The organism is Flavobacterium sp. N502536 (assembly GCF_025947345.1).
Classification (GTDB): Bacteria; Bacteroidota; Bacteroidia; order Flavobacteriales; family Flavobacteriaceae; genus Flavobacterium.
On record NZ_CP110011.1, the window covers coordinates 2,998,915 to 3,056,585 of the forward strand.

The following is a 57,671-nucleotide window of genomic DNA, read 5'->3' on the forward strand; positions in this document are numbered from 1 at the left end:
CAATATCGGAGTTCTGATTGTAGGTAAAGTAACTGGATAATGTATTGGTTTTTGACTCATTTTTACAAGACAACAGCAGCAAAAGACTAAGGAGGGCAATACTATAACGCATAGTTTTGTTATTAGTGGGTTAGAAAATTAAAAATACGAATTTATTTTTGATTGCTGTTAAAGGGTTTATTATGAGGAGAGTATTTCTGGTTGTGGAATTCCTGCGCAGAAATTTTCGCATTTGATTTGGGTTTTAGGAAGCTAATTTGGAGGTTTTCTCCTGGTAAAATAGTTTATATTTACACATTGTTTTAAAGTAATGCGCAAAAAGCACATTTCAAGTTTGGATATTATACAACAGTAAATAATTGAGGATAAAATCCGTTTCTTTTTATCAATATGAATATACTTACACTGCCTGATGAGTTAAATTTTGAAGGATCAAATCTAATCGAGGTTTATGACTACAATAGCTCTAAAAAGGTTTCGAAACAGCAAATTATTCTGAGTCAGCATGCATTTAGTTTTTTAATGGAAGGAACAAAGGAAGTTGTTTTTGATAATTCGGCTGTGTCGATAGATGCTTCGAAGTTTCTTATGATGCAATCAGGGCCTTGTTTAATGACCGAAAAACTTTCGGATGTTTCTAACTACAGAAGTATTGTTTTATTTTTTTCAAATGAATTGGTTTTGCGATTTATGAGAAAAATGGAGTGGAGTAAAGCGGAAGTAAAAGAATCTAAATCTGTTTATGCTTTTGAATATGATGCATTTCTTAAACGATTTGTAAGTAGTTTAGTGGATATTTCGAAGCTGTCGATAGTGGTTAAAAGTAAATTATTGGAAGTAAAGTTGGAAGAATTACTGCTTTATCTGACGGAGATGCATGGTACCGCATTTCTGTCTTCTTTAACAGCTAACCGTAATGATTCTTCGCAAAAATTTGTTCAGATTATTGAAAGTAGTCATCTGAGTAAATTGTCTTTAAAGGAACTGGCCTTTTTGTGTAATATGAGTGTTTCGACATTTAAACGAGAATTTGAAAAACACTATTCGGAATCACCCATAAAATGGTTTCAAAACAAAAGACTGGAATTTGCCAATTATCTACTTCATAAAGAGCAGAAAAGCCCTTCAGAGGTTTATTTTGAAGTGGGTTACGAAAGTTTATCGAGTTTTACTCAGGCCTATAAATCAAAGTATGGTGTGACGCCGAAACAGGGACAGCTAAAATGAGCTTTTAGCTATAGTTTTTGAGCCTTTAACTTAATTTCTTTTTTGCCTTCACTATTAAATTTGCTTCAAATTCTAAACCACAGAAAAAATGAAAAAAGTAAATGTAATTTTGATAATGTCTCTAATTTTCACAACGACAATTTTTGGACAAAAGACTTTTACGCTCAGCAGTAAAGATTTGGGAGGTGAGGCGACTAAAAAACAGGAGTTTAAGGGATTTGGTTGTACCGGAGAGAATCAGTCTCCTGAATTGTCCTGGAAAAATGCTCCGGCCGGAACAAAAAGTTTTGCCGTGACGATGTACGATCCCGATGCACCTACCGGAAGCGGATTTTGGCACTGGGTTGTATTTGATATTCCTTCGGATGTAAATGAACTGCTGCCTAATGCAGGTAACAAAGATAAATTTGCAATAAAAGGTGCCATCCAAAGCATCACCGATTACGGAATTAAAGGGTTTGGTGGACCTTGCCCGCCAGAGGGGCATGGATTTCATCAATACATTATCACTGTTTACGCTCTTAAAACCGACAAATTGGGACTTGATGAGAATACAAACCCGGCTATTGTAGGGTTTAATCTGTGGAATCAGACGTTGGCTAAAGCCAGTATTATAGCTTATTACAAAAGATAAATACGAATTAATATTTCGAAAAAAAGCAGTATGTTTTGAGTATCCTGCTTTTTTTATCGGGTATCGGTTTCTTTGTTAGTGATATTTCGCCCACTTTGAATTGATTTGCAGAACGGTATTTTTTGTATGGGAAAACTCTAGAATGCTCATCAAGTTTCATAAGAACTCTTGCAGAATAATGTGGAGAAAATAAAGTGTTCCAAAACTAAAGCCCAGCTGATACTTTGTCGAAGCTCTTTGCGGGTGCAAAGTCAGAGACATTTGCGCAGCTTTTCAGTTGAACTCTTCGGAGAGCGGGGCATGTACCTTTAAAATTAGCGCTTTTAGAACATTTAACATTGTGATAAAACCAAAAGCCACTTCCTAAGAAGTGGCTTTTTTGATTTTGGGTAATCCGAAGGTTATTTTATTATTTAAGCGATTTTATACGAATCTCAGATTATCTGTAAGTATTATCTGCAATATTGCTAACCATCAACATATCTTTTTACATTATCCACATTTAGCTAGTTTAAGACTTAATTCTGACATAGATAAGCTTTTCGTAAATTTATTGTTATTATGGAATTTTTTCTTCAATAAATCCCATTTATTTTTTTCAATTCCAAATGCATTGTTATTGAAATCTAACAAATCATTTTCATCCATATAAAAAGTTGCAAGAATTTTTGAAAAATAATTTAAACAGTCTTTTTTAAACTTTATATTAACATTCTTTCTTAAAAATATTTCATCTAATAAATCTATTTCAAGATATTTATAAGTAAAACCAATCAATGAATAAAAAGAAAAAGAATTTGTAAAATTTTCTATCAGCAACGATAAATCATCATATTCAATTTTTTCCCATAATTCAGGTAAACAAATAAATAATTGTACTGTATAGGTTGTACTATTATTCTCCAAATTATAAAATATAAACTCTAATTTGTCAGCTTTTAGTATTTTTTCCAAATAATGATGCTCTTCAATAAAAAATCTGTCAATTGGAAAATAATGTTCAACACTTTTTAAAGAATGAGATGATAGTTGATTAGCTAAATCTTTAGTTTTTTCTTCTACAATAATTTTTTTATAGGTCTTATTCATATGTTTTAAGTTTTGTTTTGAGACATTAACCGCTGTACAAGTGTCTCTAACTTTTCGCCAATTTACAAATATGCAATTTAAAACGAATAAGTCGCAAAGCCTCTGACTTTAAAACTAAAATGCTAGATGCATTTCCTGAAAAGGAATAATTAAAACAATATTAAGAAATAACAGTAAAAAGTGGGGGACTTTTATCAGCGTTATAATTTCTAAGAAATAAAAAAAGCGCAAAGTCAGAGACATTTGCGCAGCTTTTTATGAGAACTCTTCGCAGAACGGATGTTTTGAGTGTTCTGCTTTTTTATGTATTGTATTCATTAATGATTAAGTCGTTGTAATAGCTGTTAGCGATAATGTTAGTGGAATTTGCAAGATCGGTACATAACTGTCGGTTACCGAATAAGCAGTCAGCATGAAGGTATAGGCTCCGGCATTAGTTTGCGGATTATTGCTTTCTATCCAGTTGTTTATTCCTCCGGTTATCATATCGGCCATACCTTTTCCGTGATCCGCGACTGTCAGTTCAGTAGGAGTAACGAGTAGTACAGGTACATCTATAGGGAAAGTTGTTCCCGGAATGACATAACTATAATCGCATTGCATTTTTATCGTAAAGCCGGTAATCGCAGGATCTATCTTCTCCGTTAAGGCATCAAACAAGGCCAGTAGCTGTACATTGAGTGTGCGGGTTGGCTGTAACGGATAAGTAGCGGTTGCAATTGTGTTAATGTCTATAGGGGTATCCGCATTTAATAATGGAATCAGTTTGTTATAGAACATTATCTGCGGCGTTTGATAGATAAATGACTTATTGGTAGTTTGCCATGTACCATCCTCGTTCTGCAACAGTTCTTCGTTTCTTATTACGGCTACACTGCTCCAGGCATTTTGTGCATTCAGGATATCCAGATCATTAAGCTCAACGGTTCTTGAAGGATCATTATTTCGGTCTTCATATGACAGATAGACTTTATTTCCTTCATTGTCAGTAGTGTAATACAAGTATTCATTTGTTGTACCTTCAATCGGTTCGCTTGTATAGCCTGCAATGGATACGTCGATCGTAACATTGGCAGATTGTTGGTTCGTAGAATCAATAGTGACAATTAAGTGTTCCGTTGCTTCCTGAGGACTTTCGGTAATCGTGTAAGACAATGTAAATGGTGGTGCAGGAGCGGTTGTAAATGCTCTTGCTGCCAACATGGTTTTTCTAGGATTGACCTGATTGGTAACGGACCATTGATCGGCCACCTGATTTACAATATCGATAAAAGCCAACATCGCATAACGGGCATTAATAGCCAAAGTTGAATCGGCTTTTAAAGTTGCCGGAGTCAGAAGGGCAAGGCAATTGTCGAAATCGGCATTAATTAACGGGTAAGAATCGATAAATTGAGCAAATGCCTGATACAGTCCTAAATTTGGTGTATTTGTATTGGCATTAAAAGTCTGATTCTGATCCGTAACATTAAACTGAATTTCTGTTACGATAGTATCCTGTGCCGCTGAAGGGTTTTGATACGTATAATAGTACTCCCATTGGCGCGCTTTTGCTATAGTGACCGGCTGTGGCTGAGTCGATTCGTTTGCCGGATAATCAAAGTTCTGTGCCGATATCGAAGGAGGCGTTGGGTAAGCACGCAACGGAACCGGTATAGTGGTTGCTCCAACATCACTCATATGAGCAAGTGGACTGTCTTTATGATCGATTTGGCCGTCAAGCGGAACGATAAAGGTTAGCCACGAAGAGGCAAGGTAATCTGCCAGATCCGGTATTTGCGTAATGTCAAATTCGAGGTGACTTACTTTGTATTGCATATCGCTAAAAGAGAAGCTACGGCTTTCTGCGGCATCTTTGGCTTCAAACATATAAGTCAGCCAGGAATTACCGTTAGCCGTTGGAACTTTTGCGGTAGACAATGAATATTCGGTCGATTTTAGAACGGTATCAGTGCCATCGGCAGTAGGATCAAGACCTAACATTTTTCCGTATAACGAAGGAACGTAAGGCTCTTTCGGCGGTACATTGTTTGAATTGGCATATTCAGCACCTTTGTAGGCCGAGTTTATAGCGGCAGTAGTTTGTACAGAGGCGATATAACGATACGCATTTGCCAGTTGTATCAGGATTTGCTGTTTCCATTTTTCCTGAGCATTACCAATATTGGAAGGCTCTTTTCCGGCACTTGGCTCAATAATAAAGTCGATAGTTCCTTCAATCGCTTCAGCCAGTTTTTGTTTGGCATCGAGTATCAACTGTAAATAATCCGGATCTCCGGCAAATACATCATTGGCAGTCAGTAAAAAGGCAGGAACGGAATATGATGGGCTAAGGAATTTGTCTACAGCCTGTAAAAACTGTAAGCCCCAACTGTCCATATCGATACTTGTGTAATTTTTGGTGATGCCATTGTCTGCCGGATAAGGTTTACCTTGCTGATACGCATTGATCTTAGCAGAGAACGACTGTAAGCTGGTTGCCAACGGAATAGGAGCAAAGTAGTATACCTGCTGATTGTTAAATCCGAATTTAAGACCATTCACCCCAGTGCTGTCAAAACGAACCATCCAGAGTGGTGCATTTGCAGTTGTATCGCTGTTGCCTTTGGTAAGATTGGCTCCGGTAGCAGCTTTAAGTACAATGCCTGCATTTGGCTGATTGATAAAAGCAGCTTCAAATTGTTCGGCAAAATAAGTGAGTGCCAGCATCGCGTTTACACCGTTTTCGGATAAAGGCTGAATAACAGTGCTGGATATAGCGACTCCCGCAACATTCACGAAATTAGGATCTAAGTTCGCAACACGTTTCATCGTCAGGGTTGTTGTTACCAATGAAATTTCCGGTAAGGTAGTAATATTGGCGGTTGATACTACTGAACTGATGGTATAGGTTTGAACCGCAGCCGGCTGTTGACCTGCAATGATCGCATTTAAATACACAATAATAGGATTGATAAAATAATTCAATACATCACTGTTTGCAATACTATGATCTGTTGGCGTAATCACTCCTTGTGCATTGGCCTGATCTTCTACTGTTGTGGTGTAATGAATCACCATATCGCTATTGCTAAGCTGATAATAGATGTTCATAAACGTAATGATATCGATCTGAGCATTATTCTGTGCTCCGTCACCTATATAGCGTACCGTATTGAAATTAAAATTAAGACTAAGGTTTGGTTTACTGTTAACCGCACTAAATAAGTAGGATACCGATACCGATGGCCATTGGCTTAGAGCAATAATCGCATCTGCATATAAAAGCTGCATGGAAGCATTTAACGGAGTGGTTCCATTTGGCGGTACATTTCCAAACATATCCTGCCAATTCATAACCATTTGTACCGTAGTTCCTATACCGGCATATGGGTTTGGATATTTCGGATCTGTTCCTTGCGGCTGTACATATTTGTAATAAGGTACAACAGCGCTGTAATTCCAATCTTCAACATCATCATTGGCCGAAGCGTTTCCATTTTTGGTATTCTGAATCGCCTCGTCGTCCATCGAATCTACAGGACCTGCCGGAGTTGGATTGATGTAAGCCGGAAGGGCTGGTACTGTTAATCCGATAAGATTAAACTGTGTTTGCAGGTAGATCTGATCCTCGGTTAATGTTGGTACGGGTTGTGTAGGCACATAATCGCCCGGATTTTTACGGGATACTTCGTAACCTACCGTTCCCGGTAATAAAGTAGCCACACGTGTGGTGTATTGCTGTGCTACAGGAGCGGTATCCGGTGACTGAACATACACAGAGGTATTGGTCGTGTCAATGGTATCTCCTATAACAACACTGTTTACAAACGGGCTTAAGATCAGGTTATCATAAGTAACCACTAAGGCTAAATTAGCCAGTCCGTTACCTGCAAAAAGGGTATCCGGCAATCCTTTGTTCTCGCTGTTGTTGTAATAGAAGTAGAAACCACCGCTGCGAACAATACTACATTCCCATAATAACTTAATAAAATCACCTGCGTTATTGAGAGTATTATAATCACGATCCGGAATTTCCGCTATAAAACTTCTCGCGAACATGGCTTCTGCCGGATTGGTTTCTGTGGACAGATTGGCTTGAACGATGGCCGTTTTATAACCTCCGTTTAGATCTGAAATATAACCTCCATTGCCATTTTCAGTCGGGTCTGGCTGATAGAGTATCTGAATTTGCTGAATGGTTTTGGTTCCGTCGCTATCAGCATGTGTGTTCAGATATGTCAATAATTCCTGTAAATACACAGTTCCTGCATCATCGGCACCTATCAAATTGTACATGTTGTTTGATAATGGTGTAATCTGACCGTCTACAGCAGTTATTTTTTGTAAAGAGAAATTAACAACTGTACCCCAGGTGTAATTTTTTACCGTTGCTTTTGTCGTACCGGTATCGGTGGTCGTTAAAGTTTTAACATCAAAAAGCCAGTTTCCTTCTTCGGCAAAAATGGTCGTTAAATTAGACGGTAATTTCCATATAACAGGTTGATTGCTTATGCCCGAATAGTAATCACCCGGATATTGCCATAATGCAGGAGCTCCTAATGAGAAGGTTTGCGGAGTATCGTTGTAGTTGATCAATGCGGTTGGCCCGTACAAAAGTGTCGGCGACAAGCTAATCGATGCTACATCGTGTATGTGTTGTATTTCACTGTCATCAATGGTTATGGTAAGGGTATTATTGGTGCCTGAAACCATCGTAATCCAGGATGCCGTTGGATTTTGCAGCAGCACTGAATATTTATCACCTGCTTTTAAGGTCGAAGGTATGGCAAGCTGTTGGCCTGTTAGTACATACAACGGTTTTGTTACTCCTTTTGCAGCGTCTGGTGGCTGAGGCAATCTCAGACCATGCAGCATAAAACGGGAAGCCATACCACCAATTCCCTGTACGCTGTCGGTAACCGCATTCGAAACCACATCACTTACTTTGCCGGAAAGTTTTCCTTCCTTGTCGAGAGAATCGGCTGCTGCCTGTAATGCCTGTTTGGCGACTAGAGCCACAAAATCGGTAAACATAAAGGTAGGGAAAGACAGGTTTGGCTGTTCTTCGTAAGTTGGATCGGATACATTGCTGCAATCAGAAGAATCGTAATATTCGGCGGTAATATTGGATTGATAATCTACAGCAGATGAGGCGAGCAGTACCGTTATATCGCTGATATAATTTTGGGTACCTGTCATGCTCTGATTAGCAAAATTAATTGGAGTACCCGCAGTACCGTTTAGATCGGTATTCAGAATTAATTCCGGGACTACAGGGAAAACCGCTGCATCCATACTTCCGTTTTGTGTGGCATCAACAGCGCGGATGTTTAACTGGAAGTATTTACTGAAGAAAGTTCTGATGTCATTGTTTGTCGTATTGATGTAGTTAAACGGTGCGACATGATTGGGTCTTGTATTAAAGTAGCAAAGCAGTGTACTGATTTGATCTGCTGTGATTTCCTGCTCTTTTAACCAATCCAGACCTGTATTATCGATGGTATTTCCAATGAGCGCATTAAACGCCCAGTAAAGAACACCTTCGGTTAAGGCTGCGAGACTGTTGTCGTTAGAATCGGTGTTGATGTACAGCATCGAAGCATATTGAGGTCCTGCTGATCCGGCTTCTCCTGAAACGGTAAGCTGCGGGAAAAACAGTAAGTCAAGCGGCACTTTTACAGCTGGTACAATAGGCTGCCATTTTAGATACACTGGCGTTGCGGCCAGACTTAACATTCTGGCATTTCTGCTGGTCATATCCAAAGCAACTCTTTGTCCTGATCCTTTTACCGGACAGTAGTTCCATGGTGCATTGGCCGATGTGTCGCTACCAATGATGAATGAAGCACTGATAGTGGCGCTAAAGTGCAGTGATACTTTGATAGAGAAGAATCCGAGGTTAATTTTAACGGTAAGTTTGACCGAAACTCCGGCTTCAAAAGTGATCGGTATCGGTTTGTAACTTTCGATAATCATCGTAATATAGGCGTAGGCCATAATATCAAGTCTGGCAGAGATAATCGCAAAATTAATCTCACCGTAAATATGACCTGTTAACCCAAAAGTTCCCTGAATTTTAAAATAAGTTTCGTCATGTGTACTTAAAGAAGTGTTGGCCGTAAAAAAGCCCAATACCCCCTGAAAAATACCAACAGCGGTAAGTGAAAGTCCGGCTTTTAAGATTCCCTGATCGACTGTTTTACCCACTCCTAAAGAAAGTCCTAAACCAAATTCGATAACAGGATTAAACACCCCACAAGTGGTGGTTGGAACATTAGTGGAGGTCGCTCCGCTAAGGTAACCGAAATAGAATCCTCCGAATCCCACAAACGGAAATACCTGTACCGAGAAGGAACGCGAGAAATCGGTTATGCTGGCCGGGAAACCAAAGTCCAGATAAAAATTACCATTGGTATATACTTTTATGCCAATAATCGGAAGTGTAATGGAAACGGCTCCAAATTCAAGATGCCTGAACTGATCGGGTAATTGCAGATCGATCTGATACATTCCGATCGAGTCGTTTATTTTTTTATAAAGAATCTCAAACTGAAGATTTTTAAAAGCGCCTGCTTCTTTGCTTACGCCAACCAGTAAGCCGTACATATTAGGGTCGTTGAATACGGCTGCTATACGATAAAATTTAGCTACTGTAAAATCAGTTCCAATCAGCCAATTGCTGTCCTGATCGAATACCAGTGTTCCCGGTTTTGTGGTGGCCGTTGCTGCCGGTACCGGTATTGCAGTTGAGCTTTCGTCGGATGTGGCGGTAAATGCGGTTGATAATGCCGTAATAGCAGCATCAACCGAATTCAGGCTTGGAACGTCATACATCGTAACGTGCTGTCCCATAGCCAGTAATTTCAAGTCAAAAAACTCGCTTCCCATTCCCGGTACAGCCGGCATTTTTGTGGCATCACTTCCTTTACCGTCTTTTTGCAGAGGGGAATCATTTTCGATAGGAAGTCCTAAGAAAGTACCTTCAATATAGATATAAACACCACTGCCTGTGATGGAATCGTCTTTGGTGATTTTGAGGGATTTTATATTGATGAAACCCAAATCTACTTTTATCGGAATGGTGGCTACAATGCTGCTCTGAGCCGAGTCTTTGTATCGGGTGTAGGTAAATTCAAAACCGGAAAGATCTATACTGTTTAGGATGTTCCAAGGCGCAGATAAACTGAAACCCGGACTGAAGGTTCCCACCAATGTTGAGACAATTTCTCCGAGTGATATTTTATCAAATTTAATATCAATGATATCATTTTTTGCACTGCTGGTATAGGTAATCGTACTGGCAAATTCCGGTATTTTTAGGTAAACTTCGGTATCGGGCGTGCCAAATTTGTATCCCACGATAAAAGTCAACCCAAGCATTTGTCTGGCGTCGGCTGTACCGGTTATGGTTCCTGATGTTTTGCCGTCGGTATAGGTAATATCAACATTAGCACTGAGGTCTAAGTTGAAAGAGCTGTATTGCAGGTGCCAGGCCACATCACCTTTTATTTCATAGATCGATGATTTGGCTTTATCATTGGGCAAAGTGTCTTTAAAACTTACATTGCTGATGCTTGGTAAATTGTCTTTTACCCAACTTGGTATGGTATCGTAACCCATGCCAAAGGCTTGTAAAAAAGTAACTGCGATATCGCCTAGTGAAATTACCTGATCGGTTCCGGTGCTGGCACCAAAAATCCAGGCTTCGGCATCATAGCTTGCATATATATTTAAATCAACTCCGGAATCGGGAGTTGAAGGGCCTATGTGAAAAGTTCCGGCTATTTGTCCCGTCGTTCCTCCCTGTTGACTGTTGATGTCTAGTGTTAGACCGGTCATGGTAAAACTTAAGTCCGGATTTTTTATGGAAAAAAAGGTCCAGTCAGAAACAACATTACAGTTTACGGAATAGTTTTGTGATGTAGGAGCAATCAGTATACTTAAGACAGTGATTTCTGAATTTAAATCAAGCGAAGTTCCACTCCAAAACATACTCAACAAATCACCTAACTGTATCGTACCTGAATCGAGGTTGACCTGTGCTTTAAAACTAGGAGCTGTTGTTGCGGTTAGGGTTAATAGATTTGAATTGGGCGGACCAATGGTAAAACTACCCGCAATAGTAAAAGAAGTTGCTATAGATTGAGAATTGCCGGGGTTTTGAACCAGGGCAATTATACTAATATTTGTTATTGCCATTTTAGGCAGGATCTGCCAGACATAGGTGGGGGCTGTACCGATACCAACCGATATGTAATTGACTTGTTGACCCGCTGCGTCATACATGATGTCTATTTCCTGTAATCCTAAATCGGTCAGTGTACTAAAAGGTTGTGGCAATGCAGCACTTAAGTTTACACCGCCTACTAATTGGAAAAAATTGGATATACTGGGTAATGGCGCATTAAAACTTCCTTGAAACAACCATGTATTGTCGACAACAGGATAGCTCATTTGTACCGTTAAACTGACTCCCGTGTTAATTGTTCCTCCTATGAATCCAAATACTGTTGCATCACTTTCGTAAACCTGAACACCAATAAAAGGATTGGAAAGTGAAAACCAATTTATTCCGGCAATTTCCCATAAACCAGCATTTTGTGTGGCGGTTAGATTTGAAGAAATTCCAATATCTGAATCACTAAAAATAAATGAGGTCTGCATGGCCATGCCGCCTATTGAATTACTGTTTCCGGTAAGGGTAAACTCCAAAAGAGCATCATCCCATTTAGCGGGTTGTAATACTGCATCACTAATGGTAAAGTTAGTTCCGTCAATAATACCGGAATAAAAAGTACCAATTCTATCCGTATTTAATACATCAGGTACAAGGTTAAAAGTACCATTTCCATTTGTTATTTGTGTCTGAATGGATTCGTACAAGCTTTTTAAGGTAAGTGTATCTTGTGCCATGCTTATTTGTTTTTTAAATACTGTAATAGATAGAATACGCCCATAAGCATTTTATCTTCACGTTGATTATGAAAAAAAGCTCTTAACGAACGAAAATAGATCTGAGCGGAAGTATCCGGGGCTTCAAATGCAATAAGTATGGCAAAAGCCAGTATTTCTGACGGTACATCATAGCTGCCATCTTCAAGATCTCTTTTCCAGTCGAGAAGCGTGGATCCGATGATCTTACTCACTTCTTTCATCGCTTCAGCATTTTCTCCAGCATTCATTGCATTAAGGGGAAGTGTAGGGTATAAGGTAAAAGAATCATTAAGCTGACTGGTTAATGCGAGATAATCTTTACCAAAGTTTAAGATAAGACTATTGGTTGCTGCTCCCTCAAAAACAGGAGGTATATCGGCAATAAAATAAAGATAGTTAAAAGCATACAGTGGTAAAGATCCCATTTTTACAACCACAATGTTGTTTGGTTTACCTTCCAGCGCTGTAATCGCATCCGGTAAAGCTGCGTCGTTATAGTTGTAGGTTTTGATTCTTGCCGGTAACTTATTTTTAACGATCCAGCCTTTTAACGGATTATTTTCCAGGTTTTCATTTGTTCCGTCAACCAAAGTGGTGAAATCATTATAAATTTCGGCGGATAATGTAGAAATAATGACCATAACAGTTCCTTTAACCTGACCGCCGACTTTATCTGTTTTGTCTTGTGCCATCGCTACAGCGGCTGCCAAATTAAAGAGTACTGTGGCAGTGTTAATGGATTGAAAACTAAGAGAATCTATTCCGTAAACCGGCATCATATTAGTCTTTTTGGCTAACAATGAAGTAGTGATCTGATTGTAAATGGGGTATTTATCGGCATATTCAGACGCCTTAAAAAAGTTAATATTTGTAGCATCCATTACCGGATCAGCGATATAGTACCCTCTTTTAGCAAAGGATAACGGACTTAATGCGTCTGAACTATCAAGGGATGTATTTAATTTCGGGATTTTACTTGCGGTTTGTATCAGACTGGATGCCAGTTTCCATTGATAAGGCTGTAATATTAATAGATACTGAACATAAAAGTACTCCGCTATGTTATCCTCCACACCGTCTGCTCCACCTGTTATGCCTATTTTATAAATAGGCTGTACTGCTCCTCTGAATCTGGATTCACTAACAAAAATAAAAGATGCATCCCCCATAACTACAGGTTCAGAAGGGTCGTTCGGGTCGAATTGAGGAAATAATATCGCAATTTTCGCGATATCATTATCGAAATAAATCACCTCAAACATTCCTTTTAGTCCCAGTGCAACCATTCGATATATAATATTGGCCGCAGTAGATTGATGTCCCAAACCTCCACTGGAAAAGATTATAAACCGAAGCTGATCCTCTGCACTAGGGTCCGCTATTAAGGCTTTTAATGCAGCCAGATTTTTATCAAATGCCGCATCGTTTACCTGGGCCGCTTCATTAAGTAATTTTGTTATGGTAGAATTGAATGGCATATTTTTAATTTTTTACGTAGGATCCATACCAGCCTAAACTCTCAGGTTTTGCATTGGCAGCTGGATTGCCAAATAGCATAAAACATATATTTCCTCCCGGAGGAAAGGACAAACTGAATACTTCTAAAGCAATATTGTTGATTTTCATCAAATAGGCGACACTTGTCGTACCAGTAGCCTTTTGCAGCATGATCGAACCAATATTTAACTTCAGTACACCCTGTAAACTAAAAGAAGGAGCTTGCGGGTTAACGCCCGGTAATTTTACTCCCGCCCAGGCGCCTTTTGCTCCCACACACCAGGCCATCATAAAGGTTGAGGTAAATCCGGCTGAACTGGCCAGTGATCCTAAGGTTCCCATATTCAGGTTAAAAACCAAAGCATACCATTGACCGCTTACACTTTGCTGCTGTTGTAACGACGGGATCGCTACATTCAGAAAGCCCTGTGAAGTTGGACTATTGGTGGCATCTCCATTGGTTATACCGGACAATTGTAAAGGAAAATGAGAGTACAAACTGTCTTTTCGCGGCGTACTTTGTCCCACATCAAATGACATCTGACTGATATCAAAGACAAAATTTTTGGTAGTAGGAGTTTCCAGCTGAAAGGTGAGGTCTACATACATATTAGAATAGGAGAGTCCTCTGAAATTGTTGGTAATGCTGTCGGGTTCCGTTCCAAAGGAAAACAAATCAAAACCTTCCAGATCATTATAATTGATAAAGCCCCAGAAAGAAAATTTAGCATTAACGGTATCGCTTGTTACATCGTTTTGAGGCACAACGGTAACAAAAGATGATTTTATTATTTCAACATCTGTAATGATATTGGCATTGACCAAATTCAATACATTATCGGAAGTATTGGTAAAGGTATAGGACGGAACTCCATTGCTGTTTTCGTAAGTACCGGTAAGTATAATCAGATTGGCACGGTTTGTTCCATCAACCTTTTCCCCAAAAAGTTTGTTGACCGTCAAAGCCAGATAACTGTTGTAGTTGTAAATCTTACTGTTGGTAAATACAATTTTTAACTGTAATACCACAAAATCATAATCAACGGCACCGTTTATAGGAGCCGTGTTTTTATAGACAACGGGATCCGATCCCATACCTTCAAAAGTTGGATCTTCATAATCTATCAAAGCAAACATCGAACTGGTAGGCTGCATGGATACGGTGCCCTTGTCATTGTTTACGATACTAATGTCAACACCGAAATGATGTGCATAAAAATTATTCAGATCAATACCGGCCAGTAACCCTTGTAATTCCTTCGGAAAATCCTGTACACTGATATCAACTCCAAGAGCGATAATACCCTGCCAGCTAGGGTTTGTGGCTATGTTGTAAAAATTGAGATAGTCATTGTCGTGCTGTACCGTATACTTGTCCATCCCGCTTTGGATGTATTGTTCGAGCCACATACTCAGATTAGGAAGTCCGTTCGTCCTCGTATCATTAAAGGTATCCGGTGAGTTCCAGCCCTGAATATTCTTTACCTTATCGGTTAGTTTACCGGTGCAGAATTTAAATATCAGTACATTTTTGTACTTGCCGTTAGTGGGTTCTTTCGGTACATTCAAGATAAATGGCCATTCGGTAATTTCCATTTCATTACTGAAATTATCCAGCACATAAGTACCATCACTCAGTTTTTGATTATAAGAAATGACCAAAAACAACTGATTCGACTGTAAAGCCGTTTGAAGCGTAGTACTTGGAGGTGAAAATTGTAAATTAAATACCTTTGAAAGCGTACCATCTGAAGTTAAAAACTGATTACTGGCCAACTGTAAAGTATTCCATTTTCCGTCAGTTGAATCAACGTTAACATAAAATCCCTGCGGACTGGTAGAGGATATCCCACTGGCATTTTCGTTTACGCTTGCCCGGGCAGTTAATAACCGGCTAGCTGTTGGCGGAATATTTTGGGTACTCATTACATTGGCTATAATGGCTTTTCTGGACGGGTTGAGTATTTGTTTTTCGAATAATGAAAAGTCAACATTCTGGGACGGAGTTGCGGCTGTTGCTCCATAAGGCACCAAAGGAAAAAAGATGGTTTGACTGGCAGCCGATAACACACCCGATCCGGTTGTGAGATGACTGAACAATGGAGATTGTGAATCTTTATCGGGAGAGAACAGTGGCGAGCCCTGCGGTTGTGCATGATAAACCACAGGAGTCTCATTCTGATTGGCCAGAACAACACCATTCCATGCCGTAATATAACTGTTGGCAAGCCACTCCTGAGTAGTGTTACTGCCTACAACATTCTGAGTCGCCTGGATAGGAAACTGGGGAGCAAAGGCATTTTGATTGGTTTGATAATACAGCCAGTCTCCGGAACCCGTAACCACATTATTGGAATCAATAAACTGAGGCGTAAAACTAATGGTTTCTGTAGAACCCAGTCCGCACATCAATTGCACCTGATTGTTGGTGTCAATATTTTTCTGATACGAGATATCAAGTGTTAGTATCGATGCTCCCTGCGGTGTCATATACCATACGGCATACGGGTCGTCCGGGTTTGTTCGCTAAACACCAGTAACGAACTGTTTTGTGTTGGATAATTTAAAGAAACACCGTTGTTTACAAAATTGGTATAAGGAATCAGAATTAGAGGATAACCGAAATTAGTGAGGTAATAAGAGGGTAGAGCCGAAATTCTGCTTTGCTGTGTAGCAGTATTATAGGTCAGCCCCAAATAGGCAAAGTAAGTATTAACACCGGCCTGGTTCAACAAATCGCAAGGATAAATACTGCCCTGCATGGTGATGAAATCATTTAAACTTCCTGCTTCTATAAGAGAGTAGGTCACTCTGGTGAGTATACCGTTATTGGCATTGTTGTTAAAACTGTACTGATTGCTGACATTAAAGCCAATAAAATCAGAAGCAGCGTCAAAGCCCAGTATAAAACGGATATGTCCTTGCCCGACTCCCGTAAGTGGTATTTCGATGTTGCTTTGAATCTGACTTGCAGACCCCAGATTGTTAGACGAGAAAGTATAATTGTTTGCTCCTTGCTGACCGGATATTGTCATCGTATTGTTGGTCGTATCCAGCGTCAGTATAACATTATTGTTGCTGATGAACAAGGTGGCATAGTTGTTTCCGAAATTGTAGTTAAACCCGGTTAGAACAGAATAAATGCCATTGGCTCCTGCTGTTAAAACGAGTTGGGGGGTATTGGCTTGGGTTAAGGCTATGTTAGGGTTCGTAAACCAAACTACTGATGCCGACTGATACGTTTGCAATGGCCCAAGAAAAGTATAGACATTGTTTACAAAGATAGTAATGTCAAGGGTTGGCGCATTTAATGAAAATAAAAAATAACCATTGTAACCGGAGAGTTCATCCAGTCCAATAGAACCACTTTCCGGACCTGTAACACCATTTGCCAGAAGATAGGCACACCAGTTATTGTCTCCTGCAGCCAGATACAACGAACTGTTGCCTGACGAAGTATTTGTGAATTGTAAGGTTGCCATAAATTCTACTTGGTAAAGTTTAACAAAAGTGTTTAGTCGTAAAAGTTGTTCATTGTAAAATGTTTATTGTGAAATCTAAAATCTGCAATCTAAAATCTACAATCTAAAATCCTATCTATTCATAAACATACCATCCGACCAGATCACCTTTAAAAGGGAAACTGGTGTTGTTTGCTTTAACCGAATACGTCAGATCGGCACTCAGGGTTGAAATTAAGGGGAAGAAGTTGAGATAAATACTCAGACTTCCACTCGTGGTACTTCCACCTGATTTCAAGTTAAATTCGTAAACCGGACTGGTTGGAGTCAATGATTGTATTCCTACAAAAACAGTTGCTAAATATAGCGTACAGACCACGATTTTGCCTGTGGGATCAATCTTAAATTGTATTAATAAATCACCAAAATAACGTTCTCCGGTAGTACCGCTTTCGACTAGAGGAGCAGTTATTTTTTCAAGCGGCAGAGGTATGGTATCCTGTGAAAAAGCCGTTATCGGAAATGTTACAAGCATCACTATAAATACCACTTTTAACAGGATACTTATAGGGTATGTTCGATTGGTATATGCTGTTTTTGACTTCATATAGATGTAACGGCGGAATTTTACGCAGCTATTTTTTAGGACCAGGCCGCAATTTGTTTTGCAAAAACAGCTTCGTTTTTACCATTTAAATCTGTTGCCTTTCCACGACAAATAACCTGACCGGTATCAAAGCCGAACTGGGCTTTGAAACGGATAAGACCTATCTGTATTTTTTGTGAACCCACTGTAAATTTGATGTCTACAGCTTTTGATTGCACAGGCGAAAGAGTAACCGATCCTAAAGTTCCTCCTGAAATTGTGACCGATTCTGCGGGAGAAACAGGGGTTGTTGCCTGAGCTCCTAAGGCAGAAGTGAAAGTAGTAACGGAGACTTCCATTCCTTCTACAAAAGAGACTATAGTTGTAGCGATGATGCTGTTGACTAAAATTGCATTTTGTGCATAGGGGTAAATTGCCATAATTTAGTTATAGTATAGAGGAATTTTCCTGGGCTAATTTTGTATTAAGAAGTGTAGTGCATGCCTGTAAAAGATCACTTTGTAATACAATCGTTCTTGTTGGTGATTTGGGTTTATAGGGGGCAGTTTTTGGCTTCATAAGTATGATTTACCCAGGAAATTTCCCTGATATTTTACTTAAGACCAAGTAGCAATTTGTTTCGCAAAAGCAGTTTCGTTGTTACCTTCCTGATCTGTTGCACGTCCGCTTGCTGTAACCTGTCCGCTATCAAGTCCGAATTGCGCTCTGAAGCTAATAAGGTCGATTTGCAGTTTTTGTGATCCGGCTTTAAATTCAACATTCGTAGCCGTTGGTTGTACAGGCGAAAGAGTGATTGAACCTAAATTACCTGCTGATGAACTAAAAGTAGTAACGGATACTTGCATTCCGGATACGATAGAAACTACAGTTTTTGCATTGATGCTGTTTACTAACAGTGCATCCTGTGAATAAGGATAAGTTGCCATAATTGATTTGTTTGTTGGTTTTCCTACTCATAAGGCTTTTCGGAATCCGCCTCGTTTTTTTTGTAAGTGGGTTCTGACTCCACTTTTTTAATGGTATACAATATTAGGAAATATCTAATTTCGAAAAATGCGTATAAATACTTGTTTTTAAGTTGTTTACTGTTTATTGACAAGAGAATGCTTTATTGTTTAAATTGTCTGTAGCCCCTTTAGTATTTAATGAAACGGACAACATTTATTAGATGGAGGATGTGAAATGTGAAGTGTGAAATGTGAAATGTGGAAAGAAGAAAGAAGAAAGATCTGTACAATCTGCACAATCTGCGAGAGAAAAATTATCGCGTAAGGGGATATGTCTTAGAAATGTAAAATGTGGAATGTAAAATGTGGGATGTAAGATGTAAAATGTAAAAAGTATGTGCAAGCGAAACACATTGCTCTTTCATAGCACTCTGTGTTTTATTAAAAGTGAAACGCCTTATTTTCAGCTGGAAGATCTATGTCTCTATGTGTTTAAACTATAGCCACAGATTAAAAGGATTAAAAAAAAAATCTGCTAGATCTGCTAGATCTGCGAGAAAAAAATTATCGCAGAAACATCGGTTTTAGGATGTGAAATGTAAAGTGCAAAAACTATGCACAAGAGAAACGTATTTCTCTTGTCTAGTGCTCTGTGTTTTATTAAAAGTGAAACGCCTTATTTTCAGCTGGAAAATCTATGTTCCTATGTGTTTAAGCCATAGTCGCAGAAAGACTCAACAGAAAGGAATCTCCCAACCCGAGCGATAGCGAACAGGCGAAGCAATCTGCATGAAAAAAAAATATGTATATCTGTTCTTAGATCAGTTTGTTACTGGTGGCATAGGCAATTGCCTCGGCAATATTACCAACCCCTAGTTTGGTAAACAACTTCCTCTTGTGGAACTTAATCGTATCTGCTGAAACAAACATACTCTCGGCCATATTGGCAATCGTAAACCCTCTAATAGAATACTGCAAAACCTCCTTCTCCCGGCTGGTAAGCTCTATTTTTTTCATCACCTTCCAAAAATCTCCCTCCAGGTCGTAACTGTAGATCTTATTTTCTCCTTTTTTGTAAATCTTAATATTTCCGGACTGCAATTCAGAAGAAAGAGAGATAATACAAATCGACTTCCAAATTTTTCCATCATTGGTTAAAAAAACAGGAGTCAGCTTCTGATTCACCAAAAAAGTCTTTCCATTGGGATTCTTCAAACGAAAGTCATACGAGATGGTATGATTCAAACGTTCCTCTACGGGGATATTTTGATAAAAATCAAACCCTATAGTATTGATCTTCAGTAATAAATCCAAATCCTCTTTTACCACGTACTTAAAGTAAAAGGCGTAACCCAATTCCTGAACTTCTGCCGGAGTGTGATCGCATAAGAACAATGGATTTTCGGACACGTACTCAAAACCTTTCTTTTCGTAATCAATAATATAAATACTGCTGTAAGTAGTTCTGGCAAACGCCCGGACCAATTCTAAATAATTTCCAAGTCTGCCTTTTTCATCCTCGGAGATCTTGTGAACGGTGTTGTTTGAGGAAAAAAAGTCGTTTTCAATTACCATATTTTAATATTTTTTTAACAGGATGTGAATATAGGAAAATTGAGTATATAATGTTAAAAATTTTAATATTTAACTGATAAAATTTTAATCTGGAAAGGAAGGAAGATCTTTTTTTTGACGCTTTTTTTTCACATCATGACGCCTATTTAAAAACTACACTTAAGGGTAGTTTTTAAGTAAAATACTGGAAACTAGTATTTTGTGTAATATGAAGCGTAAATTGTGGTGATAGTTTTGGAGAAAACAAACACTATGAAACTCGCCAAAAACAACCACCCAGCAATTAGTCAAAATGACATCTTACTTATGTCAAAATTTGTAGTCACAGAAAACTTCAATCACCATTCCAATGAAATTCTACCAGGTCATTATCAAAACGATATCGATGCGGTTTACAAAGAAGAAATGGGCTACTTAGAAAACTCGAAAATATTCGCTTTCAAAAACGAACAAGGTGATTTCACAGGAACCATCAGAGTTTTGAAATGGGATTTCATCACACCACTTCCGATTCAGAAAATGTTTGGTATCAATCCTTTCATCTGCGCAGAAGGAGATGCCATCAATGAAATCTGGCACATTGGACGTTTTGCCATCAAAAAAGGCGTTCGTGATGTTAACTTATTAAAAAAACTATTGGTATGTGCCATTGCACCGGTTTGCAAACACAAAGACAACATGGCTTTTGCCGAAATCGACGCTAAACTATTACGTGTATTAACCTTAATGGGAATCAAAGCTAAAATTGTTGGAAAATCAATCGAATACCTGGGATCAGAAACTATACCTGTATCCATGTCTTATAATGGACTTATAAATTTCTACAACGAAAACAAACATTTGGTTACACCGGAAGATTTTCAGCTTTCGTCTGTAAACTACAAACTACCCAATAAGGTAGTATTTAACGCTAACAAGCTGAACTACACTTTGGTGTAGTAGAATTTGAAAACCGCTATTGTAAATTTACTTCAGTAAAAATAAGTAGTTGAAACCTCAACAAACCGATTTTTACAAAGCGCTCCAAACACAATAACAATTGTACTGAGAGTTGCAACAAAAACATTATTACCAAAATTACTTCAAAGTAAAAAAGGTAAAGCTATTAAACCAAAAAACAGATCTCTAAAAAAAATAACCATGTGACTGGTAATAGCGCAGCTATGTCCGGTGACGAAAAAAACCAAATAGTATGGATCAAAAACAAGGATGGCATGTTCTTTACGTAAGGTACAGACATGAGAGTAAAGTCTACAAAGAGTTAATAGAAAAAAAACTAGAAGCTTTTTTACCGATGGCCACCAGCATCAGAAAATGGAGTGACAGAACCAAGAAAATTCAGATCCCATTATTTCCAAGTTATGTCTTTGTAAACATCAAATCCAATAAAGACTTTCATGATGCCTTAAATGTAGAAAGCGGCTGTTCGTACTTGTCATTTGGCAAAGAATACGGAAAAGTTTCTGAAGAAGAAATTGATTACATCAAGCTTTTTACCCAGGTCGAGGACATCACAGATGTTCAGATTGAACCGGTACTTCCTAAAGTAGGCGACAAACTTAAAATTGAGCATGGTGACCTTTCAGGTTTGGAATGCGAAGTTTTCAGAGTCGACAATCAGCACCGAATCAGTGTCAGACTTAGCTCTTTACGTCAAAACATCTCAGCCATCATTCCTTTGTCGTATCTATCCAATGCAACAGAAAACGTTTTTGCCAAAGCGTAATTTTTAGACTCTTCATTTCCTCGTTCTCTGAGGAAAACACCATATAAATCTTAATACAACATTCATTCCGCCCGTGTTCAATCATGGGTGCGGTTGTTTCCACCTATTCTACAAATCAAAATGGTACGATAACGTTACGTTTTCGGTATTTATTTAAATTATAAAAAGCATACTTATGAAAAATAATGTCACAAATGTGCAGAAATACATCTGGCTTGATCAGATACTTGACAACGAGTCGCCAAAATACAACATTGGCGGTTATGCATTTATTAACGGAAGTATTGATGTGGAGCGTTTTAAAACGGCCTTCCATATTCTGATTAAAGAGAACGATATTTTTTCTTTTGTTTTTGAAGAAAAGAGCGGTTTCCCTGTATATTCTATTCAGGAAGCAGACAGTGATTTGGCTTTGACCTGTATCGAAGATTGGGAAGAATCAAAAGCGATTCAGATGATCGGGAAAGATTTTGTACTTCCTTTTGATATCGAAAAGGACAAACAGCTGTACAAAATGTGGCTTATTAAAGTGGCTCCTGAATCGTATATCTGGTATTCCAAACTTCACCACATCATTTCTGACGGTTTTTCATTTCAGTTATTGTTCAATAAAGTAAAACGAATTTACGAGCAATTAGGCACCACTGTGGTGTATGATGATTTATGTATCGGAAAAAACAAACTTTCTTACGAATCTTTTATCGCATTAGACAATGCGTACAGAGCTTCGGAAGATTTTTCTATTGATAAAAACTTCTGGTTAGGCCGTTACGAAGAACTTCCTTCTTTGATCTATACGGGTACCAATAAATCAGCAGGTCACTGTAATATCGAAATTGCGCTTACCGAGGAAGAAAACGAAGCCTTATGGTCGTTTGTAAAAACAGAGAGGCTAAGTATTTTTCATTTACTTCTGGGCTGTTTCTCTATTGTATTGTCTAAATATTACAACAGAGAAGAAGTCAATTTAGGAATGCCTATTTTGAACCGTAAAAATGCTGCCGAAAAAAATACTTTCGGACCGTTTTTGAGCATGTTACCGTTAAAACTGACGTTGGAAACAACAGCATCTGTAAGCGATTTCATCAAAGAAATCAGAACTACACTTTTTACCTGTTACAGACATCAGCGTTTTCAGCAGGCCGATATATTGCGTAACCTGCCTCAGGAAACGTCAAAGCTGTATGATGTACGATTGTCGTACGAGCGTATGCAGTACGAATCTGAATTTTCAGGAAATAAAGCCACTATTCATCCCTTGTCGAATGATAGTGAGGAAGATCCTATTTCTATCCATGTTTTTGAAGATGTGGAAGGACAGCTTAGTTTTAGATTTGATATCAACGAAAAATACGTTTCAAAATTTGAAGCCAATCAGCTGATTACTTCTTTCAGAAAAGTATTAACAGAATTAAAAGACACCAGAGATACGGCTATAGCCGAAATTCAAATTTCGAGTAAAGAACAGTTAGAAGAAATTCAGGCCCTTTCAAAAGGACCAGTTGTAAACAGACCCGAAGAGACTTTTTTAAATCTTTGGGATAACGCTGTAGCAAGACATGTTTCAAAAGCAGCAGTTTCTTGTCAAACGAACATTCTAACATACGAAACGCTTGAGGCACATGCCAATACTGTAGCTTCGTATTTACAGTTTAGTGGTGTTAAAAAAGGAGATAAAGTGGGCGTAATGCTTTCGAGATCTGAAAAAAGTATTGTTGGAATTCTGGCAGCCTTAAAAGCAGGAGCAGTTTATGTACCTATTGATAACGCCTATCCGGAGGAAAGAAAACACTACATTATAAAAGATGCCGGTTTAGATTTTATCTTAACCGATTCGTTTTCAAATTCTATTGTAGAAAACATCGAATACAACATAGATCGTATCCTGGAAGAGCATACAGCAGCTGAAAATTATATTCCTGTGGCTTTGCAACCAGAAGACGAAGCTTATATTATTTATACTTCCGGTTCAACGGGAGATGCAAAAGGAGTGGTCATTAATCACCGTTCCCTATACGATTATGTCCTGACATTTGGGGTTTATTTCGGCCTTACCGAAAAAGATATTGTATTGCAGCAGGCTTCTACTGCATTTGATACTTCGGTAGAAGAAATTTTCCCGATTTTGTCTGTAGGAGGTAATTTAGTAATTGCTCATGAAACTAAGGATTTTAATGAATTGCTTAAAGACTGTGAGCGCTTTGAAGTTACCTTATTAAGCACCAATCCTTTTGTGTTACAATATCTGAATGACAGTCACAAAAGCTATAACTTAAAGATTAAAACGCTTATTAGCGGAGGCGATACGCTAAAACCACATCAGGTCGATCAGCTGATTGGCATTTACGATATTTATAATACCTACGGGCCTACAGAAAGTACCGTATGTGCGACTTATTATAAAATTGGTAAAACCGATACTCAATTTCCTATTGGAAAACCGATTACCAACAGAGGCGTTTATTTGTTGGACGGAACAACAATATTACCAAAAGGAGCCATTGGAGAAATCGGACTTTCGGGTGTAGGTTTGGCCGTTTCCTATCTGAATAAAAAAGAACTTACAGACAATGCCTTCATTCATATTAATGGAGAACGTATTTATAAAACCGGAGATTTAGGAAAATGGGGCATCGACAATAACTTAATTTTTTATGGACGAAAAGACAGTCAGTTAAGTTATAAAGGATACCGTATTGAAGTAGGAGAAATCGAGCAGGCCATACAAAAAGTAAATGCATACATCGTCGACAGTTATGTGTGTATCAACGAAGTTGCGGGTATGCCTATTTTGATTGCTTACCTGGTAGCTAACGAATCGTTTATTAATATATCTTCCTTGGTGATTGATTTAAAAAATCATTTACCGGAATTTATGATTCCGACTCACTTTGTAATCATCGACGCTATTCCTTTAATTCCTAACGGGAAAATCGATATCAAGAGTCTGCCGGAACCTAAAACTATCAACATTACCGAAGCAGTTCAGTTGCCAACCACCCAGGAAGAAAAAGAGATTGCCTCGATCTGGCAGGAATTATTGCGATTGGATCAGGTAGATGTTAACGTTAGTTTTTTCGAATTGGGAGGACATTCTCTATTGGCTAATCAGTTTATCAGCAGTCTACGTGATCAAAAAGGGATTGAATTGTCGTTAAGAGACTTTTACAAATCGCCTACAATCAAAGAAATAAGCGAGCTGGTTCCAACTTTAAATAAAAAAGAAGTCCAAAATATTAAAGCTCCTGAGCAGGAATTGTACCCCTTGTCTTTTTCACAAGACAGATTGTGGTTCTTAAATCAGCTGGATCAAACCGATACTTCTTATCACGTGTCCAGAGCCATGAAACTAAAAGGCTTTGTTGAGGTAGAGGCGTTGGAAGAAACGTTCAATAAACTGATCCAAAAACACGAGATTTTAAGAACCGTTTTTGTCAATCAGGAAGGTAAGCCGTATCAAAAAATACTTCCTCCGTTTTCTTATTCCATTCCTGTTATCGATTATACGGGTATAAAAAGTCAGGAAAACAAAGAAAAAGTAATTGCCGATTGTCTGGAAAAAATAGAGAGCCGTGCTTTTAAAATAGAAGAAGGACCACTTTTTAGAATCGAACTATTGAAATTTTCCGATCAGGAAAGTGTTGTACTCTTTTCTGAGCATCATTTAATTTTAGACGGATGGACGCAGGGTATTTTATTCAGAGATTTTGTTGATATTTATAATGAATTAAAAAGAAATCCGGATTTTGTGGTAGAGCAGCCGGAAGTTACCTTTAAAGATTATGCGTATTGGGAAAAAAACAGCCTGAACGAAAGCGTAATCAACGAAAAATTAGACTTTTGGGAAAACAAATTTGAAGGTTTTTCTAACCAACAGTTACTGCCTTTAGACTATGAAAGAACTGAAACTACCGTAAAAAAAGGCGGTACCATAGAACACGTTTTCTCATTAGATTTTTCAGAAAAACTACGTCAGTTTTCAGAAAAACAAGATGTTTCGCTGTTCATCACCATGTTAGCGGCTTTTAAAATCGTGCTGCATAAATTTAGCAATCAAACCGACATTTCTGTGGGGACTGCTGTTGCGAACAGACGTTACAAAGAATTTCAGGAAGTGCTGGGTATGATTGTCAATACCATCGCATTGCGAACTACTTTTAGCAACGATGATTCTTTAATGGCCGTACTAAACGAAGTGAAAGAAAGCTGTCTGGATGCTTATGCTAATGATGATACCCCTTTTGGTAAAGTAGTAGAAAGAATAAATCCGGAAAGAAGTTTGCACCTGCATCCTTTATTTCAATACATGTTTAGTTTTGTGAATGTTCCCATACAAAGTATGTCTCTGCTGGATGCAGATATAGAGATTTTGAAAGGGCACAATAAAACTTCCCGATTTGACATTAGTGTAGTAGTAAACACGGTATACGAGCAAATTGATTCTTTAACAGATAACACACCAGACCGAAGAATTTCAGTAGAATGGGATTATAATGCGGCCATCTTTAAATATGCGACAATGAAACGTGTTTTAAAGGCTTACCTTAAAGTTTTGGTCGCTCTTGTTGAAAATCCAACACAATCTTTAGCGACTTTAGACTACATTTCTACTGCAGAGAAAGCAACCCTTTTGCAGGATTTTAATACTACAAAAGCAGAATTACCATTAAACACAACAGCAGTTGCACTATTTGAGGAGCAGGCAGCCAAAACTCCTGATGCCGTAGCAGTGGTATTCGAGGAGAGATCCCTGACCTATAAAGAACTGGATGCGATGTCCAATCAGCTGGCGCATTATTTACTGAACCAGTATGAGATAAACACCGAAGACCTGATCACCGTAAAACTAGACCGCAGTGAGTGGATTTATATTTCCTTATTGGCTGTTTTAAAAACGGGAGGCGCCTATGTGCCAATCGATCCGACCTATCCGGAACAAAGAATTGCTTATATTGAGCAAGACAGTAAATGTAAAGTTGTTATTGACGAGAAGTTATTGGCGAATTTCATATCCCGTCAGGACAATTATTCAACTACATCACCTGTCATTTCTCTAAGTCCGGAGAACCTGATGTATGTTATTTATACATCGGGTTCCACAGGTCAGCCAAAAGGAGTGATGATCGAACACAAAAGTTTAGTCAACTATATCACCAACCAGAGAGAAGAATTTGGATTTGGTTTAGAAGAGCGTGTAGTACAATTTTCAAACAACGCCTTTGATGCTTCTATGGAACAAATCTTTTTGGCCCTGCTTAGCGGAGCCACACTGATAGGTGTATCCAAAGACCGCATCATTGATCCGGCAGATTTTGTAAACGTATTACAGGAATATGGGGTAACACACCTGCATGCCACCCCGGGTTATTTGTCGCATCTGGAGAATCTTTCCACTTGTAGAACCTTAAGAAGAATTGTTGCCGCAGGAGAAATCTGCCCTAAAAACCTGGCTGAAAAAATGGTGAAAATTGCCGACTTCTATAACAAGTACGGTCCAACAGAAGCCACCATCAGTGCCACCATGTGCAGAGTGGATAAAAGCGATCTTCAAAGCAACCATATTCCTATAGGCAAACCCCTAAAAGGAAGCGAATTGTACATCTTATCCGATAACCTGACCCTAAAACCAGTAGGTGTATTCGGAGAACTGTGCATCTCAGGAGACAGTCTCTCCCGAGGATACCTGAATAACGAAGAACTAACAGCAGAGAAATTTGTACCTCATCCTTTTATCGAAGGTGCAAAACTTTATAAAACAGGCGATTTAGGCCGATGGTTAGCCGATGGAAACATTGAATATTCAGGCCGAAAAGACTATCAGGTAAAAGTAAGAGGACACCGCATTGAACTCGGAGAAATCGAACATGCTCTATTGTCTCAGGAAAACATCAATCAGTGCGTAGTAACCGTGCAGGAGATAGAAGCAGAACCCGCAATTGTAGCCTATCTGGTCGGCGAGAAACCAGTAGACAAGCAAGAACTGCGTTCCCTTTTAAGTCGCCAGCTGCCAGATTATATGGTACCGGGTTACTACGTTCAGGTGGATGCTATCACTTTAACGGCTCATGGTAAAATCGATCTTAAAGCCTTGCCGGCAATAGGTACAAACGATCTTGTACAGCAAAAATACACCGCTCCGGTAACCGCTTTAGAGCAACAATTGGCAGCCATTTGGGAAGAAGTACTGGGGATAAAAACCATTGGTACCACAGACAACTTCTTCGAATTAGGCGGACACAGCTTAAAAGTCATCTTAGTAACCAATAAAATCAACCGTCAGCTAGGGTATCAAATCAGCGTAAAAGACGTCTTTTTAAACCCTACCATCTCGGGGATCATCAGCAAACTAGAGACCGCAGCTTACACTGCGATCCCTAAAGCCGAAGAACAGTCAAGCTATGTTTTGACCTCTTCTCAGCACCGCTTATGGATATTAAGCCAGTTTGAAGGAGGGAATCAGGCGTACAACATCCCGGGTTCGTTTGAACTCGAAGGAACTTTAAATGCAGAACACCTAAACCAGGCCTTTAAAGCTGTTATTAGCCGACATGAAATTTTAAGAACTTCTTTCAAACGAAATGAAGAAGGAGAAGTGCGTCAATTCATCATTGATCCTTCAGACGTAGACTTTAAAATTGAGTATGCCGATTTCACTACAGTGGAAAATCAGCAACAGGCAGTAGAAAAAAGAGTAGAGCAGTACGCTCAACATCCATTTGATTTAGCACAGGCACCCTTAGTAAATGCACAGCTTGTAAAATTATCAGAAAACCGACACCTGTTACTCTTTAACATGCATCATATCATTAGTGATGGCTGGTCGATGGGAATTTTGAGCAACGAACTTATCACGATTTACGATCATTTAGTTCAGAACAAAACCATCAGTCTGCCCGAACTTAGCCTGCAATACAAAGACTATGCAAGCTGGATCAGAAGCGAGGAACAAACCGTTAAACAAAAGAAATCAGAAGCTTATTGGCTGGATATCTTTAGCGGTAACCTGCCGGTAATAGAACTTCCGACAGACAAAATGAGGCCAAAAATGAAGACCTATGCCGGCGATTCCATCACCCATAGCTTCACCAAAGAAACAAGTGTCCATTTGCAAACCTATTCCGAAAAGCACAACAGCAGCCTCTTTATGGTTTTAATGGCCGGAATCAACGGATTACTCTCGAGATACACCAACAGCAGAGACCTAATTTTAGGAACACCAATAGCAGGAAGAGAACACAGTGATTTAGAAAATCAAATCGGACTCTACCTCAACACTCTGGCCATTCGAACTACATTTGAAGAAAACGCCAGTTTTGAAGAACTATTAACCATACAAAAAGATACTTTATTAAATGCCTATTCGCATCAGGAATACCCATTGGACAACCTGGTAGAAGAACTGGGATTGGGAAGAGATACAAGCCGATCAGCACTTTTTGATATACTCGTAGTATTGCAAAATCAACAAGATTTGTTTGCATCAGACCTGCAAATAGAAGGTTTAACCCTAACACCTTATAACGAACATCAAAGAAAAGTCAGTCAGTTTGATCTAAGTTTCCTTTTTTCAGAAAAAGAAGGACAACTGACTTTACACATCGAATACAACACCGATATTTATGAAGCAGAATTTGTAACGCGCTTAGCCGACCATTTGGATACTTTTTTAACAGAGGCCATCCAAAATCCGGAACAAAAAGTAGCCACAGTCAACTACCTGAGCAAAGCTGAAACCACCCAATTGCTGGAGGATTTTAATGACACCGCAATACCGTATCCTAAGGATCACACTATGGTTGACTTATTTGTGTTTCAGGCAGAGAAAACTCCGGAGCAGATTGCTTTGGTAACCGATGCCAAAAGTTTTACCTATCAGGAACTTGATGAAATCTCTAACGAGCTTTCGCACTATTTGTTAAGTAATTACAACTTAGCCGTAGAAGATTTAGTAGGTGTAAAACTGGACCGCAGCGAGTGGTTACCGATAGCCTTACTGGCTGTTTTAAAATCGGGTTGCGCTTATGTTCCGATCGATCCGAACTATCCGGCGCAGCGAATTGCGTATATCGAACAGGACAGTAAATGTAAAATAACCATAGACGACAGCTTTATAACAGCTTTCAAACAAGCAGCACCGATTTCAAAATCGCTTCCAAAGGTATCTTTTGGGGCAGACAATCTGGCTTACATCATTTACACCTCTGGTTCCACAGGAAAACCAAAAGGCGTTATGATCACCCATCAGAATGGGGTAGCGATGTTATGCTGGTCACAAAGAGAATTTAGCGATACCGATTTTGACATCTTATACGCCGTAACCTCACATTGTTTTGATTTGTCCGTTTATGAATTTTTCTACCCTTGGAGCATCGGAAAACAAATCCGTTTATTGCAAAATGGACTAGCGATAGGAGCGTACATCAACAGCGATAAAAAAGTATTAATCAATACCGTTCCTTCGGTGATTCATAGCCATATCGAAAAAGGCGTTTCATTTGAAAACGCAGCAGGGATTAACCTTGCCGGAGAAGCATTTCCGGTAAGCATTGCCAATCATTTTACGAACTCAGGCATAGCCGTGAGAAACTTATACGGTCCTTCAGAAGACACCACTTACAGCAGTTATTACAGAGTAGAAGGAACCTATGAAAATTCAGTGCCTATTGGAAAAGCTTTAGACAATACCCAGTTTTACATTCTCTCAGAAGCCCTGGCCTTGCAGCCTGTAGGCGTTATTGGAGAAATCTGTATCTCGGGCGACGGCTTGTCCAGAGGATACTTGTACCAACCTGAATTAACGGCAGAAAAGTTTATCACCAACCCTTTTAACGAGAGTACAAAACTCTACAAAACAGGAGATTTGGGCAAATGGTTACCAGATGGTACCATCGCCTACATAGGCCGAAAAGACAGTCAGGTTAAAATCAGAGGCCACAGAGTAGAACTTGGAGAAATCGAACAGGTATTACAATCTCAGCAAGACATCGATCAGTGTGTCGTGGTAACCGCAACCGTTCAGGGCGATCCTGTAATTGTAAGTTACCTTGTGAGTGCAACAGTTGTAGACAAACAACAGCTTCGCCTGTCACTGGGACGCGAATTACCCGACTATATGTTACCGAGTTACTATGTGTTTTTAGACAAATTTCCACTTACACCAAACGGTAAGATCGACAAAAAAGCACTGCCGCCGGTAAGTCAGGCCGATGTAATTCAACTGGAATACATCGCACCTATCGACGAAATAGAGGCAAAACTGGTCGACATATGGCAGGATATCCTAAAACTGGACAGAATTGGTACAACCGATAATTTCTTCGAACTGGGTGGAAATAGTTTGAAAGCCACCGTTTTAATCAACAGAATAAACAGGGCTTTTGATACGAGATTCTCTATTCAGGACTTGTATGAGGCTCAGGAAATCAAAGGAGTTTCTAAAAAACTAAAATTTATCCTGTATCAAAATCAGTTAGCAGTAGAAACAGCTGATGATCTGGATGAGATATTGATATAGAATTTAATCGCGAGTTTCGTTTTATATCATAAGCATGGCTGTATTTTATGGCCATGCTTTTTTTTCAGTAGCTGCTGCCTTCTTTTGGAGCATAATGCACAGCAATACTAAGTTTAACATCAGGCAATACCATAAGCCTGCTTGCTTGTTGGTCTTGGGATAATAGTAATATGGTTTTAAAAAATCATATCAACATTCCAACTTACTCTAAAAATCATATCATGAAAGAGAATTTAATAAAAAAGTTACAATCCTTAAATATCAGACTTCGGGTAGAAAACGGGGATTTGAAAATTAATGCTCCGAAAGGTGCTTTGACTCCTGAAATTATTGAAAGTATTAAAGCCTGTAAAAATGAGCTGATCAAACTGCTTTCCTCTTCAGAATCGATTCCTAAAGCAATGATCAAAGATTTTTATGCGCTTACTTCGTCCCAACAGCAACTGTGGACTTTAAGTCAGTTTGAAGGAGGTAATTCAGCTTATAATATTTTTGATGCCTATGAATTTAAAGGCGTGTTAAATTTTGAAAAGCTCAATCAGACTTTTAAGATTTTAATAGAACGACATGAGAGTTTACGTACTGTTTTTAAAGAAGACGAACAGGGAATTTTGGGACAGTATATTATTCCCTTTGTCCAATACAGCGGGGTTTTACAGTTTACAGATTTAAATAATGCCACTGCCGAAGTGTTGAGTAATCATGCTAATGCGCTTCAAAAACATGCTTTTGACTTAGAAAAAGGACCACTTTTTTTAGGAGAGATCGTAAAGGCAGCCGCAGATCATCACATACTGATGCTCAACATGCACCATATTATCGGCGATGGTTGGTCTATGGGCGTATTGAGTAAAGAGTTTATGAGCATTTACAATGCCCTGGCCATAGGAAATGAGGTGCTATTACCGGAATTGACTATTCAGTACAAAGATTATTCAGAATGGCAAAAAAGTCCGTCCAGACAGGCCGCACTCGAAAAGTCCAAAGCCGCATGGTTAGAGACATTCTCACGCGATTTACCTCTTTTGGAACTACCAACTGACAGGACAAGGCCTAAGCTTAAAACATATAACGGTTCAGGAGTATATCATTTTTTTTCAAAAGAAAGTACCACCGCATTTAATTCGTATGCACAGCAAAAAGGTGTAACCCTTTTTATGCTTTTAATGACTGGAATAAACGGCTTACTCTCCAGATATGCCAATACCAGAGATATTATTTTGGGAACTCCCGTAGCGGGAAGAAAACACGGCGATTTAGAAAATCAGGTGGGCTTGTATTTAAACACACTGGCGATCCGAACGACATTTGAAGAAACAGCAAGTTTTGAAGAATTATTGACTCTTCAAAAAGAAACCTTATTAAAAGCCTATTCCCATCAGGATTATCCTTTTGACAGCCTTATAGAAGCACTTGATCTTAAAAGAGATCTGAGTCGATCAGTTTTGTTTGATGTTTTAGTGGTATTTCAAAACCAGGAAGAGTTATTAACCTCTGAAGGGTTAGTACTAAACGGTCTTGAAATAACGCCTTATAAAAATCTGGAAAAGTCCTTTAGCAAGTTTGACTTAAACTTTTCTTTTTCAGAGAAACAAGGTCAATTGTCCTTAGTTATAGATTACAATACCGATATTTACGAATTGGATTTTATAACGCGTTTGGCGTCTCATTTGGATTGTTTTTTAACAAAAGGAATCCAAAATCCGGATCAGAAAGTAGCTACTCTCGACTATCTATCAGCCTCTGAGAGAGCAACCCTTTTGGAAGATTTCAGCACTTCAAAATCAGAAGCAGCATTAGCCACTACAGCAGTTGCAAAGTTCGCACAGCAGGTTGCGCAGACTCCGGATGCCACGGCAATAGTTTTTGAAGACAGTTCGCTGACTTACAAAGAACTGGATGAACTGTCCAGTCAGCTGGCACATTATTTATTGAGTAACTACGAAATAAAAACAGAAGACCTCATTGCCGTAAAATTAGAACGCAGCGAGTGGATTTACATCTCACTGTTGGCCGTACTGAAAACGGGAGGCGCCTATGTTCCTATAGATCCGGGCTATCCGGAGCAAAGAATTGCTTACATCGAACAAGACAGCAACTGTAAAGTCATCATCGATGAAAACCTATTATTGAACTTTAAAAACCAGCAAAACCAATACAAAATCACCCCGCCTTCAATCGCGTTGACTCCGGAGAATCTGATGTATGTCATTTACACCTCAGGCTCAACAGGACAACCCAAAGGTGTGATGATCGAACACAAAAGTTTAGTGAGTTACATCCTAAACCAAAAAGAAGAATTTGGATTTGATGCGTCCGATCGTATCGTACAATTCTCCAACAACGCTTTTGATGCGTCGATGGAGCAAATTTTTTTAGCGCTGCTTAGTGGAGCCACATTAGTAGGTGTGCCAAAAGAGCGTATTATTGATCCGGCCGATTTTACAAACGTATTACAGCAAAATGAGATAACCCATCTGCATGCCACACCGGGTTATTTGTCACATTTAGAAAATCTTTCCAGCTGCAAAACCCTAAGAAGAATTGTTGCGGCAGGAGAAGTATGCCCAAAAAATTTGGCCGAAAAAATGATCAAAATAGCCGACTTCTACAACAAGTACGGTCCGACAGAAGCCACCATCAGCGCCGTCATGGGCAACGTTGATTCAGACGATCTGCAAAGAAATGGTATTCCAATCGGAAAGCCTTTAAAAGACAGTCAGATCTATATCCTGTCCGATAACCTGTCGGTACAACCCATAGGTGTTTTGGGCGAACTCTGTATTTCAGGCAACAGTCTGTCCAGAGGATACCTGAACAATTCCGAACTGACAGCAGAAAAATTTGTAACTCATCCCTTTGTTGAAGGAGCCAAGCTCTATAAAACAGGCGATTTGGGCAAATGGCTTGCAGACGGAAGTATCGAACTCTCAGGCCGTAAAGACGATCAGGTAAAAGTAAGAGGCCACCGAATCGAACTCGGAGAAATCGAACACGCTCTGTTATCACAAGACAACATCAGTCAGTGCGTTGTAGCCGTACAAAACATAGACGAAGAACCCGCAATAGTAGTGTATCTGGTAGCCGAAAACCCAATAGACAAACAAGAACTGCGTACCAAACTAAGCCATCATTTACCGGATTATATGATCCCGGGTTATTACCTGCAGGTAGAGCATATCGCCTTGACCCCACACGGTAAAGTCGATATGAAAGCCTTGCCGGCAGTGAGTGCAGATCATATTGTGCAGCAAAAATATACCGCTCCGGTGACCACCTTAGAGAAACAGCTCGCTGCAATTTGGGAAGAAATACTGGGCATCAAAACCATTGGAACCACAGACAACTTCTTCGAACTTGGCGGACACAGTCTGAAAGTAATTTTGGTAGCCAACAAAATCAACCGTCAATTAGGCTATCAAATCAGTGTAAAAGACGTCTTTTTAAACCCGACCATCTCAGGAATCATCAGCAAACTTGAGGCAGGAACTTTTAGCGCCATACCCAAAGCAGAGAAACAGGAAAGCTACGTTTTAAGCTCTTCTCAACACCGACTATGGATCGCGAGCCAGTTTGAAGGCGGCAGTCAGGCCTACAACATTCCCGGTGTGTTTGAATTAGAAGGAGATTTAAACACAGCGCAATTAGAAGCAGCATTTAGCCTCCTTATTGCCCGACATGAAACCCTAAGAACCTCTTTCAAACGAGATGATCAGGGAGAAGTGCGTCAATTCATCACTGATGCCGAAGCCATAGATTTCGAAGTAAATTATGAAGATCTCAGCACAATCGAAGATGCAAAAGAAGCCCTCGGGGACAAAATTGCCCAAAGCTATCAACACCAGTTTGATCTGGAGAAAGCTCCTTTGGTAAACCTGAAACTCATCCGATTATCAGAAAAGAAACACCTGTTGCTTTTCAATATGCATCATATTATTAGTGATGGCTGGTCGATGGGAATTTTAAGCAACGAACTCATCACGATTTACGATCATCTCATACAAAATAAAACGATCCATCTTCCGGAACTAAGTATACAATATAAAGACTATGCGACCTGGATGAGAAGCGAAGAACAAACTGTTAAACTAAAAAAATCAGAAGAATACTGGCTCAATATCTTTAGCGGTAGCCTTCCGGTACTGGAGCTTCCGACAGAGAAAGTGCGACCAAGAATAAAAACCTATGCCGGAGATTCCATCAACTACAACTTCGCAAAAGAAACAAGTAGTAAGCTGAAAGTTTTTTCAGAGCAACACAACAGCAGTCTTTTCATGGTCTTGATGGCCGGTATAAACGGATTACTCTCGAGATATGCGAACACCAGAGACCTTATTTTAGGGACACCGATTGCCGGAAGAGAACACAGTGATCTGGAAAACCAAATAGGACTTTATCTGAACACCCTGGCCATTCGAACCATATTTGAAGAAAATGCCAGTTTTGAAGAATTACTGACGATCGAAAAAGAAACCTTGCTAAACGCCTATTCGCATCAGGAATATCCGCTCGATAATCTGGCAGAACAACTGGGTTTAGGCAGAGACACCAGCCGATCAGCCCTCTTTGATGTACTGGTCGTATTGCAAAATCAGCAGGGTTTATTTGCCTCAAATGCGGTACAAATAGAAAGTTTAACCTTAAAACCGTACAAAGCCAACCCAAGAAAAGTAAGTCAGTTCGATTTAAGTCTCGTCTTCTCAGAACAAGCAGGAGAACTAAGTTTGCACATCGAGTATAATACTGATATTTATGAATCAGAATTTGTAGCACGTTTGGCTTCCCACTTGGAAACCTTTTTAACAGAGGCCATCCAAAATCCGGAGCAAAAAGTAGCCACACTCAACTACCTGAGCAAAGCCGAGACCACCCAATTGCTGGAGGATTTTAACGACACAGCAACAGCGTATCCTAAGGATCAGACTACGGTCTACTTATTTGTGTCTCAGGCAAAGAAAAGCCCGGAGCAGATTGCTTTGGTGACAGATGCTAAAAGTTTTACCTACAAGGAACTCGATGAAATCTCCAACGAGCTTTCGCACTATTTGTTAAGCAATTACAACTTAGCTGTAGAAGATTTAGTAGGGGTAAAACTGGACCGCAGCGAATGGCTGCCTATTGCCTTATTGGCGGTTTTAAAATCGGGTTGTGCTTATGTTCCGATTGATCCCAACTATCCGGCACAAAGAATAGAATACATCGAACAGGACAGTAAATGTAAAATCACCATAGACAATAACTTTATAGCAGCTTTCAAACAGGCAGCACCGATTTCAAAATCGCTTCCAAAGGTATCTTTTAATCCGGATCATCTGGCTTATATCATTTACACCTCGGGTTCCACAGGAAAACCCAAAGGCGTTATGATCACCCATCAGAATGCTGTAGCGATGTTATGCTGGTCACAAAGAGAATTTAGCGATACCGATTTTGATACTTTATACGCCGTAACCTCACATTGTTTCGATCTGTCGGTTTACGAATTTTTCTATCCGTTAAGCATTGGAAAGCAAATACGATTACTGGCCAACGGCTTATCAATAGGAGACTATATCCAGAACGATAAAAACGTATTAATCAATACCGTTCCTTCTGTAATCCTTACCCTGATTGAAAAAGGAACCACTTTTGAGAATGCTGCGGGTATCAACCTTGCCGGAGAAGCATTCCCGGTAAGCATTGCTAATCATTTTGCAGCCTCAGGCATAGCCGTGAGAAACCTGTACGGTCCTTCAGAAGATACTACCTACAGCAGTTATTACAGAGTAGAAGGAACTTATGAAAGCTCGGTGCCTATTGGGAAAGCCTTAGACAATACGCAGTTTTACATCCTCTCAGAAGACCTGGCGTTACAGCCTGTGGGAGTAATTGGCGAAATCTGTATCTCAGGCGATGGCTTGTCCAGAGGATATTTGTACCAGCCTGAACTCACAGCAGAAAAGTTTATTGTAAATCCTTTTAACGACACTACCAAACTCTACAAAACAGGTGATTTGGGTAAATGGTTACCAGATGGTACCATCGCCTACATAGGCCGAAAAGACAGTCAGGTTAAAATCAGAGGACATCGTATTGAACTGGGTGAGATCGAGCAGGTACTACAATCTCAGGAAGGCATCGATCAGTGTGTCGTAATCTCGACAACTGTGCAGGATGACCCAGTCATTGTAAGTTATCTGGTAAGTGCCGCAACCATAAACAAACAACAGCTTCGCCAGTCACTTTTGCGTGAACTGCCGGAATATATGCTGCCAAGTTATTATGTGTTTTTAGAGCAATTTCCGCTTACACCAAACGGTAAGATCGACAAAAAAGCGTTACCACCGGTAAGCACAGACGACCTTATCCAACAGGAATATGTTGCTCCGACCAACGAAATAGAGGAGAAACTGGTAGTCATATGGCAGGACATCTTAAAATTAGAGAAAATAGGAATCACCAATAATTTCTTCGAACTGGGAGGAAACAGTTTAAAAGCTACCGTCCTAATCAACAGAATCAACAAGGCTTTTGATACGAGATTCTCTATTCAGGATTTGTATGAAACTCAGGATGTTATTGGGATTTCCAAAAAACTAAAATTCATTCTTTTTCAAAATCAGTTAGCGGTAGAAACAGCGGATGATTTGGATGAGATACTAATCTAAAATTGGACTGTGAGTTTCATTTTATTTTGAACACCGCTCTATACTTACAGCCATGTCTCATTGTGAAATGTGAGATGTGAAATGAATCTGCTTACAGCATAAAATAAACAATTGGATACCACTATTTTATTAACACAATAGTGCCGCTCTTCTAAAAATTACAGACGCACTCAAAGTTTACTTTAAAAAAAATATCATGATAGAGAATTTAATCAATACACTAGAATCTTTAAATATAAGACTTCGGGTAGAAAATGGGGATTTGAAAATTAATGCTCCGAAAGGGACTTTAACACCCGAAATTATTGAAGACATTAAGGCGCATAAAAGCAGATTGCTTAGCTTGTTGTCATCGTCGGAATCAATTCCTAAAGCAGCCGTAAAAGAATCTTATGCGCTTACTTCCTCACAATATCGTTTGTGGACTCTGAGTCAGTTTGAGAGCGGTAATTCGGCTTATAACTTATTTGCTGCCTTTGAGTTTAAAGGAGTTTTAGAATTTGAGAAATTGGCGAAAGCCTTTCAAATTTTAGTGGAAAGACATGAGAGCTTGCGTACCGTTTTTAAAGAAGACGAACAGGGTGATTTGGGACAGTATATTGTTCCGGCAGCCCAATACAGCGGGACTTTACAGTTTAAAGATTTAACTAATGCCCCTGTTGAGGTTTTGACCAATTATGCCAGCACACTTCAAAAACATGCTTTTGACTTAGAAAAAGGACCGCTTTTTATAGGAGAAATTGTCAAATCGGCAGCAGATAGCCATATTTTGATGCTTAACATGCACCATATTATTGGTGATGGCTGGTCGATGGGCGTATTGAGTAAAGAATTTATAACGATTTATAATGAATTGGTTCTAGGTAATGAGATCGTATTACCGGATTTGCCTATTCAGTACAAAGATTATTCAGAGTGGCAAAACAGCCCATCCAGACAGGCAGTGCTGGAAAAATCCAAAGCGTTATGGTTAGAGACATTCTCAGGGGATTTGCCGGTTTTAGAACTGCCTTCCAATAAAGTAAGACCTAAACTTAAAACGTATAACGGTTCAGGGATAAAACATTCTTTTTCAAAAGAGAATAACACTGCCCTTAATGTTTATGCACAGCATAATGGGGTAACTCCTTTTATGGTTTTAATGGCCGGAATCAACGGATTGCTTTCCAGATATACCAACAGCAGCGACCTTATTTTAGGTACTCCTGTGGCCGGAAGAGAACACAGTGATCTGGAAAATCAGGTTGGCTTGTATTTAAACACACTGGCGATTCGAACTACATTTGAAAAAACAGTAAGTTTTCAGGACCTGCTTCAAACACAAAAAGAAACCTTATTAAAAGCCTATTCGCATCAGGACTATCCTTTAGACAGTTTGGTAGATGCACTTGATCTTAAAAGAGACACAAGCCGATCCGTTTTGTTTGATGTTTTGGTGGTTTTTCAAAATCAGCAGGAATTATTAGCATCTGAAAGCCTAAAAATCAGCGGCGTTGAAATAACGCCCTATAAAAATCTGAAAAAATCATTTAGTAAATTTGATTTAACCTTTGCTTTTGCAGAGTTTCAGGGCGAACTAAGCTTAGACATCGAATACAATACCGATATTTATGAAGCAGAATTTGTAGCGCGTTTGGCTTCCCACTTGGAAACCTTTTTAACAGAAGCGATTCAAAATCCGGAGCAAAAAGTAGCCACACTCAACTACCTGAGCGAAGCCGAAACCACCCAATTGCTGGAGGATTTTAACGATACAACAATAGCGTATCCTGAGGATCAGACTATGGTTGACTTATTTGTGTCTCAGGCAAAGAAAAGTCCGGAGCAAATTGCTTTGGTAACAGATGCCAAAAGTTTTACCTACAAAGAACTCGATGAAATCTCAAACGAGCTTTCGCACTATTTGTTAAGTAATTACAACTTAGCCGTAGAAGATTTAGTAGGTGTAAAACTAGACCGCAGCGAGTGGTTGCCAATAGCCTTGCTGGCTGTTTTAAAATCGGGTTGTGCTTATGTTCCAATCGATCCAAACTATCCGGCGCAGCGTATTGAATATATCGAACAGGACAGTAAATGTAAAGTCACTATAGACAATAACCTTATAGCAGCTTTCAGACAAGCAGCATCCATCTCAAAATCATTGCCGCAAACCTCTTTCAGTTCGCAGCATCTGGCCTACATCATTTACACTTCTGGCTCCACAGGAAAACCAAAAGGTGTTATGATCACCCATCAGAATGCTGTAGCGATGTTATGTTGGTCACAAAGAGAATTTAGCGATACTAATTTTGACATTTTGTACGCTGTAACTTCACATTGTTTTGATCTTTCTGTTTACGAATTTTTCTATCCGTTAAGCATTGGAAAACAAATTCGTTTATTGCCAAACGGATTATCAATAGGAGACTATATCCAGAACGATAAAAACGTACTAATCAATACCGTTCCTTCTGTAATCCTTACTCTGATTGAAAAAGGAACCACTTTTGAGAACGCCGCAGGAATTAACCTTGCCGGAGAAGCATTCCCGGTAAGCATTGCCAATCATTTTGCAGCCTCAGGCATAGCCATGAGAAATTTGTACGGCCCTTCAGAAGACACCACTTACAGCAGTTATTACAGAGTAGAAGGAACTTACGAAAATTCAGTGCCTATTGGGAAAGCCTTAGACAATACGCAGTTTTACATCCTTTCAGAAGACCTGGCCTTGCAGCCTGTGGGAGTCATTGGCGAAATCTGTATCTCGGGCGACGGTTTGTCCAGAGGATATTTGTACCAACCTGAACTAACAGCAGAGAAATTTATCACCAACCCTTTTAACGACACTACCAAACTGTACAAAACAGGCGATTTGGGCAAATGGTTACCCGACGGTACCATCGCTTACATAGGCCGAAAAGACAGTCAGGTTAAAATCAGAGGACATCGTATCGAATTGGGTGAGATCGAGCAGGTATTACAATCTCAAGAGGGTATCGATCAGTGTGTTGTGGTAACCGCAACCGTACAGGGTGATCTTGTTATTGTTAGTTATCTGGTAAGTGCCACAACGGTCAACAAACAACAGCTTCGTCAGTCACTTTCACGCGAATTGCCGGAATACATGCTGCCAAGTTATTATGTGTTTTTAGAGCAATTTCCGCTTACACCAAACGGTAAAATCGACAAAAAAGCCCTGCCTCCGGTAAGCACAGACGACGTTATTCAACAGGAATATGTTGCTCCGACCAACGAAATAGAGGAGAAACTGGTAGCCATATGGCAGGACATCCTAAAATTAGAGAAAATAGGAATCACCGATAACTTCTTTGAACTGGGAGGAAACAGTTTAAAAGCTACCGTTTTAATCAACAGAATCAACAAGGCTTTTGATACGAGATTTTCGATTGAGGATTTGTATGAAACTCAGAATGTTATTGGAGTTTCAGAAAAACTGAAATTTATCGTATTTCAGAATGAATTGGCCGGAGAGTCGGTTGATGATTTGGATGAGATTATGATATAAACTTATCTCAGTTCAACCGATAGTATTTTTTGGTGTTAACTAATGAGATGAGAACAGAATGATTCTGAAAAACAGAAATGCTTTTTACTTTACTTAAAAAATTATATCGTGATAAAAAATTTACTACATACGTTGCAATCCTTGAATATCAGACTTAAAATCGATAATGGAAACTTGAAAATTAATGCTCCTAAGGGGGCTTTAACACCCGAAATTATTGAAGATATTAAAAGGTATAAAAAGAAACTGATCACATTATTATCCTCTTCAGAGTCTATCCCTAAAGCTGCGATCAAAGATTTTTATGCGCTTACTTCGTCTCAGCATCGTTTGTGGACTTTGAGTCAGTTTGAAACCGGTAATTCGGCTTATAACCTCTTTACTGCATTTGAATTTAAAGGAGTTCTGGATTTCGACAAATTAGCCGAGACCTTTACCTTTTTAGTAGAAAGACATGAGAGCTTGCGTACTGTTTTTAAAGAAGACGGACAGGGGAATCTGGGGCAGTATATCGTTCCGGCAGCCCAATACAGCGGGACTTTACAGTTTACAGATTTAACTAATGCCTCGGATGAAGTCTTGCGGAATCATGCTAATGCACTTCAAAGACATGCTTTTGACTTAGAAAAAGGACCGCTTTTCATAGGAGAAATTGTCAGGTCGGCGGCAGATAGTCATATTCTGATGCTTAACATGCACCATATTATTGGCGATGGCTGGTCGATGGGGATATTGAGTAAAGAATTTATAACGATTTATAATGAATTGGTTATAGGAAATGAAATCGTATTACCGGATTTGTCTATTCAGTACAAAGATTATTCAGAATGGCAAAACAGCCCATCGAGACAGGCAACGTTGGAAAAATCCAAAGCCGCATGGTTAGAGACATTCTCAGGAGATTTGCCTGTTTTGGAATTGCCTTCCGATAAAGTAAGACCTAAACTTAAAACCAATAATGGCTCAGGGGTAAAACATCCTTTTTTAAAAAATACCACCACTGCGCTTAATGCCTATGCACAGCAAAATGGGGTATCACTTTTTATGGTCTTAATGGCCGGAATCAACGGATTGCTTTCCAGATATGCCAATATCGGAGATATTATTCTTGGGACTCCGGTGGCCGGAAGAGAACACAGTGATTTAGAGAACCAGGCTGGATTGTATTTAAACACACTGGCGATCCGAACGACATTTGAAGAAGCAACCAGTTTTGAAGAATTAGTAAACATACAAAAAGAGACCTTACTAAAAGCTTATTCCCATCAGGACTATCCTTTTGATAGTTTGGTGGAAGCGCTTGATCTTCAAAGAGACATGAGTCGATCGGTTCTATTTGATGTTTTAGTGGTCTTTCAAAACCAGCAGGAATTATTAGCCTCTGAAAATCTGGCTATAAATGGTGTTGAAATAACCTCTTATAAAAACCTGAAAAAGTCATTTAGCAAATTTGATTTAACCTTTGCTTTTGCAGAGTATCAGGGCGAACTAAGCTTGTACATCGAATACAATACCGATATTTATGAAGCAGAATTTGTAGAACGTTTAGCCGACCATTTGGATACTTTTTTAACAGAGGCCATCCAAAATCCGGAACAAAAAGTAGCCACACTCAACTACCTGAGCAAAGCCGAGACCACCCAATTGCTGGAGGATTTTAACGACACCGCAATAGCGTATTCTAAGGATCACACTATGGTCGACTTATTTGTGTCTCAGGCCTGGGAAACTCCGGAGCAGATTGCTTTGGTGACCGATGACAAAAGCTTTACTTACAAAGAACTCGATGAAATCTCCAACGAGCTTTCACACTACTTGTTAAGTAATTACAGCTTAGCCGTAGAAGACTTAGTAGGTGTAAAACTAGACCGCAGCGAGTGGTTGCCCATAGCCTTACTGGCTGTTTTAAAATCGGGTTGTGCTTATGTTCCAATCGATCCGAACTATCCGGCGCAGCGAATTGCGTATATCGAACAGGACAGTAAATGTAAAGTCACCATAGACGATAACTTTATAACAGCTTTCAAACAAGCAGCACCGATCTCAAAATCATTGCCGCAGATCTCTTTCAGTTCACAGAATTTGGCCTACATCATTTACACCTCTGGTTCCACAGGAAAACCAAAAGGCGTTATGATCACCCATCAGAATGCTGTCGCGATGTTATGCTGGTCACAAAGAGAATTTAGCGATACCGATTTTGACATGCTGTATGCTGTAACCTCACATTGTTTTGATCTGTCTGTTTATGAATTTTTCTACCCTTGGAGCATCGGAAAACAAATTCGCTTACTGGCCAACGGATTATCGATAGGAGATTATATCCAGAGCGATAAAAACGTATTAATCAATACCGTTCCTTCCGTAATCCATACCCTGATTGAAAAAGGAACCACCTTTGAGAATGCTGTTGGTATCAACCTTGCCGGGGAGGCTTTTCCGGTAAGTATCGCCAATCATTTTACCAACTCAGGGATTGCTATTAGAAACTTATACGGGCCTTCAGAAGACACCACCTACAGCAGTTATTACAGAGTAGAAGGAACATACGAAAATTCAGTGCCTATTGGAAAAGCTTTAGACAACACCCAGTTCTATGTACTTTCAGAAGCCCTGGCCTTGCAGCCTGTAGGCGTTATTGGAGAAATCTGTATCTCGGGTGATGGCTTGTCCAGAGGATACTTGTATCAACCCGAACTAACGGCAGAAAAATTTATCACCAATCCTTTTAACGAGAGCACGAAGCTCTACAAAACAGGAGATTTGGGTAAATGGTTACCTGATGGTACCATCGCTTACATAGGCCGAAAAGACAGTCAGGTTAAAATCAGAGGCCACAGAGTAGAACTTGGAGAAATCGAACAAGTACTCCAGTCACAGCAAGACATCGATCAGTGTGTTGTGGTAACCGCAACCGTTCAGGGCGATCCTGTAATTGTAAGTTACCTCGTGAGCGCAACAGTCGTAGACAAACAACAGCTTCGCCTGTCACTGGGCCGCGAATTACCCGACTATATGTTACCGAGTTACTATGTGTTTTTAGACAAATTTCCACTTACACCAAACGGTAAAATCGACAAAAAAGCACTGCCGCCGGTAAACGAGGCCGATGTAATTCAGCAGGAGTACATCGCACCTTCCAATGAAACCGAAGAAAAGCTAGTTGTCATATGGGAGGAAGTTTTGCAGAAAAACAAAATAGGAGTAGGAGATATTTTCTTTGCACTAGGCGGACACAGTTTAAAAGCAACCCAGGTAATCTCTAAAATTCAGAAAGAATTCAATATTAAAATTGAGCTCAAAGAATTGTATAAAGAGCCGACAATTACAAATCTGGCGCAATATATTGAGTCCATACAGCTCTTAAACAATCAGCAGTTCAAATCTTCTGTTATTGGAGAAGAACTTGTTTTTTAAAATTACCATTCTATTCCTGTAAAAGGAAGGAGAATATCCCATAAAAACCATTAAAACAAACAGCTACGAGAGCCTTCTTGTAGCTGTTTTTTTGTTTTATATAGGTTTTTTTTATGCCTATGTCTTTTGTTTTTTATGTAGTTGATTGATTTACAGTTATTAAGTCTTTTAAGGGGCATGAAATTAGCAATTATGGGGGCTGAGCCTGTAAAAACTACCTTTTAGGTTAAAAGGGTACCGCTTGTTTATGTTTAATTTTGAATAAAAAAATAGATGTTATGGATGACCGTTATTCAAAAAATAAGCTTTATCTGACGGATGAAGAACAAGAGGTTATAAAAAATTTCCCAATTCTGCTTGCAGGAAGTGGTCTTGGAAGTGTAATTGCCGAATGTGCGCTGCGTTTTGGTTTTGAAAAAATCACTATTGTTGATGGTGATCGGGTAGAAAGTTCTAATTTGAGCAGACAAAATTACACTGAAGATGATATCGATTCGAACAAGGTAGATGCTCTGGCAAAGCGATTGAGATCGATTAATAAAAATGCAGAAATCAATTGTATCGATTTTTTCCTGACTGTCGAAAATATAGGGGATCATATTAAAGGCCATAGAGCGGCAATTAACACACTGGATTTTTCTTCTCCAGTACCCTTGATATTCGATACGGCCTGTCAAAAGTTAGACATTCCGGTACTGCATCCCTACAATATAGGATGGGGGAGTCTGGTAACTGTTATTGCCAGGGATGGTCTTCTTTTAAATGCGCTGGCCAATGGGGATGAAGAATTCAACGAAGCAACGATGATGGAATACGCTTCAAGTTATTTGCGATTCTGGGGAAATCCACAAAAATGGATGGACAGCATTATTGAAAAATACAAAATCGAAAAAGGATGCCAATCACCGCCACAAATGGCTATTGCATCCTGGTCGGTAGCAGCCTTATGCACCCATTTGCTTTTTAATATCGCAACTGGTAAAAAGTATAAAAAATTCCCTGAATTTTATTTGTCCGCCATTATAGATGAGGATTTATAGAATGCCTTTTTTGACTTTTGACAATGATAATTTGCCATGTAGAGACATAGATTTTATGGAGTGTTAGATGTGAAATGTAAAACGTCTTAATCTTCTCCGGAGAATCTATGTTTCTATGTGTTTAAACCATAGCCACAGAAAGGCTCAACAGAAAAAATATGCCAAATCTGCGGGAGAAACATGGGTGTGAGATGTGCTATGTTAGATGTGAAAAGAATGTCTAAAAAGAAACGCATTGCTCTTAGATCACGCTCTGTGTTTTATTAAAAGTGAAACGCCTTTTTTCAGTTGAAAAATCTATGTTTCTATGTGTTTAAACCATAGCCATAGAAAGGTTCAACAGAAAAGATCTGCACAATCTGCAAGATCTGCGAGAAAAAAATTATCGCAGAAACATCGGTTTTAGAATGTAAAATGTGGGATGTAAGATGTGAAATGTAAAGTGCAAAAACTATGCACAAGAGAAACGTATTTCTCTTGTCTAGTACTCTGTGTTTTATTAAAAGTGAAACGTCTTATTTTCAGTTAGAAAATCTATGTTCCTATGTGTTTAAACCATAGCCACAGGAAGACCCAACAGAAAAAATCTGCCAGAAAAACACTTATCCCATAGAAATAAAAGCCTATGTCTTTTAAATCAGTTTATTACTGGTGGCATAGGCAATTGCCTCGGCGATATTCCCAACCCCTAGTTTGGTAAACAGCTTCCTCTTGTGGAACTTAATCGTATCTGCTGATACAAACATACTCTCGGCCATATTGGCAATCGTAAACCCCCTGATAGAATATTGCAAAACCTCCTTTTCCCGGCTGGTAAGTTCTATTTTTTTCATCACCTTCCAAAAATCTCCCTCCAGGTCGTAACTGTAGATCTTATTCTCTCCTTTTTTGTAAATCTTAATATTCCCGGACTGCAATTCAGAAGAAAGAGAGATAATACAAATCGACTTCCAAATTTTTCCGTCATTGGTTAAAAAAACAGGAGTCAGCTTCTGATTCACCAAAAAAGTCTTTCCATTGGGATTCTTCAAACGAAAGTCATACGAGATCGTATGATTCAAACGCTCCTCTACGGGGATATTCTGATAAAAATCAAACCCTATAGTGTTGATCTTCAGTAATAAATCCAAATCCTCTTTTACTACGTACTTAAAGTAAAAGGCGTAACCCAATTCCTGAACCTCTGCCGGAGTGTGATCGCATAAGAACAATGGATTTTCGGACACGTACTCAAAACCTTTCTTTTCGTAATCGATAATATAAATACTGCTGTAAGTAGTTCTGGCAAACGCCCGGACCAATTCTAAATAATTTCCAAGTCTGCCTTTTTCATCCTCGGAGATTTTGTGAACGGTGTTGTTTGAGGAAAAAAAGTCGTTTTCAATTACCATATTTTAATATTTTTTTAACAGGGTGTGAATATAGGAAAAATTGGAGAGATGCTGTTAAAATATTTTTATTTCTATACGAATTTAACTTCATTTCAATAATAACTTCATTTCGTTAAGAAGAGCCTTTTTTTTTCAGAAAAGCTGTTTTTAAAAACTACACTTAAAGGTAGTTTTTATTTAAAATACTGGAAACTAGTATTTTGTGTAATATGAAGCGTAAATTGTGGTGATAGTTTTGGAGAAAACAAACACTATGAAACTCGCCAAAAACAACCACCCAGCAATTAGTCAAAATGACATCTTACTTATGTCAAAATTTGTAGTCACAGAAAACTTCAATCACCATTCCAATGAAATTCTACCAGGTCATTATCAAAATGATATTGATGCGGTTTACAAAGAAGAAATGGGCTACTTAGAAAACTCAAAAATATTCGCTTTCAAAAACGAACAAGGGGACTTCACAGGAACCATCAGAGTTTTAAAATGGGATTTCATCACTCCACTTCCAATTCAGAAAATGTTTGGTATCAATCCTTTTATCTGCGCAGAAGGAGATGCCATCAATGAAATCTGGCATATTGGACGTTTTGCCATCAAAAAAGGCGTTCGTGATGTTAACTTATTAAAAAAACTATTGGTTTGTGCTATTGCACCGGTTTGCAAACACAAAGACAACATGGCTTTTGCCGAAATCGACGCCAAACTATTACGCGTACTAACCTTAATGGGAATCAAAGCCAAAATAGTTGGAAAATCAATCGAATACCTGGGATCAGAAACTATCCCGGTATCCATGTCTTATAATGGACTGATTAATTTCTACAACGAAAACAAACATTTGGTTACACCGGAAGATTTTCAGCTTTCGTCTGTAAACTACAAACTACCCAATAAGGTAGTATTTAACGCTAACAAGCTGAACTACACTTTGGTGTAGTAGAATTTGAAAACCGCTATTGTAAATTTACTTCAGTAAAAATAAGTAGTTGAATCCTCAACAAACCGATTTTTACAAAGCGCTCCAAACACAATGACAATTGTCCTGAGAGTTGCAACAAAAACATTATTACCAAAATTACTTCAAAGTAAAAAAGGTAAAGCTATTAAACCAAAAAACAGATCTCTAAAAAAAATAACCATGTGACTGGTAATAGCGCAGCTATGCCCGGTGACGAAAAAAACCAAATAGTATGGATCAAAAACAAGGATGGCATGTTCTTTACGTAAGGTACAGACATGAGAGTAAAGTCTACAAAGAGTTAATAGAAAAAAAACTAGAAGCTTTTTTACCGATGGCCACCAGCATCAGAAAATGGAGTGACAGAACCAAGAAAATTCAGATCCCATTATTTCCCAGTTATGTCTTTGTAAACATCAAATCCAATAAAGACTTTCATGATGCTTTAAATGTCGAAAGCGGCTGTTCGTACTTGTCATTTGGCAAAGAATACGGAAAAGTTTCTGAAGAAGAAATTGATTACATCAAGCTTTTTACCCAGGTGGAGGACATCACAGATGTTCAGATTGAACCGGTACTGCCTAAAATAGGCGATAAACTTAAAATTGAGCATGGCGACCTTTCGGGTTTGGAATGCGAAGTTTTCAGAGTCGACAATCAGCACCGAATTAGTGTCAGACTAAGCTCTTTACGTCAGAACATCTCAGCCATCATTCCTTTGTCGTATCTATCCAATACAACAGAAAACGTTTTTGCCAAAGCGTAATTTTTAGAATTCCTTTTTTAAATAGATTATTGCCGCCTGTGTTCCGGGAGCAGCTAATCATCAAAGCGACTTTTGTACTTGTCCTACTGTATTAAAGATCCTTTATTTCAATCATTCCTTACAAAATCAAAACAAATCAGCACAGCACATTGTCTTTTAGAACAATGTGTTTGGCGTTGTACATAGACCATTTTAATTATTTAAGCTATTAATTCATAATTCCAGTATTTAAGAAAACATTTTAAGATGAAAGATATCAAATCAATAATTACCAGTTTATCGAAAAAAGAAGTACAAATTTTCCTTGATGATTCAGAAGAAAATTTAAGAGTAACAGGAAACACAGCAGCTCTTACAGCAGAAGATAAAATCGATATTTCGACCAACAAAGAGCGATTAATTACTTTACTTAAAAGCACTAAAAACAATACCAAATTTAATTTTGAGTCAATTGCGACTGTTGCGGAAGCTGAAAGTTATGAGGTGTCTGCAGGACAACGTCGTCTTTGGACATTAAGCCAATTTGAAGGTGGATCTGAGGTATACAACATGCCTATGCGTACTCCTTTAAAAGGCAGTTATGACATTGAATGTTTTCAAAAAGCAATAACAGCGACTATAGACCGTCATGAAATCCTGCGTACTACTTTTAAAATGGATGAAAACGGTGAAGTAAGACAATATGTAAAGCCAACAGCAGCGGTAGATTTTAAACTGTCTTATGTTGATTTCAGAACTGTTACCGATAAAGAAGCCAGTGTATCCAACTATATCAAAAAGGATTCATTTGTCCCTTTTGATTTAGAAAACGGACCGCTGTTTCGTCTAAGTTTATTACAGACGGAAGAGGATGCGTATGTTTTCTATTACAACATGCATCATATTATAGGTGACGGATGGTCTATGAATGTCCTGTCAAAAGATGTATTTACCTTTTATGAGTCTTTTGTAAAAGGGATTGCTCCCGATCTTGCACCTTTGGCCATACAATATAAAGATTATGCAAACTGGCAGGCTTTACAAATAAATACAGCCGGTTCAACTACAGACAAAACGTATTGGATGGAAAGCCTTTCAGGAGAATTACCTGTTTTAGACCTTCCTTCAGAAAAACGTCGCCCTTCTGTAAAAACACACAAAGGACGTAGCTTAAGAGCCTACATTTCTAAGGAGACCACTGCTATGCTTCAGCGTTTTACAAAAGAGAACAACAGCAGTACTTTTATTAGTTTATTGACCACGATCAACATTCTTTTTCATAAATATACCTCCGATTCAGATATTATTATCGGAAGTCCGGTAGCAGGCCGTGATCATGCCGATTTGGCCAATCAGATTGGTTTTTATGTGAATACCATTGCTTTGCGCAATACCATAAATGCTCAGGAGAATTTTGCTTCAATTTATAAAAGAATTAAAGAACAGACCCTGGAGGCGTTCAACCATCAAATGTATCCTTTTGACAGTTTGGTAGAAAACCTGAACATCAAGAGAGATGCAGGAAGAAGCAGTGTATTTGATGTTTTATTAGTGCTTCAGAACACAGCAAACGAGGAAACGATCGAAATACCAACATCAAAAACCAATACCATTGTTGATTTAGGAGAAACCGTTTCAAAATTTGATATAGAACTTAATTTCAGAGAAGCCGGAGGACAGTTAATTTTAGATATTGCTTACAATACAGAAGTGTACGAATATCAGATGATTGAAGGCTTAATCAGACATTACCAACAAATCTTAGAAGAAGTATTATTTCAGCCGGAAACTCCAATTGGTCAATTAACCTACATCAGTAAAGAAGAAGAAAATGAATTACTGGTAGATTTTAATGCTACAAAAAACAATTACCCTACAGCTATTACGATTGTTGACTTAATTGAAACACAGGTTGCCGCTAATCCGGAAGGAATTGCTTTGGCCTATGAAGGAGCAACAATGACTTATGCAGCCTTAAATGCAAAAGCCAATCAGGTGGCTCATTACTTACGCAGTATAGGAGTTACAACAGAGTCTATCGTTGGACTGTGTATGGAACGTTCTTTTGAAATGGTTATCGGGATGCTGGGAATTATGAAATCAGGAGGTGCTTATGCCCCTATTGATCCTCATTATCCGGCAGAGCGAATTGAATTTATCCTAAAAGACACAGCGGCAGAGGCTATATTGGTAAATGCCGGAAGCAGCAGTAAAGTTAATTTTCTGGAAGATATTGCCATACTAAACCTGGACGAGCACGATACCATATTTGCGAATCAGTCAGCAGCGAATCCTAATGTAGCAATACCTGTTTCCAATGCAGCTTATGTAATTTATACTTCGGGATCTACAGGAAACCCTAAAGGAGTAGTGAATGAGCAACGCGGTTTAGTGAATCGTTTATTATGGGCAAAGGAATATTATAATGTAACGGCTAACGATGTATTGATACAAAAAACTACTTTTTGTTTTGACGTATCGGTTTGGGAGTTTTTTCTTCCGCTGTTATCAGGTTGTAAACTAGTCATTCCAAAACCGGAAGGACATAAGGACAGTGATTATTTAAGAGAACTGATTGCCACTCATCAGGTGACCATGATTCACTTTGTACCTTCTATGTTAAGTGCCTTTTTACTGGATATCGATGTTACGAAATGCAGCAGTCTGAAAAATGTAGTGTGTAGTGGAGAGGCTCTAAAAATCAGCCAGGCAGAAGAATTTCAAAAAGCATTACCAAATGTTACTTTGAGTAATTTATACGGACCTACGGAGGCTTCGATAGATGTAACAAGCTGTATCATTCCTTTTAATGCGACTGACTTAAAACGTATTACGATAGGTAAACCAGTGGCCAACACTCAGATTTATATTCTGGATAGTGAAATGAACATACAACCCAAAGGTGTTACAGGAGAACTTTATATAGGAGGTGTTCAGGTAGCCAGAGGGTATATCAACCTTCCGGAACTTAATGCGTTCCGATTTGTAAACAATCCTTTTGGAGAAGGAAAATTGTACAGAACCGGTGACAATGCAAAATGGCTTCAGGATGGAACTATAGAATACCTTGGAAGAGAAGACAGCCAGGTAAAAGTTAGAGGTTACCGAATTGAACTGGGAGAATTGGATACCGTGATAAACAGCTGTCCGGCTATACGTCAGGGAGTTGTTATTGCGAGAGAAGATGCTTACGGCGTAAATGAACTGATAGCTTATATCGTTCTTACGGCAGCTAAAACAAAAGAGGATGTTATTGCTTATTTAAAAGAGCATATTCCGGGTTATATGATTCCGGGAATTATGGTAGAGCTGGAGGCCATTCCATTAACCTCAAATGGTAAAGTAAACAGAAAAGCATTACCGGATCCGGTATTTAGCAGAGAATACGAATATGTAGCCCCAACCACAAAAACAGAAGAGGAATTGGCTGTCATCTGGCAGGATTTACTCAAAGCAGAGCAGGTTGGAATCACAGATAATTTCTTTGAACTGGGAGGACATTCCTTATTGGCAGTGCGATTAATATCGGCGATAAAAAATACAATGAACGTTGCGCTTACGATTACAAACGTATTTAGTAATCCAACGATTTCTGATTTGGCTTATTTTATTGAAAATCAGGATACTAGTGCAGTACTTCCTTTGGTGACCAAACAAGATTTACCGGAAGCGATTCCGTTATCGTATGCGCAGGAGCGTTTGTGGTTTGTCGATAAGTTAAAAGGAAGTGAGCATTATCACATGCCGGTTTTATTAAACTTAAAAGGAGCACTAAATACAGACTACCTTTCTCAGGCTTTAAAAACCATTGTAGAACGTCATGAAACCTTACGCACCGTATTTGTAGAAAATGAAGGTGTAGCTTATCAGGTGGTACAACCGGCTGATAGCTGGGAACTGAATGTGGTTGCTACGGATGCCGATTATCAGGATCTTATTGCCGATGAGATAAACAAGCCTTTTGATTTAGCAAAAGATTATATGCTACGTGCTACTGTGATTAAAGTAGCGGAGGCAGAACATATTTTAGTGATTGTACGCCATCACATTGCAACAGATGGTTGGTCTGAATCGATCATTGTTAAAGAATTCAAAGAATTATATGCTTCTTATGCATCAGGAAGAGAAGCCGATTTACCGGTTCTTGATTTTCAATATGCCGATTATTCGGTTTGGCAGCGTTCAGAATTATCTGGTGCTGTTTTAGAAGAGAAACTAGGATATTGGGAGACTAAATTAAGCGGGGTAGCCCCGTCTGCACTTCCTGTTGATTACGCAAGACCAACGGTTCAAAGCAATCGTGGAGATCATATCAGTTTTAAGTTAGACAGTGATCGCAGCGAGGCTTTAAGAACTTATGCAAAAGAACAGGGCGTAACTTTATTCATGTTATTGTCAAGTGTTTATAAAGTATTGTTATACCGTCACAGCGGACAGTCTGATATTTGTATCGGAACTACCGTTGCCAATCGTCCGCAACAGGAATTAGAGTCTATGATTGGATTCTTTGTGAATGCTTTGGCCCTTCGCAGTGATTTGTCCGGTAATCCATCGTTTAATGAGGTGCTTAAATCGGTAAAACAAACCACTTTAGAAGCTTACAATCATATTGCCGTTCCATTTGAAAAAGTAGTAGATCGCGTAGAGAAAACCAGAGACAAAAGCAGAAGCTCTTTATTCCAGGTCTTGTTTGTTTTAAACAACAATCCAGAGTCTAAAGTGTCTGAATTTAGCGATATTACCATCGAAGCAATGGCTATGAATTATAATGTAGCTAAGTATGATTTAACCATTTTTGCTGAAGACAGCGCTGAAGGAATTTCGTTCTCTTTCAACTATTGCACCGATCTTTTCAGTGCTGCTACAATAGCAGGATTACGATCACATTACGAGAACTTATTGGGTACTATTTTAGTAAACGACACTTTATCGATAGGAAATCTGGCGATGCTTAGCCCGGAAGAAGAGCAGGCATTAACAGTAGGTTACAATACTGCTGACTATACACTATCAGGAGAAGGAACTGTATTGTCGCTTTTCGAGGCACAGGTTGCTAAAACTCCAGATACAGTTGCTTTTGTGTACAATGATAGCCGTATGACGTACAAAGAACTGGACGAAGCCGCTACCAAATTGGCGTATCATTACCAACAGACGTATGAGTTACAGCAAAATGACCTGATGGGTATCATGATGGATACTTCTAACTGGTCTTTATTAGGAATCTTATCGATCCTAAAATCAGGAGCAGGTTATGTTCCAATTGATCCTACTTTACCAAAAGAGCGTCAGTTGTACATGGTACAGGAAGCCAATATAAAAGCGTTGTTGATCGAATCGAGCAGTTTGTTTGACGTAATCGACTTTTCGGTTCCGGTATTTTCACTAGATATTCAGTATGCCGATGTAGCAGCATTGCCACAGGAGGTTACTTTTTCAACATTGGCTACTGAAGAAACTACCGCTTATGTCGTGTACACTTCGGGAACAACGGGTCAGCCAAAAGGTGTTCAGGTAAGTCATAAGAACCTGGTAGATTATTACGAAGGATTAGACGCGAAAATTTCAATTAGCGCCAACAAAAGCTTCGGACTTATGTCTTCCCTTTCTGCCGATTTAGGAAATACCGTATTGTTCGGTTCTTTATTAAGTGGAGGCTGTCTGCATTTGTTCAACAAAGAATCTTTAATGGACGGGGTGAAATTACAAGCCTATTTTAACACCAACACAATTGATTGTATTAAAATAGTACCGAGCCACTGGCAGGCGTTGCGTCTGGATACCGATTTGTTATTGCCAGCACGCACCATCATATTTGGAGGAGACGTATTGCCGGTATCACATGTAAAAGAAATCGCAGCACAAGATCCAAACGTAACCATCGTGAACCATTACGGTCCAACCGAAAGTACCATTGGAAAATTACTGCACAAAGTAGATCCTGATTTTGATTATGTGACCATCCCGGTTGGAAAATTATTCTCTAACAGTGAGGCTTATATTGTAAGCAGCGACATGTCGTTATGCCCAATTGGAGTTTCGGGAGAATTACTATTAGGAGGAGCAGGAATCTCAAAAGGATATTTGAATCGTGAAGATTTAACCCAGGAGAAATTCATCGCCAACCCATTTGCGGGAGCTAAGAGCACGGTTTTATACCGAACCGGAGATTTGGTACGCAGAAATGTATTGGGAGAAATTGAATTTTTAGGACGTGTAGACGATCAGGTTAAAATTCGCGGCTATCGTGTCGAATTAAAAGAAATCAGCAGAGTGATTCAGGGATATTCCGGAATTGTACAAAGCGAGGTTTTGTTTAAAGAAGACAGCACAGGCGTTAAACGTTTGGTGAGTTATTTGGTGGCCGAGGAAGGTTATTCAGAGGCTGATTTGAAATCTTATCTTTTAGGAATAGTTCCGGATTATATGGTTCCTCAGGTATTTGTGGTTTTAGATCAGATGCCGTTGACTTCAAACGGAAAGATCGACAGAAAAGCATTACCGGACCCTACAGTGACGCAGGACCGTGTGTATGTTGCCGCCGAAACTGAAGTAGAAAAAGACCTGGTTGCTATCTGGCAGGATTTACTAAATGTAGAACAAGTAGGGGTTACCGATGATTTCTTCGAATTAGGAGGGCATTCTTTACTGGCCGTTCGTTTGCTATCAGCGATCAAAACGACATTGAATGTTGCCATCAATATCACCGATATTTTCGATCATACTAATATTGCAGCTTTGGCCGCTTTTATAGAAAGTCAGGACAACACGGCTGTACTGCCTTTGGTAACCAAACAAGATTTACCGGCAGATATCCCGTTGTCTTATGCGCAGGAGCGTTTGTGGTTTATCGACAGGTTAAAAGGAAGCGAGCATTATCATGTGCCGGTACTATTAAACCTGAAAGGAGATTTGAATATAGAATTTCTTTCACGAGCGTTAAATACTATTGTAGAGCGTCATGAGGCACTGCGTACCATTTTTGTAGAAAAAGAAGGTATTGCTTATCAAAAAGTACAACCTTCAGATGCCTGGGATCTTACTATTTTCACTGCTGTGGCAGATCATGCTGCATTTATTAAAGAAGAAGTAAACCGTCCTTTCGATTTGTCTAAAGATTATATGCTGCGTGCAACTGTTATCAAACAATCAGATAATGAGCATATTTTATTGCTGGTTCGTCATCATATTGCAACCGATGGCTGGTCGACATCACTGATCGTAAACGAGTTTAAAACCTTGTATGCTTCTTATAAAGAAGGAAAAGAAGCCGATTTACCGGTTCTTGATTTCCAATACACCGATTATGCGGTTTGGCAGCGTTCAGAGATTTCAGGAGATTATTTAGCAGAGAAATTAGCGTATTGGGATTCTAAACTGACGGGAGTTGCTCCTTCAGCACTTCCTACGGATTATCCAAGACCAGCGGTTCAAAGCGGTTCAGGAGATTATATCAATTTTAAATTAGACAGCGAACGCAGCGAGGCTTTACGTGCCTATGCGAAGGAAGAGGGCGTAACCTTATTCATGTTATTGCTGAGTGTTTATAAAGTATTGTTATACCGTCACAGCGGACAGTCGGATATTTGTATCGGAACTACCGTTGCCAATCGTCCACAACAGGAATTAGAATCTATGATTGGATTCTTTGTGAATACTTTGGCGCTTCGCAGTGATTTGTCCGGTAATCCGTCCTTCAATGAGGTGCTGAAATCGGTAAAACAAACCACTTTAGAAGCGTACAGTCATATCGCCGTTCCGTTTGAAAAAGTAGTAGATCGCGTAGAGAAAGCGAGAGATAAAAGCAGAAACTCCTTATTCCAGGTTTTATTTGTTTTAAACAACAATCCGGAGGCTAAAGTATCTGATTTTAGTGATATTACCATTGAACCAATGGGAATGGAATACAACATTTCAAAATTTGATCTGACCATTTTTGCCGAAGACAGCGCTGAAGGAATTTCGTTCTCTTTCAACTATTGCACTGATCTTTTCAGTTCGGCTACAGTAGCAGGATTACTATCACATTACGAGAACCTGCTGACTACTATTTTGGCAGACGGAGGTACAGCTATAGGAAATCTGGCGATGCTTAGCCCTGAAGAAGAGCAGGCATTGACAGTAGGTTATAATACCGCTGATTATGCATTATCAGGAGAAGGAACTGTATTATCGCTTTTTGAAGCACAGGTTGCCAAAACTCCCGATGCAGTGGCTTTTGTGTACAACGATAGCCGTATGACGTACAAAGAACTGGACGAAGCCGCTACCAAATTGGCGTATCATTACCAACAGACGTATGAGTTACAGCAAAATGACCTGATGGGTATCATGATGGATACTTCTAACTGGTCTTTATTAGGAATCTTATCGATTCTAAAATCAGGAGCAGGTTATGTTCCAATTGATGCTGCTTTACCAAAAGAGCGTCAGTTGTACATGGTACAGGAAGCCAATATCAAAGCGTTGTTGATCGAATCGAGCAGTTTGTTTGACGTAATCGACTTTTCGGTTCCGGTATTTTCACTTGATATTCAGTATGCCGATGTAGCAGCATTGCCACAGGAGGTTACTTTTTCAACATTGGCCACCGAAGAAACTACCGCTTATGTCGTGTACACTTCGGGAACAACAGGTCAGCCAAAAGGTGTTCAGGTAAGTCACAAAAACCTGGTAGATTATTACGAAGGATTAGAGGCTAAAATTTCAATCAGCACCAACAAAAGCTTCGGACTAATGTCTTCTCTTTCTGCCGATTTAGGAAATACTGTA

The 57,671-nt window shown here is 39.1% G+C and carries 23 protein-coding genes (2 of these 23 only partly in view); 12 read left to right on the forward strand and 11 right to left on the reverse strand.

What is annotated here, in order from left to right:
- On the reverse strand, positions 1–112 hold the beginning of the coding sequence (locus OLM61_RS12850; RefSeq protein WP_264523051.1) for a proline-specific peptidase family protein. The gene continues 908 nt to the left of window position 1, outside the view; only the first 112 of its 1,020 coding nucleotides appear in the window; its start codon is at positions 110–112; its stop codon lies off the left edge, out of view.
- Positions 113–390: 278 nt separating this feature from the next.
- On the opposite strand from OLM61_RS12850, the gene OLM61_RS12855 reads away from it, so the two are divergent.
- Positions 391–1,227, forward strand: a complete 837-nt coding sequence (locus OLM61_RS12855; RefSeq protein ID WP_264523052.1) for a helix-turn-helix domain-containing protein — start codon at positions 391–393, stop codon at positions 1,225–1,227.
- Positions 1,228–1,315: 88 nt separating this feature from the next.
- Entirely contained in the window at positions 1,316–1,861 is a 546-nt protein-coding gene (locus OLM61_RS12860; RefSeq protein WP_264523053.1) for a YbhB/YbcL family Raf kinase inhibitor-like protein, read from the forward strand.
- A 492-nt stretch (positions 1,862–2,353) separates the two neighbouring features.
- Here the strand turns inward: OLM61_RS12860 and OLM61_RS12865 are convergent, their stop codons facing one another.
- From OLM61_RS12865 to OLM61_RS12905, 9 genes are all read right to left on the reverse strand, one after another.
- Complete coding sequence (locus OLM61_RS12865; protein ID WP_264523054.1) at positions 2,354–2,950, reverse strand: hypothetical protein; 597 nt, start codon at positions 2,948–2,950, stop codon at positions 2,354–2,356.
- Between the two features lie 324 nt (positions 2,951–3,274).
- Positions 3,275–11,845, reverse strand: a complete 8,571-nt coding sequence (locus OLM61_RS12870) for a hypothetical protein (protein WP_264523055.1) — start codon at positions 11,843–11,845, stop codon at positions 3,275–3,277.
- A gap of 2 nt (positions 11,846–11,847) precedes the next feature.
- The gene (locus OLM61_RS12875; RefSeq protein ID WP_264523056.1) at positions 11,848–13,344 is read right to left on the reverse strand and encodes a hypothetical protein; all 1,497 of its coding nucleotides are present in this window, start codon (positions 13,342–13,344) and stop codon (positions 11,848–11,850) included.
- 4 nt (positions 13,345–13,348) lie between these two features.
- Positions 13,349–15,853, reverse strand: a complete 2,505-nt coding sequence (locus OLM61_RS12880) for a hypothetical protein (RefSeq protein ID WP_264523057.1) — start codon at positions 15,851–15,853, stop codon at positions 13,349–13,351.
- Positions 15,850–16,845 carry a hypothetical protein gene (locus tag OLM61_RS12885; RefSeq protein ID WP_264523058.1) on the reverse strand — a complete coding sequence of 332 codons (996 nt, stop codon included), beginning with the start codon at positions 16,843–16,845 and terminating at the stop codon, positions 15,850–15,852. The genes OLM61_RS12880 and OLM61_RS12885 overlap by 4 nt, the downstream gene beginning before the upstream one ends.
- Positions 16,846–16,960: 115 nt before the next feature.
- Positions 16,961–17,431, reverse strand: coding sequence for a hypothetical protein (locus OLM61_RS12890; RefSeq protein ID WP_264523059.1), 471 nt, complete (start codon positions 17,429–17,431; stop codon positions 16,961–16,963).
- 35 nt (positions 17,432–17,466) lie between these two features.
- Entirely contained in the window at positions 17,467–17,850 is a 384-nt protein-coding gene (locus tag OLM61_RS12895; RefSeq protein WP_264523060.1) for a hypothetical protein, read from the reverse strand.
- A gap of 177 nt (positions 17,851–18,027) precedes the next feature.
- Positions 18,028–18,357 carry a hypothetical protein gene (locus OLM61_RS12900; RefSeq protein WP_264523061.1) on the reverse strand — a complete coding sequence of 110 codons (330 nt, stop codon included), beginning with the start codon at positions 18,355–18,357 and terminating at the stop codon, positions 18,028–18,030.
- An 837-nt stretch (positions 18,358–19,194) separates the two neighbouring features.
- Positions 19,195–19,953 carry a response regulator transcription factor gene (locus OLM61_RS12905; RefSeq protein ID WP_264523062.1) on the reverse strand — a complete coding sequence of 253 codons (759 nt, stop codon included), beginning with the start codon at positions 19,951–19,953 and terminating at the stop codon, positions 19,195–19,197.
- 306 nt (positions 19,954–20,259) lie between these two features.
- On the opposite strand from OLM61_RS12905, the gene OLM61_RS12910 reads away from it, so the two are divergent.
- From OLM61_RS12910 to OLM61_RS12940, 7 genes are all read left to right on the forward strand, one after another.
- Positions 20,260–20,892 carry a hypothetical protein gene (locus OLM61_RS12910; RefSeq protein ID WP_264523063.1) on the forward strand — a complete coding sequence of 211 codons (633 nt, stop codon included), beginning with the start codon at positions 20,260–20,262 and terminating at the stop codon, positions 20,890–20,892.
- 253 nt (positions 20,893–21,145) lie between these two features.
- Entirely contained in the window at positions 21,146–21,679 is a 534-nt protein-coding gene (locus tag OLM61_RS12915) for a UpxY family transcription antiterminator (RefSeq protein WP_264523064.1), read from the forward strand.
- 175 nt (positions 21,680–21,854) lie between these two features.
- Complete coding sequence (locus tag OLM61_RS12920; RefSeq protein WP_264523065.1) at positions 21,855–31,193, forward strand: non-ribosomal peptide synthetase; 9,339 nt, start codon at positions 21,855–21,857, stop codon at positions 31,191–31,193.
- 221 nt (positions 31,194–31,414) lie between these two features.
- The gene (locus tag OLM61_RS12925; protein WP_264523066.1) at positions 31,415–37,840 is read left to right on the forward strand and encodes a non-ribosomal peptide synthetase; all 6,426 of its coding nucleotides are present in this window, start codon (positions 31,415–31,417) and stop codon (positions 37,838–37,840) included.
- Positions 37,841–38,036: 196 nt separating this feature from the next.
- The gene (locus OLM61_RS12930; RefSeq protein ID WP_264523067.1) at positions 38,037–41,345 is read left to right on the forward strand and encodes an amino acid adenylation domain-containing protein; all 3,309 of its coding nucleotides are present in this window, start codon (positions 38,037–38,039) and stop codon (positions 41,343–41,345) included.
- Between the two features lie 108 nt (positions 41,346–41,453).
- Positions 41,454–44,762 carry an amino acid adenylation domain-containing protein gene (locus tag OLM61_RS12935; protein WP_264523068.1) on the forward strand — a complete coding sequence of 1,103 codons (3,309 nt, stop codon included), beginning with the start codon at positions 41,454–41,456 and terminating at the stop codon, positions 44,760–44,762.
- 257 nt (positions 44,763–45,019) lie between these two features.
- Entirely contained in the window at positions 45,020–45,802 is a 783-nt protein-coding gene (locus OLM61_RS12940) for a ThiF family adenylyltransferase (protein ID WP_319800524.1), read from the forward strand.
- Between the two features lie 632 nt (positions 45,803–46,434).
- Here the strand turns inward: OLM61_RS12940 and OLM61_RS12945 are convergent.
- The gene (locus OLM61_RS12945) at positions 46,435–47,193 is read right to left on the reverse strand and encodes a response regulator transcription factor (RefSeq protein WP_264523062.1); all 759 of its coding nucleotides are present in this window, start codon (positions 47,191–47,193) and stop codon (positions 46,435–46,437) included.
- Positions 47,194–47,500: 307 nt separating this feature from the next.
- On the opposite strand from OLM61_RS12945, the gene OLM61_RS12950 reads away from it, so the two are divergent.
- The 3 genes from OLM61_RS12950 to OLM61_RS12960 all read left to right on the forward strand — a co-directional run.
- Positions 47,501–48,133 (forward strand): hypothetical protein, encoded by a 633-nt coding sequence (locus OLM61_RS12950; protein ID WP_264523063.1) that lies wholly within the window; start codon positions 47,501–47,503, stop codon positions 48,131–48,133.
- A gap of 253 nt (positions 48,134–48,386) precedes the next feature.
- The gene (locus OLM61_RS12955; protein WP_264523069.1) at positions 48,387–48,920 is read left to right on the forward strand and encodes a UpxY family transcription antiterminator; all 534 of its coding nucleotides are present in this window, start codon (positions 48,387–48,389) and stop codon (positions 48,918–48,920) included.
- A gap of 246 nt (positions 48,921–49,166) precedes the next feature.
- A protein-coding gene (locus OLM61_RS12960) for a non-ribosomal peptide synthetase (protein ID WP_264523070.1) crosses the window boundary here: on the forward strand, positions 49,167–57,671 show its 5' portion. The gene runs 2,613 nt beyond the window's last position; the window shows 8,505 of its 11,118 coding nt (coding positions 1–8,505); its start codon is at positions 49,167–49,169; its stop codon lies off the right edge, out of view.

What these genes read in the sequence shown, in the direction of transcription:
- OLM61_RS12855 (WP_264523052.1), top strand. Translation starts at nt 391, where the DNA reads ATGAATATACTTACACTGCCTGATGAGTTAAATTTTGAAGGATCAAAT.
- OLM61_RS12860 (WP_264523053.1), top strand. Translation starts at nt 1,316, where the DNA reads ATGAAAAAAGTAAATGTAATTTTGATAATGTCTCTAATTTTCACAACG.
- OLM61_RS12865 (WP_264523054.1), bottom strand. Translation starts at nt 2,950, where the DNA reads ATGAATAAGACCTATAAAAAAATTATTGTAGAAGAAAAAACTAAAGAT.
- OLM61_RS12870 (WP_264523055.1), bottom strand. Translation starts at nt 11,845, where the DNA reads ATGGCACAAGATACACTTACCTTAAAAAGCTTGTACGAATCCATTCAG.
- OLM61_RS12875 (WP_264523056.1), bottom strand. Translation starts at nt 13,344, where the DNA reads ATGCCATTCAATTCTACCATAACAAAATTACTTAATGAAGCGGCCCAG.
- OLM61_RS12880 (WP_264523057.1), bottom strand. Translation starts at nt 15,853, where the DNA reads ATGACACCGCAGGGAGCATCGATACTAACACTTGATATCTCGTATCAG.
- OLM61_RS12885 (WP_264523058.1), bottom strand. Translation starts at nt 16,845, where the DNA reads ATGGCAACCTTACAATTCACAAATACTTCGTCAGGCAACAGTTCGTTG.
- OLM61_RS12890 (WP_264523059.1), bottom strand. Translation starts at nt 17,431, where the DNA reads ATGAAGTCAAAAACAGCATATACCAATCGAACATACCCTATAAGTATC.
- OLM61_RS12895 (WP_264523060.1), bottom strand. Translation starts at nt 17,850, where the DNA reads ATGGCAATTTACCCCTATGCACAAAATGCAATTTTAGTCAACAGCATC.
- OLM61_RS12900 (WP_264523061.1), bottom strand. Translation starts at nt 18,357, where the DNA reads ATGGCAACTTATCCTTATTCACAGGATGCACTGTTAGTAAACAGCATC.
- OLM61_RS12905 (WP_264523062.1), bottom strand. Translation starts at nt 19,953, where the DNA reads ATGGTAATTGAAAACGACTTTTTTTCCTCAAACAACACCGTTCACAAG.
- OLM61_RS12910 (WP_264523063.1), top strand. Translation starts at nt 20,260, where the DNA reads ATGTCAAAATTTGTAGTCACAGAAAACTTCAATCACCATTCCAATGAA.
- OLM61_RS12915 (WP_264523064.1), top strand. Translation starts at nt 21,146, where the DNA reads ATGGATCAAAAACAAGGATGGCATGTTCTTTACGTAAGGTACAGACAT.
- OLM61_RS12920 (WP_264523065.1), top strand. Translation starts at nt 21,855, where the DNA reads ATGAAAAATAATGTCACAAATGTGCAGAAATACATCTGGCTTGATCAG.
- OLM61_RS12925 (WP_264523066.1), top strand. Translation starts at nt 31,415, where the DNA reads ATGAAAGAGAATTTAATAAAAAAGTTACAATCCTTAAATATCAGACTT.
- OLM61_RS12930 (WP_264523067.1), top strand. Translation starts at nt 38,037, where the DNA reads ATGATAGAGAATTTAATCAATACACTAGAATCTTTAAATATAAGACTT.
- OLM61_RS12945 (WP_264523062.1), bottom strand. Translation starts at nt 47,193, where the DNA reads ATGGTAATTGAAAACGACTTTTTTTCCTCAAACAACACCGTTCACAAA.
- OLM61_RS12950 (WP_264523063.1), top strand. Translation starts at nt 47,501, where the DNA reads ATGTCAAAATTTGTAGTCACAGAAAACTTCAATCACCATTCCAATGAA.
- OLM61_RS12955 (WP_264523069.1), top strand. Translation starts at nt 48,387, where the DNA reads ATGGATCAAAAACAAGGATGGCATGTTCTTTACGTAAGGTACAGACAT.